The 57,671-nt window shown below is 54.8% G+C and carries 48 protein-coding genes and 1 pseudogene (2 of these 49 only partly in view); 42 read left to right on the top strand and 7 right to left on the bottom strand.

The annotated features are described in order from the left end of the window. From ACYVDM_RS21855 to ACYVDM_RS21730, 26 genes are all read left to right on the top strand, one after another. Window positions 1–141 carry the 3' portion of a site-specific integrase gene (locus tag ACYVDM_RS21855; RefSeq protein WP_415788815.1) on the top strand. It extends 927 nt beyond the left edge of the window, so 141 of the gene's 1,068 nt are visible here — the last part of the coding sequence; its start codon lies beyond the left edge, outside the window; its stop codon occupies window positions 139–141. A gap of 55 nt (window positions 142–196) precedes the next feature. Continuing rightward, window positions 197–493 (top strand): helix-turn-helix domain-containing protein, encoded by a 297-nt coding sequence (locus tag ACYVDM_RS21850; RefSeq protein WP_415788813.1) that lies wholly within the window; start codon window positions 197–199, stop codon window positions 491–493. A gap of 64 nt (window positions 494–557) precedes the next feature. Further along, on the top strand, window positions 558–1,301 hold the full coding sequence (locus ACYVDM_RS21845; protein WP_415788810.1) for an HNH endonuclease: 744 nt from the start codon (window positions 558–560) through the stop codon (window positions 1,299–1,301). 133 nt (window positions 1,302–1,434) lie between these two features. Next, a complete protein-coding gene (locus ACYVDM_RS21840) occupies window positions 1,435–1,728 on the top strand; it encodes a plasmid mobilization protein (protein ID WP_217965498.1) in 294 nt (97 codons plus the stop codon). Window positions 1,729–1,783: 55 nt separating this feature from the next. Beyond that, window positions 1,784–2,449 carry a TrbM/KikA/MpfK family conjugal transfer protein gene (locus ACYVDM_RS21835; protein WP_415788807.1) on the top strand — a complete coding sequence of 222 codons (666 nt, stop codon included), beginning with the start codon at window positions 1,784–1,786 and terminating at the stop codon, window positions 2,447–2,449. A gap of 9 nt (window positions 2,450–2,458) precedes the next feature. Beyond that, on the top strand, window positions 2,459–3,112 hold the full coding sequence (locus ACYVDM_RS21830; protein ID WP_415788805.1) for a lytic transglycosylase domain-containing protein: 654 nt from the start codon (window positions 2,459–2,461) through the stop codon (window positions 3,110–3,112). A gap of 92 nt (window positions 3,113–3,204) precedes the next feature. Continuing rightward, window positions 3,205–3,525: a TrbC/VirB2 family protein gene (locus tag ACYVDM_RS21825; protein WP_415788803.1), complete on the top strand. Its 321-nt coding sequence runs from the start codon at window positions 3,205–3,207 to the stop codon at window positions 3,523–3,525. 3 nt (window positions 3,526–3,528) lie between these two features. After that, complete coding sequence (locus ACYVDM_RS21820; protein WP_415788801.1) at window positions 3,529–3,849, top strand: VirB3 family type IV secretion system protein; 321 nt, start codon at window positions 3,529–3,531, stop codon at window positions 3,847–3,849. 11 nt (window positions 3,850–3,860) lie between these two features. Continuing rightward, window positions 3,861–6,287, top strand: a complete 2,427-nt coding sequence (locus ACYVDM_RS21815; protein ID WP_415788799.1) for a VirB4 family type IV secretion/conjugal transfer ATPase — start codon at window positions 3,861–3,863, stop codon at window positions 6,285–6,287. Window positions 6,288–6,305: 18 nt separating this feature from the next. Next, window positions 6,306–7,052, top strand: coding sequence for a hypothetical protein (locus ACYVDM_RS21810; protein ID WP_415788797.1), 747 nt, complete (start codon window positions 6,306–6,308; stop codon window positions 7,050–7,052). Window positions 7,053–7,241: 189 nt separating this feature from the next. Next, window positions 7,242–7,625, top strand: a complete 384-nt coding sequence (locus ACYVDM_RS21805) for a hypothetical protein (RefSeq protein ID WP_415788795.1) — start codon at window positions 7,242–7,244, stop codon at window positions 7,623–7,625. A gap of 37 nt (window positions 7,626–7,662) precedes the next feature. Then, on the top strand, window positions 7,663–8,367 hold the full coding sequence (locus tag ACYVDM_RS21800) for a TrbJ/VirB5 family protein (protein ID WP_415788793.1): 705 nt from the start codon (window positions 7,663–7,665) through the stop codon (window positions 8,365–8,367). Between the two features lie 72 nt (window positions 8,368–8,439). After that, window positions 8,440–9,327, top strand: a complete 888-nt coding sequence (locus tag ACYVDM_RS21795) for a TrbL/VirB6 family protein (RefSeq protein ID WP_246600727.1) — start codon at window positions 8,440–8,442, stop codon at window positions 9,325–9,327. A gap of 68 nt (window positions 9,328–9,395) precedes the next feature. Beyond that, entirely contained in the window at window positions 9,396–9,533 is a 138-nt protein-coding gene (locus ACYVDM_RS21790) for a conjugal transfer protein (protein WP_415788791.1), read from the top strand. A gap of 3 nt (window positions 9,534–9,536) precedes the next feature. Next, entirely contained in the window at window positions 9,537–10,223 is a 687-nt protein-coding gene (locus tag ACYVDM_RS21785) for a VirB8 family type IV secretion system protein (protein ID WP_415788789.1), read from the top strand. Window positions 10,224–10,250: 27 nt separating this feature from the next. Continuing rightward, window positions 10,251–11,105, top strand: coding sequence for a TrbG/VirB9 family P-type conjugative transfer protein (locus tag ACYVDM_RS21780; RefSeq protein ID WP_415788787.1), 855 nt, complete (start codon window positions 10,251–10,253; stop codon window positions 11,103–11,105). 29 nt (window positions 11,106–11,134) lie between these two features. After that, window positions 11,135–12,268: a type IV secretion system protein VirB10 gene (gene virB10, locus ACYVDM_RS21775; protein WP_415788785.1), complete on the top strand. Its 1,134-nt coding sequence runs from the start codon at window positions 11,135–11,137 to the stop codon at window positions 12,266–12,268. Next, window positions 12,246–13,253 (top strand): P-type DNA transfer ATPase VirB11, encoded by a 1,008-nt coding sequence (gene virB11 / locus ACYVDM_RS21770; RefSeq protein WP_415788783.1) that lies wholly within the window; start codon window positions 12,246–12,248, stop codon window positions 13,251–13,253. The genes virB10 and virB11 overlap by 23 nt, the downstream gene beginning before the upstream one ends. 148 nt (window positions 13,254–13,401) lie before the next feature. Beyond that, window positions 13,402–14,319: a TrfA gene (locus ACYVDM_RS21765; RefSeq protein ID WP_415788781.1), complete on the top strand. Its 918-nt coding sequence runs from the start codon at window positions 13,402–13,404 to the stop codon at window positions 14,317–14,319. Window positions 14,320–14,661: 342 nt separating this feature from the next. Then, entirely contained in the window at window positions 14,662–15,099 is a 438-nt protein-coding gene (locus tag ACYVDM_RS21760) for a hypothetical protein (RefSeq protein ID WP_415788779.1), read from the top strand. Further along, window positions 15,096–15,803, top strand: coding sequence for a StbB family protein (gene stbB / locus ACYVDM_RS21755; RefSeq protein WP_415788777.1), 708 nt, complete (start codon window positions 15,096–15,098; stop codon window positions 15,801–15,803). Before ACYVDM_RS21760 ends, stbB begins: the two co-directional genes overlap by 4 nt. A gap of 8 nt (window positions 15,804–15,811) precedes the next feature. Further along, the gene (locus ACYVDM_RS21750) at window positions 15,812–16,246 is read left to right on the top strand and encodes a hypothetical protein (protein WP_415788775.1); all 435 of its coding nucleotides are present in this window, start codon (window positions 15,812–15,814) and stop codon (window positions 16,244–16,246) included. Window positions 16,247–16,258: 12 nt separating this feature from the next. Beyond that, window positions 16,259–17,902 (top strand): type IV secretion system DNA-binding domain-containing protein, encoded by a 1,644-nt coding sequence (locus ACYVDM_RS21745; RefSeq protein WP_415788772.1) that lies wholly within the window; start codon window positions 16,259–16,261, stop codon window positions 17,900–17,902. A 348-nt stretch (window positions 17,903–18,250) separates the two neighbouring features. Next, the gene (locus ACYVDM_RS21740) at window positions 18,251–21,115 is read left to right on the top strand and encodes a hypothetical protein (protein ID WP_415788770.1); all 2,865 of its coding nucleotides are present in this window, start codon (window positions 18,251–18,253) and stop codon (window positions 21,113–21,115) included. Between the two features lies 1 nt (window position 21,116). After that, window positions 21,117–21,581, top strand: a complete 465-nt coding sequence (locus tag ACYVDM_RS21735; protein ID WP_415788768.1) for a response regulator — start codon at window positions 21,117–21,119, stop codon at window positions 21,579–21,581. Continuing rightward, window positions 21,562–22,728 carry a 5'-methylthioadenosine/S-adenosylhomocysteine nucleosidase family protein gene (locus ACYVDM_RS21730; RefSeq protein WP_415788766.1) on the top strand — a complete coding sequence of 389 codons (1,167 nt, stop codon included), beginning with the start codon at window positions 21,562–21,564 and terminating at the stop codon, window positions 22,726–22,728. The genes ACYVDM_RS21735 and ACYVDM_RS21730 overlap by 20 nt, the downstream gene beginning before the upstream one ends. A gap of 176 nt (window positions 22,729–22,904) precedes the next feature. Here the strand turns inward: ACYVDM_RS21730 and ACYVDM_RS21725 are convergent, their stop codons facing one another. From ACYVDM_RS21725 to ACYVDM_RS21710, 4 genes are all read right to left on the bottom strand, one after another. After that, entirely contained in the window at window positions 22,905–24,785 is a 1,881-nt protein-coding gene (locus ACYVDM_RS21725; RefSeq protein ID WP_415788764.1) for a coiled-coil domain-containing protein, read from the bottom strand. A gap of 2 nt (window positions 24,786–24,787) precedes the next feature. Next, entirely contained in the window at window positions 24,788–25,291 is a 504-nt protein-coding gene (locus tag ACYVDM_RS21720) for an ABC-three component system middle component 2 (protein WP_415788762.1), read from the bottom strand. Then, window positions 25,279–26,280, bottom strand: a complete 1,002-nt coding sequence (locus tag ACYVDM_RS21715) for an ABC-three component system protein (RefSeq protein ID WP_460475466.1) — start codon at window positions 26,278–26,280, stop codon at window positions 25,279–25,281. The genes ACYVDM_RS21720 and ACYVDM_RS21715 overlap by 13 nt, the downstream gene beginning before the upstream one ends. A 182-nt stretch (window positions 26,281–26,462) precedes the next feature. Then, the gene (locus tag ACYVDM_RS21710) at window positions 26,463–26,741 is read right to left on the bottom strand and encodes a hypothetical protein (protein ID WP_415788758.1); all 279 of its coding nucleotides are present in this window, start codon (window positions 26,739–26,741) and stop codon (window positions 26,463–26,465) included. 223 nt (window positions 26,742–26,964) lie between these two features. Between ACYVDM_RS21710 and mobF the strand changes: the two genes are divergently transcribed. Further along, window positions 26,965–29,862: a MobF family relaxase gene (gene mobF / locus ACYVDM_RS21705; RefSeq protein WP_415788756.1), complete on the top strand. Its 2,898-nt coding sequence runs from the start codon at window positions 26,965–26,967 to the stop codon at window positions 29,860–29,862. A gap of 254 nt (window positions 29,863–30,116) precedes the next feature. Continuing rightward, window positions 30,117–32,411: an AAA family ATPase gene (locus ACYVDM_RS21700; RefSeq protein WP_415788754.1), complete on the top strand. Its 2,295-nt coding sequence runs from the start codon at window positions 30,117–30,119 to the stop codon at window positions 32,409–32,411. 249 nt (window positions 32,412–32,660) lie between these two features. Here the strand turns inward: ACYVDM_RS21700 and ACYVDM_RS21695 are convergent, their stop codons facing one another. The 3 genes and pseudogenes from ACYVDM_RS21695 to ACYVDM_RS21685 all read right to left on the bottom strand — a co-directional run bounded on the left by ACYVDM_RS21695 (window position 32,661) and on the right by ACYVDM_RS21685 (window position 35,977). Beyond that, a complete protein-coding gene (locus ACYVDM_RS21695; RefSeq protein ID WP_415788752.1) occupies window positions 32,661–33,422 on the bottom strand; it encodes a hypothetical protein in 762 nt (253 codons plus the stop codon). A 652-nt stretch (window positions 33,423–34,074) separates the two neighbouring features. Then, window positions 34,075–34,870 (bottom strand): annotated as a pseudogene (tnpC, locus tag ACYVDM_RS21690) (IS66 family transposase); the annotation flags it as partial. Between the two features lie 132 nt (window positions 34,871–35,002). Next, entirely contained in the window at window positions 35,003–35,977 is a 975-nt protein-coding gene (locus ACYVDM_RS21685) for a LysR substrate-binding domain-containing protein (protein ID WP_415788750.1), read from the bottom strand. Between the two features lie 167 nt (window positions 35,978–36,144). On the opposite strand from ACYVDM_RS21685, the gene ACYVDM_RS21680 reads away from it, so the two are divergent. From ACYVDM_RS21680 to brxL, 14 genes are all read left to right on the top strand, one after another. After that, the gene (locus ACYVDM_RS21680) at window positions 36,145–37,143 is read left to right on the top strand and encodes a Bug family tripartite tricarboxylate transporter substrate binding protein (protein ID WP_415788748.1); all 999 of its coding nucleotides are present in this window, start codon (window positions 36,145–36,147) and stop codon (window positions 37,141–37,143) included. Window positions 37,144–37,154: 11 nt separating this feature from the next. Beyond that, a complete protein-coding gene (locus ACYVDM_RS21675; protein WP_415788746.1) occupies window positions 37,155–38,630 on the top strand; it encodes a sulfatase-like hydrolase/transferase in 1,476 nt (491 codons plus the stop codon). 310 nt (window positions 38,631–38,940) lie between these two features. Next, on the top strand, window positions 38,941–40,566 hold the full coding sequence (locus ACYVDM_RS21670; protein WP_415788744.1) for an RNA-directed DNA polymerase: 1,626 nt from the start codon (window positions 38,941–38,943) through the stop codon (window positions 40,564–40,566). Between the two features lie 1,181 nt (window positions 40,567–41,747). Then, the gene (gene mads1, locus ACYVDM_RS21665) at window positions 41,748–41,945 is read left to right on the top strand and encodes a methylation-associated defense system helix-turn-helix domain-containing protein MAD1 (RefSeq protein ID WP_415788742.1); all 198 of its coding nucleotides are present in this window, start codon (window positions 41,748–41,750) and stop codon (window positions 41,943–41,945) included. Between the two features lie 10 nt (window positions 41,946–41,955). Next, the gene (locus tag ACYVDM_RS21660) at window positions 41,956–42,513 is read left to right on the top strand and encodes a BrxE family protein (protein WP_415788740.1); all 558 of its coding nucleotides are present in this window, start codon (window positions 41,956–41,958) and stop codon (window positions 42,511–42,513) included. A 14-nt stretch (window positions 42,514–42,527) separates the two neighbouring features. Next, on the top strand, window positions 42,528–43,304 hold the full coding sequence (locus tag ACYVDM_RS21655; RefSeq protein ID WP_415788737.1) for a BrxA family protein: 777 nt from the start codon (window positions 42,528–42,530) through the stop codon (window positions 43,302–43,304). Further along, window positions 43,285–43,860, top strand: a complete 576-nt coding sequence (locus ACYVDM_RS21650) for a BREX protein BrxB domain-containing protein (RefSeq protein WP_415788735.1) — start codon at window positions 43,285–43,287, stop codon at window positions 43,858–43,860. The genes ACYVDM_RS21655 and ACYVDM_RS21650 overlap by 20 nt, the downstream gene beginning before the upstream one ends. A 29-nt stretch (window positions 43,861–43,889) precedes the next feature. Then, complete coding sequence (brxC, locus tag ACYVDM_RS21645; protein ID WP_415788733.1) at window positions 43,890–47,513, top strand: BREX system P-loop protein BrxC; 3,624 nt, start codon at window positions 43,890–43,892, stop codon at window positions 47,511–47,513. Window positions 47,514–47,515: 2 nt separating this feature from the next. Then, window positions 47,516–48,847, top strand: coding sequence for an AAA family ATPase (locus tag ACYVDM_RS21640; protein WP_415788731.1), 1,332 nt, complete (start codon window positions 47,516–47,518; stop codon window positions 48,845–48,847). Further along, window positions 48,840–49,325: a hypothetical protein gene (locus tag ACYVDM_RS21635; protein WP_415788729.1), complete on the top strand. Its 486-nt coding sequence runs from the start codon at window positions 48,840–48,842 to the stop codon at window positions 49,323–49,325. Before ACYVDM_RS21640 ends, ACYVDM_RS21635 begins: the two co-directional genes overlap by 8 nt. Before the next feature lie 3 nt (window positions 49,326–49,328). Further along, window positions 49,329–53,321, top strand: coding sequence for a BREX-1 system adenine-specific DNA-methyltransferase PglX (gene pglX / locus ACYVDM_RS21630; RefSeq protein WP_415788726.1), 3,993 nt, complete (start codon window positions 49,329–49,331; stop codon window positions 53,319–53,321). 3 nt (window positions 53,322–53,324) lie between these two features. Beyond that, window positions 53,325–54,935: a hypothetical protein gene (locus tag ACYVDM_RS21625; RefSeq protein ID WP_415788724.1), complete on the top strand. Its 1,611-nt coding sequence runs from the start codon at window positions 53,325–53,327 to the stop codon at window positions 54,933–54,935. Window positions 54,936–54,945: 10 nt separating this feature from the next. After that, window positions 54,946–57,483 carry a PglZ domain-containing protein gene (locus ACYVDM_RS21620; protein ID WP_415788722.1) on the top strand — a complete coding sequence of 846 codons (2,538 nt, stop codon included), beginning with the start codon at window positions 54,946–54,948 and terminating at the stop codon, window positions 57,481–57,483. 7 nt (window positions 57,484–57,490) lie between these two features. Beyond that, on the top strand, window positions 57,491–57,671 hold the 5' portion of the coding sequence (gene brxL, locus ACYVDM_RS21615) for a BREX system Lon protease-like protein BrxL (RefSeq protein WP_415788720.1). 1,901 nt of this gene lie beyond the right edge of the window; only the first 181 of its 2,082 coding nucleotides appear in the window; its start codon is at window positions 57,491–57,493; its stop codon lies off the right edge, out of view.

Below are 57,671 nucleotides of genomic sequence, written 5' to 3'. Positions count from 1 at the left end.
GTGAGCAGACTGGTCGAAGCAGGCCTATCTGATCAGGAAGTGTCGGCGATCAGCGGCCACAAATCCATGCAAATGCTCAAGCGGTACACACATTTGCGTGCCGAGGATCTCGTAGGCAAACTAGATAGACTGCGTAGTTAATCAACTCTCTCAAGTCCTCAGCGGGGAATACTGCTGGACTGCCGCCGTAATTCGCATGAGGGCTAACGAAATGGACAAATGTGTCATTGACGGTGTCGAAGTCGAGCTATCCTCGGGAAACGTGTTCAAAGACCTTGCTCTACACGATGCTGAGGAACTGCAGGCCAAGTCAGGACTCATCACCCAAATCACGGCGGTCATCCGTAAACGTGAGCTCTCTCCCACTGCCGTGGCCAACGCCATAGGCTTCACTCCGTCCGAACTCGCAAACTCCTTGCTTGCAAAACTATCCAATCTCTCTGAACGGGAGCTCATGGACTGTTTGAATCATTTGCAGCAAAGACCACAGTAGACATCTAGCTTTCTGACAAACTGCTTATCATGCATCGCTAACAGTCGAAAAGGGCTCGAAATACATGGCACGCGCGCGAGTTACGCCGGAAGTATTCTCAGCAGCGTATGAAGCTGCGCAGCAGGTACTCAACGGCACGATAAAACTAATCGATGCTCAAGAAGCTCTTGCGGAAAGGTTTGGTATTGCTAAGCGCACTGCCGGTGGATATATCGGCTGTTTCCTTGCTATGCGTAGAGGTAGCACGTTTAAAACCACGGTAAGCGCGGATGGTCTTCGATTCATGCTTGGCCGAATTGCAGAGAGCGGTCTAGGCGACTTGATGATCGCTTTGCAATCGGTCATAAACCACATCACATACCTGTCCAACTTCACTGGCAATGAACCTGGGCTACGCCGCGTTCATGCGGAATTCGTCGACAAACTTCGTGAGATGGCTACGTTTGATGAAACGTCGCTCTCGCTTGAGCAGCAAGTAACAAATGCGTTAGAAGACTCTCCTGATACTCGTGCGCAACGACTCCTGCATGCGCCGACAATGCCTGAACAGAGAATAGTGCTAGCACGGACGTTCAAACGTAATCCTGATGTAATTGCAGAGGCCCTTCTAGCTGCCAAAGGCGTGTGTCAAAGTTGCGGCCAAGTCGCCCCATTTCTACGCCCGGACGGTCGCCCATATCTCGAAGTTCACCATCGCAAGGCCCTTGCTGAAGGCGGTGCAGATACCCCAGAAAATGCGGTAGCACTATGTCCAAACTGCCATCGAGAACGACACTACGGCGCAAATTATCATCAACCGCCTCAATAAACACGGACATCGTTCCATTCACGACGCTTGGTTATATGAGCCAGCCGCCAATTATGTGGCACGCAGCGGACACTGTGTTTCCTCGCCTCATACCCGCAACGAACTAGCCCTCACACCTTATAGGCACACCTTTATGAACGAACCTCTCTCCGAGGTCGTCCGCATTCGGATGACCCCGTCTCATGCTGCGCGTCTGGGCGAAGCTGCCGCCCTCTCGGGACTATCTCTGTCCAACTACATCCGACGCCGTCTGTCCGCCGACGACACCCTGCAGGAAGAGCTCACCCTGCTACGCCAGATCGTGGCCAGCCTGGGCAATTTGCAAGACACCCGCCTGGTTGCCATTGAAACCGCCTATCTCGTGCGTGCCATGGCCAAGCCCGAACAGATCGCCATCGCCCAACAACACCTGCAGCGTTCGCGCTAACCCGCCTCCGGTCGATTCCTCGACCGCCTGCTGTACCTATTCCCTGGAGACCTTCATGCAATCCTTCCCTGCAATGCAGGCGGGAGCGATGGCGCTCGTCTGCGCGCTGGTGCCCGCCGCCCATGCGGCCAGCGCGGATCTGCTCACTGGCAATACCCGCTTGGCCTGCGAAGCAACACTGTGCCTGTCCACCGGCGCACAACCCAGTGAGTGCAGTCCCTCCCTGAACCACTACTTCGGCATCAAGAAATACAGCCACGGCAGCCTGGACTGGTCGGCCACCGTCTCGGCACGACGTGCCTTCCTGTCCCAGTGCCCAGCCTCAAGCGATCAGGGCATGCCCGAGCGCATTGACGCCATCTCACGCGGCGCAGGCAAATGCGATCCTGACTATCTCAATCGCACGTATGCAGCAACGGCATACCGATGGCGCAAACGCAGCCTGGGCGGCGACAGCGGTGACATCATCTACGACGTACATGCGATCCCCACCGTATCGCTGAACAAACTGCCTGCCTACTGCGTGACGTACAACGATCATGCCTGGACCTATGACCTATCGGTGCGCTATGTCGGCGTGCCCGCGATGGGCGGACACTGGGTCAATGCGCAGGCATACACCGCCGCGCAAGCCAAATGGGATGCTGACCATCGAGGACGTTGGGCCAGCGGCTGGAATTTCTCCCTCAAAAACCCCAGGCCAGTCGCCAATAGCCGATGAGGATGCACCATGATTGCTGCATTTGCTGCGCTGGCCCTGGCCTGCGCGCCAAACATTCACCCCGATACGCTGTCGGCCTTGATCCGCCATGAATCTCGAGGCAGTCCATACGCAATTGGTGTCAACCAAAAGCGCCGGCATCTACCGCAGCAACCGCAAACATTGGCGACTGCCACGGCCGCAGCCGATCGCCTGATCAAACAGGGAATCGACTTCGATGCTGGACTGGGGCAGATCAACGTGCGCAATTGGGCCGCTCTGAACCTGAACAGCAAGACGGTCTTTGATCCCTGCCGCAATTTGGCAGCGGCCCAAACGGTGCTTGCCGATTGCTATGCTCGGGCCTTGCACGAGCATCAAGATCCGCAACAGGCGTTACGTGCCGCCCTGTCTTGCTACAACACAGGCAACTTCACTGGTGGGTTTCGCAACGGTTATGTCGGCAAGATATTGGCCCAGGCCAATATCAAAGTGCCTGCATTAACACCGCAAGCCAGCGACGAGACCCCATCGACGCCCGACAGCAAAGCAGCACCAGAGCCACCCGCTGCCGAGCCTCACACCCCAGGTACTCAGGATGGCTTCACGGCCAATCCGGCCAACGATGGCTTCTCTGAAAAAGCCCAGCACCAGTCCTTAGCGGAACCCACTACCAACACCTGACGCAGCGCCGTCTCACTAGGCCCAGCGCCACCCTCCCACTTTTCATCCCCACCACCCCGACGCCAGCAAGCGTGTGGGGCAGGAGTCTTTTCATGTCTGTACTCAAGCAAATCATGAACGCAACATCGTCCCTGCGCATTCTGTACAAACTGATAGCAACGTCACTGCTATTTAGCTGCCATCACGCTGCATTTGCACAGTCCATCGGCGGACTGTCCCGCGCCAGAACCACGTTGCAAACGCTCAGCGACAATCTGGACATCATCCTGCCCATTGCCGCCGTCATCATCGGCGTGATCATTTTTGTGCTGTATGCCGCCGAAGTCATGCGTAAAGACGATGCCATCCGTTGGGGGATCGGTGTGCTGCTGGCGGGCTCCACGGCAGAACTGGTTGTTCTGCTCTGGAAGTAAGCCATGACGCCCAATACCTATCCGGTCTTCAAGGGCCTGGGCCGCAAGGCCACGTTCATGGGGATTCCCACCACGTTACTGCTGGGCGCGTTTGCCGGGGTAACCATCATCGCCATGACGGCAGGCCTGGCCTGGTGGGGACTGCTCTTTGTGGTCATGCCCACCTTGGCGATTCTCACGCGAGACGACGACAAGGCGCTGGACGTGCTCTGGCTGGAACTCAAAACCCGGCGCAGCAATCCCAATCAGCGCTTTTGGCAAGGCTCCAGCTATGCCCTGCAGGGTTATCACCGACGCCGCCCCTGGCGGTCCCTCATCAAGTAAAGGATGTCTCCATGACTGCTGCAGCCTCCCTGGCGGTAGACGAGCGTCGCATCGCGCGCTACTTGCCGCACTCCCATCATGTCACGGATCAAATCATTGCCTGCGACACCCATGAGTACATGACGGTCATCAAAGTCACGGGTCGAGCGCCGGACGCGTATGCGCAAGACGAACTCAAGGACTGGATCGAAGCCCTACATAACGTGCTGCGCGGCCTGCCGATGGGAGCGTTTGGGCTCTACTCCCATATTGTTCGCCGCCGCGTCACCGAATATCCCGACAGCACGTTCGAGCAACCCTTTGCAGCCCAATTCGATGCTGCCTACCGTGCCACGTTCGATACGTCGGGCTTGATGGTTAATGACCTGTACCTGACTGTCCTGGTTCATCCTGTCCAAGATCCCATCCTAGGCACGTTTGCCAGCCTGGAGAAAGCCGACGCGAAACGCTTGGCGCTTTGGCAAGCCGAATCGATCGAACGACTCAACGGTATTGTGCGCGCCCTGATGGCAGGCCTATACCGCTACGATCCTGAAACGCTCGGCATCGTAGACCGGAACGGTTTTGCCTTCAGTGAAGCGGCTGAGTTTCTGGGCTTTCTGCTGTCCGGCACGCCACAACAGGTACCTATCAGCCGCGAACGGCTGCGAGACACCCTGCCACAGGCCAGACCGATCTTTGGCCGCCATGGCGAACTCGGCGAACTGCGCACCGTCGCCAACGCCCGCGTCTTCGGCATGATGGAATTGCGCGATTACCCGGAAGCGACAAAACCAGGGCACATGAATCGGTTGCTGGCCCTACCGCACGAATTCGTGCTTACGCAGTCATGGGGTAGCCATACGGGAGCTGCAGCCAAGAAGTTGGTCAAGAAACACCACAAACTGCTGGTCGATTCCGGCGATGACTCTACCAGCCAGGTGGTCCAACTCAACGACGCCATGGATGACCTGACCTCGGCCCGCTTGGGTCTGGGAGACCATCACGCCACGCTATTGATCTATGACGACACGGCAGAAAGCGTGCGCCAGGCGCTGGCGCAAACGGCCACCGCCTTGGCCGAAGACGCCATCGGCTTCAGACCCTTGGACCGGGCATTGGAGGCGGGGTTTTGGGCACAACTACCTGGCAACTGGCACTGGCGACCCCGACCGGTTCCCATCACGTCGCTGAATTTTCTGTGCTTTTCCAGCCTGCATAACCAACTGACCGGCAAACCGGTCGGCAACCCCTGGGGCCCTGCGGTCACGCTGCTTAAAACCCAAACCGGCAGCCCGTACTTCTTCAATTTCCATGCCTCCACCGACGACGTGGACGAAACCGGGAAACGTCGCCCCGGCAACACGATGATTATCGGCATGACGGGTACCGGCAAAACCGTTCTGCAGGGCATGTTGCTCACCCAAGCCCAGAAGTTCGGTGCGACATGCGTGGTGTGGGACAAGGATCAGGGTATGCAGGTGCTGATCATGGCGCTTGGGGGTCGTTACTTCAACATTCGGCTGGGCGAAACCACTGGCTGGAATCCCTTCCAAATGGAGCCCACCAAAGGCAACGTCGCCTTTATGGTGCGCCTGGTGGTGTCCCTGGCGGAACGCCGAGGAGAAACGGTCACCACCCGCCAACAGGCCGACATAACCAAGGCCGTGCAACAACTGACCACGCTCATCGATCGCGAAGCCCGCACGTTATCCACGCTCAACACCTTGCTGCCCAACCCCTATAGCGAGGATGACAACACCAGCACCATTCATGCTCGGCTGGCACCGTGGTGCCAAGGTGGTGAATACGGCTGGGTGTTCGACAATCCGGTCGATGAGCTGAGTTTGCGCACGGATACCGGCCAGCCTGCCATTTTCGGCTTTGACCTGACCGAGCTGCTGGACGATGACGCCGCCCGGGGTGCTGTCACGCTGTACCTGAAGCATCGCGTCGATGCCCTGCATGATGGTCGCCGCATCATCAACCTGTACGACGAGTGCCAGCACCCGTTGAAGGACGCGCATTTTCAGGAATCCATGCAGGATGCCAGCCGCACGATTCGTAAAAAGAATGGCGTGCTGGCCTTCGCCACGCAGGAGCCGGGGGCCATCATCGAGAACCCGGTCGGGCCGTCCCTGGTGCAACAGACCGCCACACTCATTCTGCTGCCGAACCCCAAGGCCAAGGCTCGCGACTATATCGAGGGCTTTGGGCTTACCGAGGCGGAATTCGAACTACTGCGCGGCCTTGGAGAAGCCAGCCGGAAATTCCTGGTCAAGCAAGGCTCAAGCGTCACCGTCGCTCAACTTGACCTGTCCGGCTGCGAAGATGAACTGCTCGTGTTCTCGGGCAGCCCCGACATGGCCGCGATCGCACAAGAGGCGGTTGCCCAGGCAGGTCATGACCCAGCCGCCTGGCTGCCGGTATATCTGGCGGCGATCCGGCAGACACGCTAACACCATGCAGGAGGCTCCATGAATCTGCAGAACAATCCCTACTCAACACCCAAAGAGCTGGAAGATCGTGTGGAGGAGGCCTTCAGCGCGGGCGAACGAGCCCGACCAATACCGGACGCCGCGAAGGAACACCTGATCCTCACCCAGGAATATCTCAAAGGACTCAAAGACCACATGACTGGTCTGTATATCGCCAGGGACATCGAGGGCGTGGATATCCCGGATGCAGACTTTGAGGCTGAACGCGCACTGATCCGCGAGACCGAAAATCTCATCGCCGAAACGCAGATGGCCTGGGAGTACGAACAGCATCGGGATTTTTACCGCCGATTGGGACTTGAAACCCATGAACCGGAGCAAGAAAGCCCCGAAGACACCTTCGTGGTTTCCATCGACTGCGAGTACTGGGAGCCGGAAGACCTGGAAGCGGGCCAATCCAGTTGGGCAGATACCACGGTGGAACGTGAAGCCGTCGATACCGAAACGCTTCGGCGACTGGCACAAGACCACGGCCTGGACTCACCCTCCGCATCCGATCCACGGCAGGCCCCATCGCTCTGGTTTTCATCGAGCACGCCACGCGAAGATCGTGCCTATTTTGAACAAGGTGTGCACAAGTACTACAGCCTGCACATTCACGAGGTCAACGGCCATCCTCCGCAACCTGCCGACTACCAGCGCGTATCCGATCTCATCGGTGCACGCTTCGATCATCCGCTAGAGCGGCATGAGGCCACTCACGAAATGGATGGGCCGGATTTCTAACCCCTTTATCAACGTGTTGATGTCCGCATCCAAGGGCACCGAGAAACACGGCCTAATGGAACATCCTGAAACTGTGCAATCAAGCGGCCTGCACTACAAAGATTGAATACGCCTACAGCGTACGCAATCCCTGGACATTTTTCACGAATAGCCGGGCCCTTCAACTGCCGCTCACTATAGGAAAACCGCATGAACCGACGAAACTTCATCGCCGCCATTAGTTCTGCCACACTGCTCACGACCCTAGTCGGATGTAATAGTGAGCCCGGGGGTGAGAAGTTTCTTGGATATTGGAAGTCAGATAGCAAATATGATTCTGACGCGATCCATATCACTCGCAACGGCGATAGTTTTCTGTTCACCGTCGTAACGAAAGACCCTTTCGGTGGCGGTTACCAAACTCACAAACTGCCTGGAAAGCTAGACGATTCGGACAATATTCTGGCAGTAGGCGACAAACGCGTTGCCTACGATGAAAGCGCCGATATCATCGTTTCAGGCCAAATGAAAGCGCATCGTGCAACAGAGGCTGAATATCAAGCCATTGCACAGCAAAGCGACACGCAGTCCTGATCCTCGCGCCTAACGGCGCACTCCCTGGAGACCCCTCATGACACGCTGCAAGCTATTTGCGGCGGGCATTTCCCTGTCCGTCGTATTGATCAATACCACCTACGCGAGTGGAATTCCAACGGTTGATGCTGCCACGATCGCTCAATTGCAGCAGCAATTACTGACGGCCAAAGATCAATTGAAAAATCTGAGCAAACAACTGTCTACAGCCAAGAGCCAGCTTGCCGCACTGACGCAATCAAGTGGTTACGGCAATGTGGTTGGCAGCCCAGACTCGCGCGATCGGCTTCGCTCTGCATTGCCCTCAACTGCCCAAGATCTGCTGAATCAACCTACCAACTCAAGCCTCAATGCAGACGTTAGCCGCGTCACGGACTCCGTCACTGCCCCTGTCAATTTTCAGGAAGATCGAGCCAAGCTTTCCAAGAGGGCATTGGATATTGAAGCAACCGCTAAAGCGATGAGCCAACGCGCCTATGACTCAATGACCCAACGCCTAGCTAACATTGATGCCCTGCAAGACAAAATAAACCAGACGAGCAACCCCAAAGAAATCGCCGAACTACAAGCACGGATTCAAATTGAACAGTCCAACATCGTGGCCGAGCAGACACGCATTCAACTAGCCTCGCAACAACTTGAAGCGGAGAGACACCTGCTACAAGCGAGAGCTGAACGGGTATATGGCGGGTGGTTCGGAGATAACAACACCGATGATGTAGACGCTCAACCTCACAACTAAGGTCGCACTATGCCCGGAATGACTCCGTCGGCTTCTTCGTCATTGTCCTCAAGCAATATTGCTCAATGGGTCATGTCTGAAACCGAGAATACATTAAGCAACGCTGTAAACGGCCCCATGCAGGCGTTATTCCAGGCCCTCATGCCCGTCATCGTCGTAGGCCTCACTCTCCAATTTGTCGTGTATGCATTTGCCCTCATGCACGGGCAAAGCAATATGACAGTGACGGAATTCTTTCGCAAAGCCATTCTCGTCGCCGTTGTCTCAATGATCTTTGGCGTGGGAGGCCTATACCAGAAGAACATCGCGGACACGATGATTGCATTACCTGACGATGTCACACAACTGGCACTAGGTACCAGCGATGTCGCAGTAGAGGTCGATAAATTGCAAAATGAGACCAGTAAAGCCTCCGGTGCCATGATGGGTAAGGGTCAAGATGCTTGGTACAACTTCTTGCCCTCCACTAAAGAAGTGCTCGTCAGTATTCTCGCCACGTTAGTACGTGCAAACGCAGCAATAGTTGGCAGCATCATTATTGTGATGATCGTCGTATGCAAAGTCGGTATGGCATTGGTAGTCGCGACTGGCCCCATATTTATTGCAGCGACGCTATTTGAGCCGACCAAGCCACTTCTCAACAGCTGGATCTCTCAAGCACTAAATTTCGTGTTCTTAGCATTGTTGGCCGGCCTTATTTTCGGGCTGATGTTGCAAATGAACGTTGAGCTTATCCGCATGATCGCCGATCAGATCAATGGCGGCGCGAAAGATATTCTGAGCCTCTATGGCGCACAACTGCTTGTCGGTATTGCCAGCCTAATCGTCATGATCATGATCCCCGGCCTCGCTGCAGGCCTCTCCAATGGCTTCGGCGCTCAACTCGGTATTGGAGCCGCCGCTAAAGGCGTGTTTTCCATCATGCGCCTGCGCAGCATGATACGCCCGCGCGCCAAGTAATCCAGCGGCCTGCTGTCCCCCTCCATTCCTTCCTAATTGTTCTGTCCGCAGACAGAGCGGGAGTTCCCATGAAAAACATCGTTGCCGCCCTGGCATTGGCCGGGCTGCTGGCCGGTTGCGCCTTTCACGCGCCAGAGCCACCCCAGCCCGCCGACTCGCCCCGTGTGCCGGTCAATGCCACGCCACCGCTTATTCAAGGAGTTTGATTCGTGCCCGAAGCCCTCAAATCCGAAGATATAGCTGCCTATCTGGAACAGTCTCGCGGCCTGGAGCGTGATTATTTCGGCGAAGTTTTCCGCAGCCGAAAGCGAGCCTGGCAAGTTGCCATCGGCTCGGCGCTCATTGCCACAGCCGCCATCGCTGCCGTCGTCGGCCTGACGCCGCTCAAAGCGCCTCCTGAAATGTACGTGGTGCGTGTCGATGAGGCTACCGGCACGGTCGAGCACGTCAGCCAACTCGGGCAACCGCTGGAAGACTATGGCGAACGCATCGCCAAGCATTTCCTAAATACCTATGTGCTGAACTGCGAAGGCTACAGCTGGCAAACCATTCAGGAGCAGTTCGATATCTGCGCCCTATTGTCCTCCGCGCCCATTCAGACGCAGTACGGCAAACGCTTTGAAGGCCAGGATGCCGTCACGACCCGTCTGGGCACCGAAGGCACAGTCGACGTACAGGTCCACTCCATCACACTAGGGGCCAATCAGGCTGCCATTGTCCGCTTTACCAAAACAGAGCGGGAAGTGACTTCGGGCAACATCACCAAAGTTCAGCATCTGATTGCCACCGTAGCCTATCAATACACCGATGTACCGCTCACTGAAGAAGTCGCACGCCTGAACCCATTGGGTTTTCAGATCACGCGCTATGACCTGGCTGCCGACTTGTCGCGCTAACCCCTATTTCGTCCTGAAGGAACTCTCATGCTTGAACATTTCCCCAGACGGCAGGCGTTGGCGCTGGTGCTTTGTCTGGCGCTGCCCGCAAGCGCTCTGGCGCTGGAGACACCCCGATCCTCACGGTCGGATCATCGCGTACGCTACGTCAACTACAACGAGGCAGATGTCATCCTGCTTAATGCCATCATTGGCGTGGCAACCCATATTGTCCTGGAGCCTGGCGAGCGCTACGTCTACCACGTCTTCGGTGACAGTCAAGCCTACGCGTTTACGTACAAAGACAACCATCTGTTCTTCAAACCGACAGCGGAGAACGCCAACACTAACCTGCTTGTCGTCACCAACCGGCGCGATTACAGCTTCAGGCTTTCGTACAGCGGCAATCGCCATTCATCGGCGCTATACAAACTGGTAATCCGCTATCCCGACACCGAAGCCAAGCAACGCATTCTAGCGTCACAGAAAGCCGCCGTTGAACACTCCCTACGCACGACAAGCGCTGCGATTAACTGGCAGGCCTATACCCGCAACGGGGATGCAGGCATCGCGCCAGTACATGCCTGGGATGATGGCCGCCAAACCTGGCTGCAGTTTGCGTCCGAGGCAGACATCCCTACCGTCTATCGCGTCACCCCAGATGGCCAGGAAATCATCACCAACTATCACATGGCCGATGAACACACCATGGTGCTGCATCGCACCTCGGCCTTATGGCACCTACGCCTGGGCGATCAAGTGCTGGCCATCCATAACGATGCTTACGGTGTCACACCGGTACCGACATATACCGGAACGACCTCGCCTGCGGTCAAGCGCACCATCAAGAGCACGCCTGCCCCGCACCCCTCCACGGTAATGCCCGTACCCGCCGAGCAGTAAAGCGACGACATGCCACAAAGGAATGCCCCATGACGGAAAACGAGCAAGGCACTCTGCAGTTAGACTCCCAACAATCCGACAACCATGCAACTCCTGACCTGGAGCGGGAACCGCTGAACCTGGAGACCGCTGGACGCACCGCACCGCGTGGCGCACGGGCTTTTCTTTGGTTCACCATCCTGGTCGCACTTGCTGTCGCCATCGGCGTGCTCATCAAGGCCTGGAGCCATGAACAGCAGGAGGACAGCAACAACGGCCTGGAAGCGGACCAAAGCGGTATCACCAATCGCTTAAAAACACCCAAGGTCGAACGCCCTGCGCCATCGCCCGCCCCTCCGCCGCCGGTTGCCGATCCCGCACCCGAACCGAGCTATAGCGTACCGCCACCCGCACCCGAGACCCCACCGCCTGCCGACGAACTGACACAACGTCGGCTGGCCAGCCCATTGCAAGGGGACGGTCGGGACGGAAACGGCGATACCACAGTCCAGGCAGATGCCGCACAAGGCCCGTATAACGATGCGGGTCCGTTGGCCGACAAGTTACGTCCGCTGGAGTTGTCCCCGTCTGTAGCGGGTCAATTGGGTGATCGCAACTTCCTGCTGACACAGGGCACCATGATCGATTGCACGCTGCAAACGAAACTCGTCAGCACGCAGTCCGGATTTCTAACTTGCTTGGCAACACACGATGTCAAGAGCGCCAACGGCCAGGTCACACTCATCGACGCCGGTACCAAATTCACGGGCTATCAGTCTGGCGGCATCCAACAAGGACAGGCCCGCGCGTTTGTGACCTGGAACCGGCTGGAAACCCGTACCGGCGTCATCGTGGATCTGAGTTCCCCCGGCACTGGCCCGCTTGGAGAAGCCGGGGTCGATGGCGATATCGACAATCACTTCGGGGAACGCTTTGGCAACGCCATTCTGCTGTCTCTGGTCGGCGATTTTGGCAACTGGGCATCCAACCAAGGCCAGTCTGGCAACGACAACATTCGTTTTGACAATACGACCCAGGGCGGTCAGGAAGCCATCGCCAAGATACTGGAGAAGTCGCTGGATATACCTCCAACGCTTTATAAGAACCAGGGCGAGCGTATCGGCATCATGGTCGCCCGTGACTTGGACTTCAGCCACGTCTATGAGCTTGAACCCATCCCCTGAACCGATTCCATTTGATCGCTCCATCTCGGTTCGCACCTTTCTACGACCGTTAACCAACCACTTGGAGAACCCGAGCGTGACGGAAATTGCCATCGTGCGGGCCGGGGAGTTCTACACCCGTACGCGTGGGGCATGGGAATTACAGACGTGCCCCTCGCTCACCTATCCGCACCTGGAGGCCCTGGCCACCGCGTTGGCCGCGTACAACCACATGGCACGTAGCCCGATCCAGTCCGTCATCTTGCCGGACGGGGAGCGTGGCCAGATCGTGATGCCACCCGCCTGCATTGACGAGACGTTAGCCATCAACATCCGCAAGCACACACAGGCCGCATTTTCCCTGGAGGAACTGCAGGCACAAGGCGCGTTTGCGAGCACGGCCACCAATACGGCAGGCGACGTCTCGGCCTCAGACCAAGCGCTCATGGCGCTTCAAGCGGCAGGCGATATTCCCCGCTTTCTGCACGACGCCATCCTGGCACGCAAGAACATCCTCATCTCGGGCGCGACCGGATCCGGCAAAACCACCTTTGCCCGCTCGCTGATTGATCGCGTTCCCGTCGATGAACGGCTGATCACGATTGAAGATGTCCATGAACTGATCCTGCCACGGCACAGAAACCGGATTCATATGATGTATGGCGGTACACGCGGCCGAGTATCTGCCACCGACAGCTTGGCCGCCTGCATGCGACTGTCGCCCGACCGGATCTTTCTGGCCGAGTTGCGCGGCCCTGAAACCTGGGACTATCTGGCGGCATTGAATACCGGCCATCCGGGATCGGTCACCACCACACATGCCAACAGCGCCGCCGACGCCTTTGACCGTCTGACCATTCTCATCAAGCAATCGCCAACCGGCGGCAACCTAGATTTGCCGACCATACAGGCCTTCTTGCGCCAGACCGTCGATGTCGTGCTGCATTTCGAGCGCTTTCGGCTCAAAGAACTCTGGTTCGAGCCGAAAACACCGGTCGGCAGTTAGCCCGCGACACCGCCCATCAGGGCAAACACCTGTTATTGCGTTTCCGGCCTGGCATGTCCAGACGCCGATTACCCCATCCCCTGAACCCGTGTGAGGCACTGCACACGCGCCAGGCAGGCCTTATACCGGCTCGCCTGGAGCTTGACCGATGATTTCATCCACACGCCAGCCCTTTCACCAGGACGGCAACTTGCTGCACCTGTCTGCCGCCATGCAACGGACACACCAAAAGGCCCAGCAGGCCTTGGCGGCAGCCGCAGAAAAACAGGCTCGAACCCCAACACCCTTTATCCTGCCCGGCATCAAGGAAACAACACGCGCCATTCCCAACTACATTGCCCGAAGCGCCATCTTTGCGCCCGTGCGCCGAGGCTGGCGCACTATGCATGACGACACGGTGTTTCTCGAAAGCAGCAACATCCTGCTCAAGGGATCTGGCAAGCAGTTAAGCGAAGACCACGCGGACATCTGGATGCATGCCATGTATCTGCAAACTACGGCCTTGCTCGGCGAAGCGCCCGTCATCAACCGTGCCGATTTTCTGCGAGGCATGGGCCGACCGACAGGCGGCAGCCAATACGAGTGGTTACATGAAGGCATGAAGGATTTGGCCCGGTTTACGCTGTGCATTGAGGCCCGACGCAAGGACGGCTCCATCAAGTACAGCTATGGCAATCATCCCTCAACACGGGTGCTCGCCATGATCGGTGGCTTTGATTACGACGCGCACAGCGCCTGCTACACCATTTATGCCGATCCGCGCTGGGCACAGATATTCGGCAATCGCGAGTACGCCCTGGTGGACTGGTCCAAGCGCTTACAGATGCGGCTGGATCTGTCCAAAAGTCTGCAGCGACTCATCGGCACCTCGTCCGATATCCAGCAGAAATACAGCCTGGAAATCCTAAAGGAACGAGCACAGTCTACCGGTCGCATGAGAGATTTTCGGATCAGTTTGGAGCGCAGTTTGGCCGAACTGGAGGCGCTGGGCGTGATAGCCGAGCCCCGAATCGAGGCGGCCATCAAGGGACACGAACAGGCGGTTTGGACGCGATTGGATCGCTAAGCCATCGTGTCATAGCGTCTCATCCAGCGCACCAAACCCGCCTTTTCAAACCCGTTGACTGATCATTGATTGACCAAAAATCGCCTGTGGATAAGTGGTCTTCGGCGTCGGCATAGCATCGCGCCTGCATCGGCATAGCATCGCGGGTTATCGGCACAGCATCGCGCTTTATCGGCATAGCATCGCGCATCGGTTTTGGAAACCCGCATGAATAGGGGCTCTCCAGCCATCTCGACACCTTCTACCTTATTTCTACCTTATTACTACCAGGTGAGCTTGTGGATAAGTCGGCCTATGGCAAGCCGCGACCCCACCCCGTCTTCAACTCAACCATGGAAGCCTATGAATGAATCCCGACCCGTAGCGCGCTATCGCGCCACCCTCGCGACCTTGGATCCTCGCATCAGCACCGCCGCACAACTGCGCGCCCTGTTTCCGTTGATCGAAGTAGAGCTGGCAACTGGTGTCCCGCATGCCGCCGTGCTGGACGATTTGGCAGCAGCTGGCCTGCAGGTTCAGTTCGGCACCTATGCCATCACGCTGTACCGCTGGCGCAAAGCGCAGAGGAAAGCCGCCAAGTCACCGTCTCCACCTTCACCCCCCACCTCGTCGCCACCCACACTGGATGCCATTCAGGGGCGACCCCGCGACATCAAAACGCCTGGTGATCTACGAAAAATTCGCGACATGCGTATTGACCTGGAAGCACTGCGCCGCGAAGGCCAAGCCAACCGTACACCCACCACTGACAACCCGCCCACCAAAAGGAACAAACCATGAAAGTCGCCGTGCTCAACTACACCGGCTCTGTTGGCAAAACGGTCACTGCCTCGCACCTGCTTGCACCCCGCATGAACAGCGCGCAAATCTTTGCCGTCGAATCCACAAACGAAACAGGCGCAGATCTTGGCCTCGATGTCGATCAGCTACGCGGGGAGCACTTTGGCCGACTGTTTCGTGAATTGCTCACCCGAGACGATGCCATCGTCGATGTCGGTGCCAGCAACATCGAGGATTTTCTGACGCACATGATGCGCTACGAAGGCGCTCATGAAGAAATCGGCTACTTCGTGTTGCCCGTCATCAATACTGGCAAAGCCCAGCGCGAAACCATCAAAACTGTCGCAGCGCTGGCCGAACTGGGTGTGGATGCCGAACGGGTACGCATCCTGTTTAATCGTGTCGATAGCAGCGTGGCCGATGAATTCCCATCGATCCTGGCCTATGCCGCCAAGACCGGCGAGGTGCAAGTCAACCCTCACGCGGCCATCTACGAAAACGAAGTATTCGAGCTCCTGGCCGAACAACGCACCACCATTGCCGACGTGCTGGCAGATCAAACCGATTACCGCGCCCTGCTTCGCGTCGCCGACCCAGACGATCATGTCCGCATTTCCCAACTGAGCAGCCGTCACGCCCTGCGCGCCTTGGCCAAGCCCGTAGATCGTCAAATGAACGCGGCCTTCAACGCGCTGTTTTCCTGAGCGCTACCATGGAATCCAACCTGGCTCCCAATAGCGCTCGCACCAAACTGGATTTGCTCTATCACGAGGTGCTGGGTGAAGTGACCAGTCTGGTAGACCGACTGGAGCGTACCACTCAGCACATGCATACCGTGCAGAAGCATATGCAAGCGATGGCGGACACACAGCAAGCCTTGCCCCAACAACTGAATCGCCATCTGACGACCACAATCGAATCGAGCATCAGGCCGATCCACCAGGATGCACAGCAGGCCATTCAGGCCATGCTGTATGACACCCGTCAGCAACTGGAGCACGTGGCCCGAGAGGCCACACAGTACGCCAGCACGGCACACCGCTCTGCGCGTCGCATGACTTGGATTGCCCTGCTTATGGGTGGTGCTGCTGGCATCCTGGGCGGATTGTTGGCGGGTCTAACCCTCGGTCAGATGCTGATCTCATGAGGACTGGCACCCATGTCCACCCTGATCTCCCCCATTACCCGGAGGCGCATTGCTGCTTTTTCATTGGTGCTCTTTCCTGCAGGAGCCTGGATGGCCGTCGCCACCTGGGGCAGCCACATACACTGGCGAGACTGGAATGCCAGCGCTTTTTGGCACTTCATGGTGATAACTCCGCAGTACCCTTTGCTCTATGGTGCGCTAGGTGTCGGGTTAGTGCTCGCCCTCATTTTCGTCCTGTTTGTCGGACGCACGGCACGAACAGAAGGGTTTGAAGGGGCAGGCTACAAACGCTTCGTACGGGGTACTCGTACCACCTCAGCCCAAAGGCTGGCACGCCAGTGTGAGGAAAGCGGTAAAGAACAGATCGACATTGGCGGCATTCCCATGCCAACGGCCAACGAAAACCTCCACCTGCTCATCAGCGGTGCCACCGGTTCGGGTAAATCGGTGTTGTTGCGCAACATGGCCGCATCGGTCCTGCGTAGGTCAAAGCGTGACATGCAAACCCGATTATCCAGACAAGCAGCGGATCGCAATGACCGCATGATCGTGATCGATCCCAATGGCGATCTGCTCAGCAAATTCTGGCAGCCGAACGACGTGATCCTCAACCCCTACGACGCCCGCAGCCAGGGGTGGTCCTTCTTCAACGAAGTTCGTGCCGACTACGACTGGAAACGGCTGGCCCACTCGATGGTGCCGATGAGCCAGGACAAAAATGCCGAAGAGTGGAACGATTTCGGGCGGCTGCTCTTACGCGAAACGGCCAAGAAACTACATCAAATGCAGGGCGAGCAAGCCAGCGTCATGGATCTATTTCGCCTGTGCACCATCGAAGACCCCAAGGTCCTGAAACAGTTCCTAGAGGGTACGCTGGCCGAATCCCTGTTTGTGGGCTCCAGCGAGGCCAGCAAAGCCCTGTCCTCTGCCCGCTTTGTGCTGTCGAACAAGCTGTCGGAGCACACCGGCATGAAGCCCGGAAAATTCTCCATCCGCGAATGGCTGTCCAAACCTGATGGCGGCAACCTGTACATCAACTGGCGCGAGGACATGATGAGCTCCATGAAACCGCTAGTGTCCTCATGGGCAGACGTATTCATCACGTCCATTCTGTCCATGCCGGAAAGCTCTCATCGGCGCTGGTGGTTATTCATCGACGAATTGGCCAGCCTGGAAGCGCTTCCCTCGCTGGAAGCAGGCCTGACCAAGGGCCGGAAAAATGGCCTGCGCATCGTGGCCGGGCTGCAAAGCACATCACAGTTGGAACACATCTATGGCAAAACCATGGCCACAACCATCCGCGCCAGTTTCCGCAACCTGGCAGTGCTGGGCGGCTCCCGCACAGACCCTCAAACTGCCAAAGACATGAGCGAAAGCCTGGGAAAACATGAGGTGGAACGCCCCAAATACAGCGTCAGCCGCAGCGTCGACAACCGGAATACGTCGGACAACATGGAGCGTACGACCGAAGATGTCGTTACGGCGGCCCAGATACAGGCGCTGCGATCACTCGGCGGGTACGTTGCGCTAGCAGGAGACTTCCCGATTGCGAGGGTAACTTTGCCGTTCAGGAAATTCGGATCTGCTGCGATGGCCTTTCAGGAGTCTGGGAGAGACGATAACTCTGAATGTCGGCAACAAAAAAGTGACACATGACGCGCTGCCACAGCACAATTTTCCACAGGCGCAGGCCAAGTGTATCCAACTCAACATTCGCTACAATAAGTAACTTCGTAACATATTTCAGATACTCAGTGCTGATGGTGTCCGTACTTTTTTTGCTTTCCTCAGAGGGTCGAGGAATGCCGATATTCGCCTAATGGAGGTCGTTTCTGCGCGTAAGCAGCAATCAGAGCTAGAAATATGTCGAATTGATCACACCAGATTACGTGTTAGTTCCTAACTAAGACAACGGCATCTCTCCTCGACGCGTCAGAGCGAATAGATCTTGCGCCGCTATGCGCGTTGCACGAACTATTAAATAACAAGGAAATAGCAGATCTGATGGAAAATCGCATATTGATTCATCGCGAATTAAAGAAATTGGATATTCGCATACGAAATAAAGTACGAGCAATTGTCGCAGGAGAAATAGCAGATAGCGTGCGAATCCTAAACTCATTGCGCGAGAGGCTAAGCGTGCACGAGCTAGCTCAAATAGACGTAGTCCTCCGCGCATTTGGGCAGATTAGCATCGTATCAATTCCAGATCTATTTCCGTCGCATCCGCAAATTACAGAAAATTTTAAGCGGCTTAAACTGCTGACCCTGCCAAAGCAGCTAGCATTTCTTGATGTGTTATGCAAATCTCATTTTGATAAGCTCGAAGCGAGCCTACGCTGTGTCGAAGCCATAAACGTCGCGGTACTCAAAAAAGACTATCAGGGGGCATCACTAGCTATTGCCAAAGCGTACCGCGAAGCAGGTGCAAGTCATTTTCTATTACGTAAAGCAGCGCTAATTTCGGTGGAAAGGGAAAATGGAGACGAACTACCTGAAGTCGATTCCATTCTGGAAGACGCTGGCATAAGGGTCAACAATTTAGTTTCTAGCTCTTTGGTCAATTGTTACCAAGAGGGCCAAGACTTTCTTAGTATGAAAAAATCTCTATTGGGCTTGCCCAACAAAGGAGACTTGAATAAATTCACTCGCGATACGTTAAGACTTGCCTTTCATCCTCATGCGGCAGACACGGAGGATCTGACCAATCTCATTCAGAGCAGCCTGCAGTCATCCCTACTCGATGCGATAATCATTGCCAAAGTAAACAAACATGCATTCCAGGCAAATACCTATAACTATCTCAATATAATTTTTGAGAGGTTGGAAAACCTCTCTGATATTTCTGCAATTGCTAACCAATACACTGAATTCGAAGACGGTGAAGAGCTATTTTACAAACGCTCAAGCGCCTGGTTAGAAAACGACTCTGTCGTGCTGTATAGAACCCTTCAGGATAATTTTTACGATTTTCCTGAGTCCCCGTATATAAAGCTAGATGAAGAACTGTTAACTCGCGTTGGCCAGTGGGTGGGCGACGTCATTTTGCCAGAACTGCCTTCTGGCAGAAAAATGACGCGACATACTTGGACCTCGCTTTCGCGTTTGGAACGAGATGGCTCCACGACACGTTCGTCGGTTTTCAATTATCTAATAGCAAAACACAAGGGATACGCTGATATCTCTGAAGACGGCTTATTATTGCTGATGAGTCGAACTCGTGATCTTTCCAAAACCATAAATCCTGCCTATCTTCGAAATATGGCAGCATGTTCTTCATCTCAGATATCTAAGCTCATATATTTTCTGCTAATAGCCAAGAAGAGTAGGAGCGAAGGCGATGATCATCAATTACGAAGAATCCTTCAGAAGTTGGTCTTGGATTCTTATAACGGTCGCCTAGTTGATTTTGTCGCCGCCATGTCAACTTGCTCTCAAGTAGTCGCTGAATACATGTACGAGGTCTTTACAGAAGACTTCATTGCAAAACTATCAAAAATAATACTCACAGCCTCTCAGATTACTGAAACACGTGCTGCTTTGCATCGTTTCATGGGGGATACCACAGGCGAAAAGATCTACCTTGATCGAGCCCGTACTCTCCTGATCGACCATCAGATCAATAAGCTGAGAAATGAAATTGATGACAATAGAATATATGTAGATTCCTCACGACTTCTTGAATGGATAAATGACGAGTTGATGCGAGAGCTGAATGCCATACTTACAGCACTAGATCTTAACAATTCCCTTGAGCAGGATAGCAACCCGCAGATGTTGGAGATAATTGGTAGATGTTATGCCGCATTTTGTGGAAGCACCGTTTTCGGAATTGCTTCATATTTAGGACGAAGAATTAGACATGGCACTTTCAAAGGGCATTTATACTCCTCTGTAGTTAATCTCTCAAAACTCTCTAAATATCAATCTCTTCTTAATGAAAATCTTGTTGGACAAATATGGTCAGATTGGCAAGCACGCTATGAAACCGTTATAAACGAAATAATAATTGATAGACTGCACGTTGAATCTCCAGGCAAGCGTCAAGCTTTACTGAGGCCAAGGTTAGAGGGCCCTCACAAGATGGAGATTGCGAACGCTTGTTCAAAAGCGGTGATGCGAGACTACTCGGAGCGTAAGACATCTCAAGCGGCTCCACAAATACTGATTGAGTATTGTTGGAGAATGCTGGAGGACGACTTAAATAATGTAAATACCTTCCTTAAAGGCAAGAAATCTGAACTAATCGGTGCAGACCTGCTATCTCAAATAAAATCCTGCGCGCATAGGTCCGAGCTTGCGGGAGTATTTTGTCGAGACTTAACCCATCACATAAATGAAAAGCTGTCGTCTATGTATGGATGGTTTAAACGCCCAATTAGTGTCTCACCGAAAGCTTCGTTATCTCTCCTTTTTAGAGCTGTAGCCGCTGAAGTCAGGGACACATTTCCCGACTTCAAGATCGACCAACTACATGATCATGATGACGATATCGAGATAGTCGGAGGAGCGTATCATGTGCTCTACGACGCTTTTTACGTTGTCATCTACAACGCTGCAAAACACGGTAAGCCGGGAGCAGAGGTCGACAGATTATTTCGTTTCGTGAGGAGACAGCCTCAGAATGATTTGGCGGTAAGTATCACTATTACTTCACAGATTAGCGACGATGACACAAGCGAGTATGTAAACTCCCGTCTCGAGGTGAATCCAGACGACAATCTAGATAATGCACAAATCTCTGAAGACCGGAGTGGAATTCGGAAACTCCATCAGCTTGCACGTTCAGATCCAAATTTTTCAATAAACATTTTGCACTGCGAAGAGCGCAACGTAGTTATATCAATGTCGTATTTGCTGGAGCATTAACATGCACAGAATATTGCTCATCGAGGATGATAGCTTCAAGGCAATAAATATCCGCGAATATATTCTTGAATTAATGCCAGACTCCTCATTTGATGAGATTCCCAGCCTCGTGGAAGCGATAGATTTCATAAACAAGAATACCTACGATTTAGTGCTAGTTGATATGGCGATACCCAGTCATCCGAGCTTGCAAGGAGAAGGGAGTCCAATGTCTTTTCTTAATGGAGGCTTGGAGATTTTATTGGAGCTCAAATCACTTGACCGCAAAGACCCATGTATTGTGATTACTCAGTTTCATGAGATCGAAATCAGTAGCGTTCATTACGCAGTGAAGGACGCCGCAGACGCCATCAAGAAAGAAATAGATTGCGATATTCTCGGATGCATTGAGTACTCTGAGGAGAGCGAGCGCTGGAAGGCTGATTTATCAAAATTTATTAAAAAAAATGAAAATCCTAATACTTGAAGATCAAGAAGAGAAGTACCGTCAAATCGAAGAGCAGGTTAAAGGCGAGGCATCTGATGCTGATATAACATGGGTGAAAAATTTTCAGACCTTTCACAGAGTACTTGAACGCGAAAAATTCGATCTAATTATTGCTGACCTAGTCGCTCCACAATTTGATGGTATTGAAGAGCGTGATCTGACACTTCAAATAATTGATGCTGCGCGGGATCATGACTGCATCAACTGTCGGTCGCCTATGCTGGCTCTAACTCAGTTCTTGCAAGCAGCGGATGAAAGCTACAAAGACCTTAATTCGAAAGATATTGCGGTCGTAACATTCGAACCTGCAAATCAACTTTGGGTTGAGCCATTACGAGAAAAAGTTAGAGCTTGCAAACCACCATTACGTTTTGATTTCTTGATTATCTGCGCTCTTCCGAAAGAGGCGAATGGATTCCAAGAAGCTGGCTATGAGCTCGGCCCGCTGACAGGAGTTTTCGGTCTTGAAATTCGTGGCCTCGAGATAAATGGCCGCAAAGGCGCTATCGTGATTGCACCACGAATGGGATTGGTCAGCTGTGCGATAACTACAGCCAAGGCCATCGACTACTTCAAGCCTGATTTAGTGTGTATGAGTGGAATTTGCGCGGGAATAGAAGGTAAAGCCGATATCTATGACGTCGTCATACCAGAAATTTGCCACCAACATGATTCTGGAAAGTGGGGAAAGAACGGCTTCGAGCCTGAGCTATACAGCGTCCAGATCCTACCTGAAGTGCGTCTCAAACTTAACGAGATTATCCAGTCTCAGGAGTTTATCGAAACAGCGACTGAGGGGATAAAACTGGGACGTAGTGAGCTACCAGATTCAATGGAACATTTCGCGCCTAAGGTATTGCTTGCGCCTACTTCCAGCGGCAGCTCCGTGGTTGCAGACAAAAATTTCCTAACGTCTATCAAAGAGCAACACCGCAAGATTACTGCCTTTGAGATGGAGGCATTTGCTGTATATGAGGCTGCTCGCCTCTCCTCTAGTCATCCGAAATTCTTTAGCGCCAAGGCTGTTGTGGATGACGGAGGGCCTCATAAAGGCGATCAGTATCACCGCGCAGCATGTGTACTGTCCGCTAAGATTGTATATGAGCTGATTCGAAGGGGGCTATGAGTTGGTCAAATCAGTCGCAATATACCCTAGAGTGACGCTCCAGAGCGTCGCAGATGAAACATGAATAGGATACAGAGCTGTTTTCTTACTGACAGCTTTGCATCCTTTGCATTCGAAGACTCAAAACCTACAATTTCTCAGCGGTAATCCCCTCTTTCTCCTCGTTTGCTAAAGCTCTAGTCGAGTACGGGGAACAGGCCCTGCCGCCCTGTTCCATTCTCACCACTCCAAATCTGGACTCCCTGGCGACCGGTTATTGACTCAGGAGGGTCCTGATTCTCGAAAACTAAGAACTGGGCGAATGCAGACATTGACGACAAATGAGCATAGAAAGCTTCATTGAGAGCTGTTTGCCCAAGCTCTTTCTCATCGGACCGAAGCTCTCCATGCTTGAAGCCCTTCAGAGGGCTTCGATATGTGAGAAGCGGAGAATCGAGAACAACAAATCCGGGATGTGGAAGATTCTTTTCATGACAGTACACCAAAAGAGCTACTTTCATAGCCGAATGCAAGATTGCCCGAATACCCTTGCCGTTATCCGATCTTTCCTTTCCATTCACGACGATGTCTTGTTTTTTGAAGTCGAAATCGACAGTCTGAATTTGGGGAAAATTCCAGGCTTTTAAAACGGCAAGTACTGTTCGAGAAAACTCTGCCCCTGAACTCGACCCGATGGGGTCAGGAAGCCCATCAGCACGCTGCTTTCCAAGCTTTTGCGCTTTCAGTGCTGCAATACGACCTTCGTGTGCCTCTTTAAGCTGGAACAGAGCAAGCCGATTTTGAAGTGACAAACGCTCACTTACCGCCTCCTCATACCTCTGACGTGAAGCCCCCTCCAGCGGCAGCAGGTCATCGATTTTTCTGTCTTCCTGCGCCAAATTTTCCGCAAGATCCACATGATTTTTAGTTAAAACTTCTATTTTTTTATTCAATGCGGAGATAGTGAATTTGAGCCCATCCAGATCGCGCAGAATCTTCTCAATCTCTGCTTCTGCAGCAGCAGACTGGGCCTCAAAGTCGTGCACACCCTCGGGATGATGCTGGTGATTCGGTTCCGCGCCACATACCGCACAAGGACGAGCACTCAAGTTTGAGAATAATAGGCTACCTTCTTGAAGGGCTTCTAGGCGTTCCATATCCAACAGATAGGTCGATCGGAGCTCCTCAAAGCGCATTAACATCCTCGAGTGCGACGACAGCCTATCTTCTATTAATGACTGACTTTCAAGGATGTTCCTCCTACTGATCCGTCGTGCGTCTAACTCACTCTGAAATTTCTTAGCATCTAACTGAATATCCGCCAACGATTGGTCCAAGCTATCTAAACGATCAACAAGTTCGGTCCTTGTCACAGTCCTCAATTGCACCTCGATCTCAGCAACCATCTCCTCCAAGACTTCTAGCTTCCCTTCTCGATTTGCTTTCAGGGTTTCTGTTTTTGGGACGCTTGCAATTGCAGAATCATCCTTGCCATTGAGGAGAAATCGAAAAATGCTTTTATCTTCGGTGCTTAGTCGTTGATCCAACGATTTCAAGGGACTACCCTCTGTCACCATCGATTCTTCGCCAACAAGTAAATATCGACTCAATAGCCGGAGCGACAACGTTACCTTATCCCCTGTCTCGTTTCTTAAAATCTGGGCTCCTAACGGCATGCCCATATTCTCGAAAAAATAGTCTGAGACACTTCTCTTTTTTTTCTTTGTCTTCGTCTTCTGATTGCTTGCTAGCGTTTCTCTGGAAACACCATTCAAGTTCTCTTCTACATGTCCTTCGAAAAGCGATATGTCCCCACCACTGGCAGAGCGTGATAATGTATTTTTACTGCCATCAGAAAGAGTCACCCATAGATAGAGATGAGTGTAATTTTGGCCTTGCTTAGGCATTTTCAACGAATCTGCACCCAGCATGAAGTCGAGCGCCTTAAGCGTAAACGACTTGCCGGCGTTCGATCCACCGTAGACAATGTTCAATCCGGGAAATAGATTGAGAGACGCAACCGGAAGCGCTGGCCCTATGAAGAATAGTCGATTTAAGCTGATTGGCTTGAAAGTCACGACTACATCTCCTGATTTTTAGGGCCACTCTGTGGATTGGCGTTCATTTCGGACAGCTTATCAAGCATCCATTCTTCGAAGTCTAGCGGTTCATACATATGCCTCTCATATAACCAAGCAGCACGATGCTTCAGCTTTTCGTGATAGGGCGCAGCGACCACATCTAGCAAACCGGTGGCCTCCTCTGTAATTTTGTATGCTTGCCCATCAGCATCGTTATGAAGTTCAATAAGATGCGCCCTTTGCAAGAATAGGAGTGCACGCTGAATCCCTTTACGCCGCACAAGAAACTCACCCGATCGCGATGCCGTAGCAACGTGAAGGCTTTTCGGACCATCAATATCTTCTGTATGAAGGATGTAGTAGTCGTAGGCCGAAAGATACTTTAGATCAATCGTACAAGGATGAAATGCTTCGAGAATAAATAGAATACGCATTCCTATCTCGGTTAAGCTATTGAATAAGCTGTTGCTCTCCAATCCCTCCAGAGAATTCACTTTTTCCATGGCATGACTCCGATATTGGCTTGCTGGTGGCATACGCCCTGTTTGACACTAACGGCAGCTGAATTGTGTTTACCGAAAACTCCTGATACTTGGACGTTGCCGGCAGATTTCATAACTGCATTGACTCGAGGTAATCCTGAACTACTTAGATACTCATCGATAACAGCATGGTAAATATCGTGATTGAACTGTTTTAGAGTTTTCGGATCGATGTTGTCTCGAAAATGCCGATGGAAAGCCTCAGCGTCGTAGTATCGAGTACGCTGAACTAAGAGGTGTTGTCCATATTTCTCATGAGCATGAACAGCGTCCTCATTGGAAAACTTTTCTCCGCAATCATCTTCATACACACCAATGAGTTGATTAATGAGTCCTCGCTCAGTGGGATCAATATCCGCTGGCACAGTTCCCTGTGGCGCACTCCCTGGATTTACATCCATGAAATAGTGCAATACTTTCCGAACGTTAGGCTGCTCAATAAGTTTGGTGTTATTCCAAGCCTCAATCTTAGAGAAATCGTAACCCTCAATCGCTGTCTTTAATTCAGAGGATAAGGGAATTTTTTTCTTTGAGATAATTTTCCCTGAACAACGTACATCCCATTCATCTAGCAGAGCTGCTTTCAGTTGCTTTGGAGAATTAACAAACTTTTTCGTCTCTTTAGAAATTCCATTCGGAGCAACGAATATGTACCTACGTGGCAATATAAACTCGTTGAGAGATGCGTAATAGAAGACCTTTCCAATCTCGGCGAAAAACTCTCCATCTTTCAGTGTGGATCTGAGTTGCTTGCATTGGAAATTATCCCAATCACCGTCATGGCGCTCTTTGGTTAAAAAGCCGACAGCATCCAGACCTCTGTCGTAGGCTCCGGAAGATCGAGAGAAGTCGAAATATATTTCACTCTCTAATGCCAACCATTTCTTCACCAGCTCCTCGAGTTCATCCGAGTCAAGCTTCAATATGAGCGCACTCTCTTTTAACGACATATTTAACTTTATTGAGTCAATGGTTTAAAACGTGAGATTTGAACGATAGCCAGCCTTCTAGCAGTTCTATACTTTTATGTTTCCGTCAAGGGCGATCTCTGACCTTCCCACGAAAGATATTCGTGACCGACCGAGCATTTCAACAGCAAAAAAAGGACCGATCTCTACTAATGTTCTTATTGCTAGACTAGCCATACTTCAGCAAAACCATCGCTAGAAACAACTGCTGCGCTCACATCACCAAGTGCCCGAAGCTCACATAGCGCCATTGGCTCTTTACGCAGCCACTGTCTTATCGAAAACTCCGGCTCAGCCTCATTGAGCTGATCGACAATGGCGCGAGGTGCGGTGTCGGAAAGATACCTGAGCGCCACAACACGTTCGCCAAGAATGGCTGCCAGCGCCCACTCATCGCCATCGTGCGTATCGCACACGGATTCGGGAATCGGATAGATTTTCATGTCAGACAAAACATAATTTATCTAAATGTGACTGATTTTAGCCATATCACCCGATTATTAAAGCTGCCATGCATAGGGATTACCCATAAATCCCTGAGATAAGTCACCTTTCCACGTTGTTTCTGCCAAGTTGATGATGGCAAATCCACGCGCTTCGGCAGCACACCGCACACCAAGCCGTTGACGTAGCTATTCCCTCTCCCCGTTCGCTTCTGGAGTTTCTATGATCTCGCACAGCCAGATCTATCGCGCTCGCGCGTCCGTTGCTACCCACTACTACGCAGACCAGGCAGACGATTACTACAGCCGAGACGGTGACGCTGCCACTTGGCAAGGTGAAGGAGCTCGACGGCTAGGCGCAGTCGGTGAGATCGATCCAGCACGTTTCAAGGCCATGTTGCAAGGCGAGTTTGGCCATCGTGTCGCCGCAGGCGAATCCATTCGTAAAGATGCCAAAGCCCGGGCTTCTCTAGACCTCACGTTCGGTGCCCCTAAGAGCATCACACTGCAGGCCTTGATCGGCGGTGACAAGCGCCTAGTCCAAGCCAACGACAAAGCGGTCGCAATGGCCCTGGACTATGTTGAGCAACACTTGGCCATGGGTCGCCGCAAGGAGAAAGGCAAATCACGCGTCGAGCACACTAGCAACCTCATCATTGCCAAGTTTCGCCACGAAACCGCCCGCCCTACCGAGGACGCTGCCCCAGATCCTCATCTGCACGTTCACGCGCTGTTGATGAACCTGACTCAACGCGCCGACGGTAGCTGGGTAGCCCTATCCAATGAGGAAATATTCAAGCTCTTGCGCGTGACGGACTCTATCTACCAGGCAGAATTGGAACGCAATGTCCGCACGCTGGGCTATGGCGTCCGCCATGAAAAACACCATATTGAACTGGCCCACATCAGCCGCGAACAAATCGAGTTCTTCAGCAAGCGAAGCACCAACATCACGGCAGAGCTCTCCGCACGCGGAACCAATCGCGACGAGGCTCCTCACGCGCTGCGCCAAGGTATCACATTGTCCCGTCGCCAAGCCAAAACTCAAAACTTCGATCGCGCTGCATTGCAACAACAATGGCGCGACGCCGCCGCGGCAATCGGCATGCAGTTTGGCCACACTACGCCATCATTTCAGGAACAGGAAGCCCCACATCCGCAAGCACCGGCCAACCTAGTCGCGGAAGCCTCATTAGACTGGGCGATTCGGCATCTGGCGGAAAGAGAATCCGTGATGTCCTTGGCAGACCTTTTGCGTCACGCGGTACGCCACACGGGCGGGCATGCAAACGTCACAACCATCCAAGACGTAATTCAGCAGCGTATCGAGTCCGGCGCATTGATCCGAGAAGCCCCTCACTACCGCGACGTGCAAGATAAACGGGCATCACCCATGACGCGTGACGGCTGGGCAGCCGAAGTGACACGCCTATCCAACGTGGCACAGCCTATCGCTCTGCAACTGGTCGACCAGGCCATCGCAGCAGGACGTCTGTTGATGGAGTCCCCACGGTACGCGACTCGGGAAGCTTTCGACGCCGAATCAAGAATCTTGTCGGCGGAGCTCGCAGGCCGCGATGACTGGCCCGCCACCATTGTCGAGTCCCATGCTGTAAACGATCTGGATATTCGGCTGACACCTGGCCAGCGCGAAGCGGTCATGCTGATTGCGACCGGATCAGATCAGGTCGCAGGTATTCAGGGACTGGCAGGCACGGGTAAATCCTTCGCGCTGCAGAACGCACAATCCGTACTGCACCAACACGGTCATACGATGGTTGCCCTGGCCCCTTACGGGAATATGGTGCGCAATCTGCGTGAAGACAACATATCTGCCAAAACGATCGCTTCCGTGCTCGCCGCGTCCGACAAACGCACTTTCACCGACAAGCTAGACGCTAAAACCGTGGTCGTCATCGATGAGGCTGGGGTGGTACCCGTCAGGCAGATGGACAAGCTGCTGTCCCTAATTCAGCCTACCGGTGCGAAAGTGGTTTTGTTAGGCGACACTACCCAGACCAAAGCCATTGAGGCCGGACGAGCATTTTCCATGCTGCAAGAACGCGGCATGCGCACCGTCTTGATGGGGGATATTCAGCGTCAGCGTTCGGAACGATTGCGCCAGGCGGTTCGGTTGGCCGCCGACGGCCAGGCCAGCCGATCCCTTCCACTATTAGACGAAATCCGTACTATTACGGATCAGTTCACAACAGATGAGCATGGTCACAAGCGTCGAGACAGTTCGGCACGATATGAAGCCATTGCTCAAGCGTATACAAAGCTTTCGGCGACGGAGCAATTGAATACCCTCGCGGTCACGGGCACCAACGACTCACGCATCTCAATCAACGCCCAGATACACCGACTGCTTGGCCTGCAGGACAAGGGCCAACAATGCGATCTCCTGACGCGCCGCGACACCACTCGCGCGGAGCGCAGTGTGGCTCGCTACTATACAGAGGGTGATATCGTCATTCCCGAGCGGGACTATCAGTGTGGGCTGAAACGCGGCGAGCCCTACCGCGTAACGGGCACCACGAGTCATGACCGCATTACCGTCAAAGCAGTGACTGCCAGCCAATCGTCTGCGCAACCCATAGAAATTATCCCTAAAACCATGAGCAAGCTATCGGTCTACCACCAGAGCCGAGCCGAGTTATCGGTGGGAGATCGCGTCCGGATCACGCGCAATGACACGCATAACGACCTGGTCAATGGCCAACTGGCAACGGTCGCCGCCATTGATTCGGCTCATGTCACCATCGAGACCCAAGGCCGATACGTTCGATTGTCCACAGATCGTCCCCTTAATATGGACTATGCCTACACCACCACCGCGCATAGTGCCCAAGGTTTGACTTGTGACCGTGTGCTTTACAACGCGGAAAGCTTCAGCCGCACCACGGCCCAGGACACCTACTATGTCAGTATCTCCCGTGAACGGCATGATATCGTTGTGTTCACAGACGACGCAGGAAAACTACCAGAGCGCGTGGATCAACTCACATACAAGGGTCTGGCACACGACCTGCAACCGGTGGTGAGCAAAGACCTGACAGACGGTCAGAACAGACTGGATCCTCTTGCCCTGCGCGCAGAATCTGAGATGGAAGTAGGATAACTAGTCGCCTCTTGCTCTCTATTCCACATACCGCCTAGTTAACCAAACAAGCAACGGCAACTGCATCAAAGTGGACTTGTTGCCATGCCCGGCACGTATCGGCCAAGAGCGGTCAGTGGGCACGATGCCATAAGCGATAGCTCGGCTCTGCGCATCAGTCTAGAATAAGCCAGAACGCGGGCCAATGGCAGCTCGCTCGACGAAGCGAGGGAGACGGGCATGATAGTCGCAATCGGGCGATCGGAGGGCCAAGCATGAGCCTTGATCGCATCCAGCTGCTTCGAAACGTGGGGCAATTCGATTCCGTAAGTGAAGGGGCTCAATTCCCGCTGACTCGCTTGGTATTGATCTATGCCGAGAACGGCCGCGGCAAGACGACGCTCTCCTCCATTCTGAGATCAGCGGGCACTGGTAACGCTCATCTCGTCACCGAACGCCATCGCCTCGGGGCGCAGCATCCTCCGCACTTGGTCTTGACCCCGAGGGCGGGTCCGCCACTGGTCTTCCAGAATGCCGTCTGGTCAAGCACACTGCCCGGCGTCGCCGTCTTCGATGATCACTTTGTCGCTCAGAACGTCTGCGCAGGCATTGAGATCGGCGCGTCACACCGGCAGAACCTGCACGAACTGATCCTCGGCGCGCAGGGTGTTGCGCTGAACGCCGCTCTACAAGGCCATGTGGCTAGTATCGAGGATCACAACCGGACTTTACGAGCGCTCGGCGACGCGATACCGGTGGAGGCGCGCGGCAACATGGCGGTCGATGCGTTTTGCGCTTTGCCTGCGCGAGCCGACATCGACGTCACTATCCAGGATGGCGAGCGAGACTTGGCCGCGGCAAGGTCGGCCGATGCGGTGCGGCAGGCTGCGACGTTTATCGCACTCAGCCTGCCCAGCTTCGACATCCCGGCCATCAACGCGCTTCTCGCCCGGACGCTGCCTGATCTTGAGGCGGAAGCTGCCCATAGAGTCCAGGCCCATCTAGTCAAGCTCGGTGGAGCAGGCGCCACGTGGGTCAGTGATGGCATGCAGAGTATCGCCGCCGCTTCCACTGACGTGGATCACGAAATCTGCCCCTTCTGTGCTCAGGATCTAGCTAACTCGCCTCTATTGGGCCACTACCGTGCTTACTTCAGCGAGGCCTACGATCAATTGAAGCGCGACGTGGAGCAGCAGGTCCGGGAGCTGAACAACACTCACGGCGCGCCTGCTGCGCTCACCTTTGAAAGATCGCTACGAGAAGCGGAACAGCGTCGCAACTTTTGGGGCGCCTTCGTGCAAGTGCCCGAGATCACTGTCGACACCGCGGTGCTTGCGCGCGCATGGGGAGAAGCGCGCGAAGCAATAGCAGAAGTGCTCACCGCAAAGCAGGCCGCCCCATTGGAAGGCAGCATCCTACCCGAGGCTGCAATGGCCGCTATCGCGAACTACGAGGCGGCCAAGGTGGCCGTCACTGCCTGTTCCGAGTCCTTGACGGCCTGCAATGACCAGATCGCACTCGTCAAGGAGCGCGCAGCCGAGGCCAGCGTCGCCGATCTGACAGCGGATCTAACGCGGCTGAAAATCACACGTGCGCGCTACTCCGCAAACGTCGCTCCGCAATGCGCGGCGTACGAAGAAGAAAAGGCAGCGAAGACCAGAACAGAAGGTTTGAGAGATCAAGCGCGCATCGCCTTGGACAACTACCGGCAGAATATCTTTCCGGCTTATCAAAGAGTGCTCAACGACTACCTCGGACGCTTTAACGCCGGGTTTCGCCTTGACCAAGTCGATTCAGTCAATACGCGAGGGGGATCGGCCTGCTCGTATAGCGTATTGATCAATAATGCAGTGGTGCCCCACACGGCCGATGTGGGTCCTTCGTTCCGCAACACACTCAGCGCTGGGGATCGCAATGCGCTTGCGTTGGCGTTCTTCTTCGCATCATTGGAGCAGGACCAGCAGCTCGCGCAGAAGATAGTGGTCATCGACGACCCCATGACAAGCCTCGACGAGCACCGTTCGTTGACTACCGTGCAGGAGATTCGCCGCCTGCTTCCTCGCGTTGCCCAGGTGATTGTGCTTTCGCACTCAAAGCCTTTTTTATGTAACCTGTGGGAGGGTGCGAACACAGCGGACCGCTCCGCCATCAGGCTGATTCGCGCAGCAGCGGGCTCGACATTCGCCGCCTGGGATGTCCGTCAGGACTGCATCACGGAGCATGATCGGCGTCACGAGCTCGTGACCGAATATCTGCAAGCCGCCAATCCGGCAGTCGAACGACAGGTCGCCGCAGCCTTGCGCCCCATTCTTGAGGCGTTCGCACGCGTTGCTTACCCCAATACCTTTCAGCCAGGTGGACTTCTCGGACCGTTCATCGGCATCTGCGAGCAACGGGTGAACACCCCGGGGCAGATCCTAAGTCAGGCCGACATCGTGGAGCTTCGGGCGCTGCTGGACTACTCCAACTTGTTCCACCACGACAGCAACCCCGCGTGGGCAATGCAGGTCATCAATGACCAGGCGCTCGTCAACTTCGCGCAGCGCACCTTGGCTTTTACCAGGCGGTAGGCTCGGAACAACGTCTGCTCGAGAGTGGCAGTGCTCGTCCCCATTCGCTGCTCTCGACCTCTTGAATGTCGGCATTGGGTCGGAAGCGGTCCGCTACGAAGAGCAACTTTCGGCCAGAAACCGTCGGTGGCTTCGAGCAAAAGCGGACGTTCAACGTTCACAATGAGCGGCCGGGCAACAGCAAGCGAAGCGCCGCGAACGGTCCCTCGATTATATTGTTAGACCGCTTCCCCGCAAGTTCAGATGCGATCAAAGCAATATCACTTCCGTTTCCGTTAGCCGGTAAAGCTGAACTTGGATCTCGCTACGCGCCAAAGCCGCGGCCAAGTCCTTGGCCAAGGTTTCATCACCGGGCAGCACGAGAGTGCGTGAACATTCAGGACTTTGGGCGTGAACGACTAGTTGGCCAATGCCTGTATAGACGTCTCCTCGCGTTGCCGATGTCTTTACCTCGAAAGCCTCTACTAGGTCAGAGCCCTTCGCGACACCGAGGTCAAGTAGCGTGCTCTTCACTAAGCGATGGCCAGCTTTCATGCCCCTGCTCTTGCGCCACTCCTGCAGCGCCTTGACAACTTCACCATGCCTAGAAACATAGTCAATATCGCGCGCTGTTACTTGTCCATTCTTCCGCCCAAAGAATTCATCGAAGTATTCCCGCAGCTTCCGTTCCTTCTCCCGAGCCTGCGTAGTCTGTGTTTCTCCACTGCGGACCGCAGCCTTGAAATCAATGATGGATTGGAGATACGCAATTGCTGGACGGGCAGCCCCTCGTCCCGAAACGGGCATCACAAGAATCCCTTCTTTGTATGATCCGTCGCTGGCGAGGACAGCTTGAAGCTGGAGATCAGCCCAGGCAACGAGCGCATCCTTCTTGACGCCTTTAGCGCCGCCTCCGACACGCCCGGAATGGAACAGATAAGCCCGGCCGCTCATAGAGTCTCGAGCGAAGAAACCAGCGATGGAGTCATTGCGACCCTCGTAAAGCGTGTTCACCTCTACTGCAATCGCCACGCCTGGCCCTTCTCCGATTCGGCCAAACCAATTCAACCTTCTGGGGGTCGCGACTCCGTCCTTGTGATCGGAGGACCAAAACCAGTACGCTCCGTTTGTGCGCACCCTCGCTTGCGACTGTCGGCCACCTTGCCAGCCAATGTCCCGAACCGCCGTTGTCGGAAACTCGCGACGGATTGTCGCTTCGAGCTCAGACTGTGCCTTACGAATCGCTGCGCGGTCTTCAATCAGTGTGAACATTAAGTGGGCCAGTGTAGGGAGTTTGAGGCAGTCTAACGTTTGACATGAGAGGCGCTAGCCCTGCAGCAGGTGTACTAAATAAAAAGACATTGCTAAATCTAGCCATGAAACGCGCCACACGGTTGTTGAATCAGATCCGCGAACGAGTTTGTAACAAACTCTATACTTATACAGAGGTCAGGCCTATGTGCAATGGGTACGCCTGTTTGTTAAATAGCACTGTTGGCGGCATCGCGAGACATGAGGCTGCAGGAAACCGAGATTTTTCAGTTTATGCTGGCCAATAAGTGACGGCTTTCGAGCTTCTATCTGGATGGCGGCTCAGGGTCGGAAGCTGCCACCATCCAGCAACTCTCTTTGTAAGCATCCGCCGAACACATCTTGACTGCCCGCATGAGCGGGCATTTTGACGTTATGGCGTTGCCGGCCGCCAGTTATGCGGGAGTAACTCATCGATCTGATCGGCCAGATGCGTGGGCCGACGCGTGAGTTCCTATTTCAGACAGGCATAAGGATCATGGCCGTTGAGTTTGGCTGATCGAACCAGCGTCATCACAGCCGCCGCCCGTTTGCCTGCATGCAGCGCGCCCGCGAACAACCAATTATTCCGGCCCACCACGACCGGTCGGAACTGCCGTTTGATGTGGTTGTTGTCGATCGGCAACTGTCCATCGTCCAGATAGCGCGTGAGCGCACTCCAGCGCTTAAGGTTGTAATCGCAGGCTTTTGCGGTGGCTGAACCGTCGGAAACGCGGGCACGTTGCTCTTGCATCCAGAAGTGCAGCGCATCGGCCAGGGATTTTGCTCGTTTCTGACGTATTCGCCTTCGAGCATCGATGTCCAGGTCCTTGACCTGGCGTTCAACCTCATAGAGCGACCGATATGCTGCAGAGCTTGCTCAGCGAGCTGACTCTTGCTTGCGGCATGCAGCTCGAAGAACTTGCGCCGCGCATGCGCCATGCAGCCGACCTCGATCATGCCTTGAGTAAAACAGGCCTTATAGCCCGAGTAGTCGTCACAGAGTAGAGTGCCTTGCCAGTCGTTCAGGAAGGCGCGATCGTGTTCGCCGGCACGGCCTTGCGTAAAGTCGTAGATCACCGCCTTCAGTGACTCGAAGGCACCAGGTGCATATGCCCGGAGATAGGCTCGATGGATCTTTTGCTACCAGGTTGGAGCATTTGCACCGGCGTTTCGTCGGCATGCACCACGCGATTTCACGCCGGAAGTCTCAGGTTCAAACCCCGTCCGCTCAGCCAAAAACTCAGAAGGTCAGCACTTTTTAGTGCTGGCCTTTTTCATGTACAGCTCAAAACTCCGGCGCAGGTGACCATAACTTCCACCTATACCACCACGGCACCTACCTGTTTCGTGACTTCCTGCAGCGCGCTCAGCAAAGAAGACAATGCCTCTGGATCGGCTGCCGTGCCCTGCCGGGTAATGAAAGATACCGCGGGAAGCGCGACGACCGGACTTACCGGCAACACTTTCACAAGCCCAACCTGCGCATCATCCATGACTTGATGCGCGCGCGTAAGCGCAAGCAAGGTAGGGTCACAGCGCAATAGCCACCGAACGGATTTAAAGGAAACGCACTCAATCGCCGGCCGCGGCGGTGTCAGCCCCTGATCCAGGCAAATGGCCACAAAGCGCTGGCGGGTCAATGCATCGGGTGGCGATAGCACCCATTGCTCCGACACCACATCGCTCCACGACAACGAGTCATGCCCCGCAAGCCGGTGCTGGGGCGAAGCGACCACACACATCCAATCAGCCATGACAGGTTGCAGACGTATGCTCTCCACTTCCGATGAGGAAAGAATATCTGGCGGCAAAGGCGCAAGAGCGCAGTCAATTTCCGCTGCCATTAGCCGCGTAATCAATTGGCGGGGCGGCTCATCCCACACTCTAAGCAACAGGGACGGCATCTGGCGGCGCAGCGTTACCACGGCCTGGGACAACAGAGGCATCGTTGACGAAGAGCCCACATTTAACAGCGCCGAAGCACCAAGCTGCATCGCCTGCAACTGCTGTCCGGTGGCATCAAGCTGATGCACCGTCAAGGTCGCATGCCGAATCAAAAGTTTCCCCATTTCCGAGGGCTCTATACCCCGGCGGCCACGATAAAAAAGCTGCGCCTGGCACACCTCTTCGATTTCCTGCAACATTTTACTGACTGCGGGTTGCGACAAACTCAATTTGGCCGCCGCCGCACTTGCGGTGGCAACTTCACCCAATACTTGCAGCAACTCGATGTGCCGAAGCCTGAGTCGTCGTAAAGCCTGATTGGTGAAATTTTTTTCAAATATTGAAGTCATGTCAGCATCCTGCTCAGCAGAAGCGATGTGATATATCGATTCGTAATGGAACGTTCAATATATATGACTTATGGAGAATATACGTTCTGCAGATAATAGTCTCCAGAAAGATGAGTCCTGGCACCGAACCTCATGGTTCAAGCGCCTTCCATATTAAGGAGACAATAATGAAACTGATCAATTACACCCGATGCGGCCTGGGTGGGCTTGTCATGGCCATGGCGGCCGTAGCCAGCTTCCCTGGTTACGCGAAGGATACTGCCGAGAACTACCCCGACAGGCCCATCCGCATGATCATGGCGCAATCGCCGGGCGGTGCCCCGGACATTCTGGCCCGGATACTGTCCGACCAGGTCGGCAAAAAATTAGGCACTTCTATAGTTATTGAATACAAGCCCTCCGCCGGCGGCGTCGTTGCGCAAAATTTAATTGTAAATTCACCCGCCGATGGCTATACCCTGCTATTTGCCACGCCATCCATGCTGGCTGTTGCTCCCTATCTCCACAAGTCGCTGCCGTTCGATCCATTCAAGGATTTCCAGCCCGTTACGATCATAGGTCAGAGCGCCAACATCCTGGTCACCAGTTCCAAGGTCAAGGCCAATAGCATCCCGGAACTGATCGCATACGCAAAAGCCAATCCCGGAACATTACGATATGCCTCTTCAGGTATTGGCACCCCCTCACACCTGGCAGGAGAACTGCTGGCCGCAAAGACAGGAGCGCAGATGCTGCATGTGCCCTATAAAGGCGCAGGCCAGGCCCTGAATGACCTGGTTGGCGGCACCATCGACTTCATGATCACATCGCCTGCTGCGGCAAAATCCTACTTGCGTAGCGGCCATCTCAAGGCCATGGCCACTACTGGCCAGGTACCCGATCCCTTGCTTCCTGATCTACCGCTGATGAGTACAACTGTGCCAGGCTACGAGATTACACAGTGGTGGAGCATCGTGGTTAAAGCCGGCACGCGAGAGGCCATTGTCAACAAAATTCACTCGGCAATCGTCGAATCACTGAAAGATCCAAAAATCGTCCAGCAATTCAAAGAACAAGGCGTTCTCGCCCGCTCCATGTCCGTCGCCGAGTTCACCAGCTTCATCGACTCTGAGCGCAAGCGCTATCAGGAGCTTCTCAAACTGGCTAAAGTCAACGTAGAAAATTAAGGCTGACAATAATGAAACCAAGTAATCTGCTTTTTATATTTTCTGACGAGCACAACAAAAAGGTGACCGGCTGCTACGGTAATGAGTTCGTCAAAACACCCAATATCGACAAGCTGGCAGCAAACGGCACACGCTTCACGCAAGCCTACACAAATTGCCCCATCTGCGTGCCCGCACGAGCAAGCCTGGCTACCGGACGCTACGTCCACGAGAACCGGTGCTGGGATAACGCCATTGCCTACAAAGGTGCTCAACCGAGCTGGGGGCACCGCCTGATCCCGCAGGGCCACGATGTCGTGTCTATCGGCAAGCTGCACTATTCAGGCTACAACCCATCCCAGAATGGATTCACAGAAGAAATACAGCCGCTGCACATTGTTGACGGCTTGGGTGACCTGCTGGGCCTGATCCGTCAAGAGTGCCCTCTTCCAGTCCGCAAGGGCTCGGCAATGCTGGGACCTGAGGCCGGCCCGGGCGAATCCGACTACACACGTTACGATCGCGCCGTGCGCGATGCGACCATCCAGTGGTTAAAGAACCGAACCAAAAACATAGGCGACAAACCATGGGTGCTTTACGTCGGGTTCGTTGCCCCTCACTTCCCGCTGATCACCCCACAGGAGTTTTTTGATCTGTACCCTGAGCATCGCATGACGATGCCCAAGCAATATCTAGGCGAAGACCGGCCAACGCACCACCCTTTCATTCAGCAATTACGAGAATCACAAATCTTTGATCAAGGTTTTACCGGGCAGGAAATGGTGCGGCGTGCATTGTCCGCTTACTATGGGCTGGTGAGTTTCCTTGACGATAACATCGGCGGGATTCTATCCGCTGTCAAGGAGTTTGGCCTGTCCGACTCGACGCGCATCATCTATAGCTCGGATCATGGCGACAATCTCGGTGCACGAGGACTGTGGGGTAAATCCACAATGTATGAAGAGTCTGCAGGCATTCCATTAATCATCTCCGGAGAAGGAGTCCCCAAAGGGAAGCAATGCAATACGCCTGTCAGCCTGATCGATCTGTTTCCGACAATAGTGCAATGCGTTGGAGCAACGTTGAACCACGAGGACAAGGATCTGCCTGGCCTCTCGCTGTGGGACATCGCCAACGACAAGGAGGTAATGCCACGCACAATCCTGTCCGAATATCATGCTGCAGGCTCATCCACCGGCACCTTCATGATCCGCTACGGCCAATACAAATACATTTACTACGTCAATATGCCGCCCATGCTCTACGACGTGGAAAATGATCCGGAAGAGCTCCAGGACCTGGGCGCCGATCCCATATACGCTGACATTCTGCAGGAATGTGATTTGGCCTTGCGCAAAGTTGTAGATCCAGAAGCGGTCAATGCACAGTGCCTGCTGGATCAAGCACACAAGATAGAGGAAGTCGGAGGGATCGAAGCCATCAAAAAACGCGGCATGTTCCGATTCTCGCCTCCTCCTGGGGCAAATCCTGTCATGTTCAAGGAGTAGCCATCCTTATTTACTGTTTCTGATGTTGAGTCGACCGGCCGCTTACCGGCCACAAACGGCCCTTCACATGTCTCGTAAGGCGGACGTTCAGGCGTCGGCTTTGTTCAGACAACGGACCCTCGCACGCGGAAGAAGTCGGTTCGTTCGTCGGCCATAGCGAACATTCGCAATATTATCGCCGAGCGCCCTCAGCAGACCTCAAAGTGGCCATTGCCTCACCTAACCAAACTCTCTTTCTTTTGGGCGGCTTATCGCTGATATGCTGTACCTATTGGTAAGAACAGATAAGTAAGCCTAACGGGGGTAGGAAATGGCAGGCATAAAATGTGGAGATCCATTCGGGCTCGACGCAACCTTGCTAAAAACGCTGAAATGGGAGCGAGCGTTGAAGCGGGTTGCACACGACCAGCGGTCTGATTTTATCTATGCACCTCACTTCGGGATTATTTACGCTAAGGCGGGCGACGAATTGGCGGAGCTAGTTAGTTCAGAATTAAAGAGCGGGAAGTACCTCCCGGGAATGCCGATTACCATGGAAGTACCCAAGTCGGGCCGAATGCGGGCAGTGAGTATGAACCGGCAAGGACCGGGTTTCTCAAGACCCGGCAGTATCCTTTGGCCGAAAGACAGGTTGTTTTATCAGCTACTTGCTGATGAAGCTGCACCTATCATTGAGAAGAAAACCGACAAAACACGGTCATTCAGTCATAGACTAGCCGCTCCGGATCAAGCTTCCATGTTTGCGCCAACACGCACGTGTTGGAACGCTTTGCAGCAGGCGCTTGCGAAACATTCGAAGAAACGCGGTTCAAAATACATCCTTCGCGTCGACGTTGCGAACTATTTTGGGTCAATTAATCAACACACGTTCATAAACGATTTGACTGGCGCGGGTTACCCCAAGACACTTGCGGATCGGCTTGAAGTGATGCTTGTTGCATATACCGAAGAACGAAGCTCCCGAGGGATACTACAAGGCATGTATCCATCTGATTTGTTCGGAAATTACTACATGGATCCAATTGATCGCTTTCTCAAAGAATATCCGATTCCCTCCGCGCGTTACGTAGATGATCTTTATATTTTCATCGGTAGCGTTGATGAAGCAGATGATTTGTTGCGAGGGCTCGTTCCTTTGCTTCGCGCCTACGATCTCGTCTTGAACGAAGCTAAGTCAGCCATCATGCCTAAAAACGCATTGATGTCTGAGGAACCGGACCTTGAAACCCTCTTTGAAGAAGCGTTGGACGAAATTTCCTCACAAGTCGCCGATGAGGATTTTGATGCCGATTACGGCTTCCAATCGGAATGGGACGAAGATGACGACGAGGAAGAAGAAGAGGGTTCACTCGATATCAAGCTGGAAGCGACAAAGCATTTATTCAATTCCATCTCGAAGTATCCTGGCCATGAGGAAAACATTGAGCGGTTTTGTCTGCCGCTTTTTGCAACAATTGAGTCTGATTACGCGGTCGGCCATGTACTGAATTCGTTCAAGAAGCGCCCCTCAATGTCGCAAATCTATGCAGCGTATCTTGCTCGATTCCTTGATGAGGATGGCGTAGCTGACTATCTAATCGAATTGCTCTCGGACGCTTCCTTAATGGATTGGCAGAAAATGTGGATACTCGCCGCACTTTTACAAGGTTCGGGAGATGATGGTGCAGTGAAGGTGGTTAACCAGATTTTGACGGATACAACGCGACGTGATGTTCTCCGGGCGATTGCGGCGATTTATGTCGGAAAATTCGGTGATCATGCGCGACGTAAATCTTTGCGTCTGCTTTATCCTTCATGTTCACCTTATGTTCAGCTTGCGATCTATTTTTCGTCACGCCATTGGTCAGCAGCGGACAAGAAAAATGCGCGTAACGCTTGGGGGGCAAGTAGCGCAATGCACAGCCTACTAACCAGTGCACTTTTGAAACCTCAGTGACAACGTTCGATACTGCTGGAGATGCCCTGGACCTGACCGATTTGGCCGTCGTCTTCGCAAGTTCCTTTTCCGCCCGTCATCGGTCAAACAGTGTGCACCGACTCCATGTCCGTTTCGGCTGAATTCCAGTCTCGCACTGCGATCCAACGAACGTCCGTTGTACCTCGGGAGGCGGCCCTATAAGTCGCGCTGGGTCGACGGACCGCTGTGGGTCGCTTGCTGCCGTTCAGATCTGGCAAGGTCTGCCTGCTCAAGTCGGAATCAGCACCCCTGAGATTTTCCCGTATGCATGGTGCCGTAACACTGTAAAGTCCATGCTGCCAATAGGTAATCATCATGTAGCATGCATGCTGTCGCCATGCAATCAAAAGGCATATGGAAAGCAGTCAGCGTGTAGTCGATATGTTGCTAGCGACAGGTGCCCGTGCCGTCTACCAGAAACGAGACTACAACTGTAGCCAGATATCTATTCGATAAATCAAGCTCTTACACTGTTTTGTGGTTCTATATGTCCTGCAACGCGGCTAGCCGCCGCTTGCTCCCAATCCCTTGAAAAACAAACGCTTTTCCCACCCCGTCAGGGGTGCGTCATGTGTGGGACGTTTAAGGCCACAAATGAGCGCCAGCGAATTTGGGGACAAACGTCCCCGCCTGATCCCGAAAGCGGGCAGGCAGTGTCACGCGGCCGGGGCCCAGGCACAGCCTGGGCAAGCGGCACAGGGCAAACATTAAAAGAGCCACAGAAGCGCCCCTAGGATGGAAAGTTTGCAGGGATCAAATCGTTTTTGCACGCCAAAACAATGCAAACCGAACGGCTTTTTTAAGAACTCGCCCACGATTTCGGCCAGGCAGTTGTAGAACACGATCCGATGCTACTCAGTTTCTTCGCGCCATTCGCCCGTGGTCTTGCAAGAAGGAGCGCGGTCACGCAATCGACGTATCAGGCCGCGCGCTTAACGTAATGATCGCCCACACCAAGGAGATGGACTAATTGCAAGGTCCGAGCGGCGAGCACCGTTGCCCGACGCAAGGATGGTCTGATCTCTAACTGTTATTCAGTTAGGTCAGTATTAACCCTGATTACCAAATTCAAACAGGGACAAACCCTAGTTAACCGGCTTTATCAGTTACACTTAGACAAATTTATCTCGCTCCTTTGAATGCTTTCAAGGTACCCATTCATGAACGATCGATGGCTTTCCGTCGAAGAAATCGCAAACTACCTCGGTGTTACCAAGGACACGATCTACACCTGGGTAACCGGAGGCAATATGCCGGGTCACAAGGTTGGACGATTCTGGAAATTCAAACAGGAAGATGTAGACGCTTGGGTCAAAGGCGGCGGCGCGGCTAACGCCAATAGCCATACAGATTCCTAAAAGGACAGCCATGACTGACGTACATCACCAGGCTCAATCAAACTCCCTCGCTCAACAAATGCCTGACCAAAGCTCTTTTTTGACTGAGCTGCTGCAAGTCCGTCTGGCGGTTGGTTTTCTTGGTGAACGCGCCCAATATGCTTGGTGGTCGACCGCATTCTACGAGACTTCCAGCAGATTATTCTTGGAACCAGTCTTTTCGAGAACTTCTCGCTTGGCTCAATACCATGCTGTCCTAGAAGCAGCCAAACGGCTGCATGACGAGCACCTCCATGCCGGCAGCTACCACCTATTCAGGCTGCCCGAGGAGATTGAACAAGATCTGCACGCGATCATGCAAAGCAGCATAGGAGAAGAGCTCGCTCTCCAGACACAGCAAAGTCAGGAAACCGCGCTAGACAGACTGAAAAGTTTGGCAATCACCAATAGTAGCGAGTTCAGCGAAGGACCAACAAAGGTTGGACACATCCGAGACCTCAATTCCAACACCACGCTGAAGGCAATCGCTGCGGCCTATTTATCGGCTTTCACTCGAAACGTCAAAACCTATCCGTACTTGGTGGGATGATCGTGGCCTCGACAATGCAGTACGACACCAATCTAGCGATGGGCCTTGGCCTGACCGAGGAGACCAAGGCGCTACTGCACGCGTGGTCTCCGGCCATGAATGCTACAACGCTCTATCATGAAGTGCTGGAATCTGGACTGCTTTCACAGATCTCTGCTTACCGTCTAAGAAATATCGTCGTCCGTTGCTTTGGAAATCGATACCTCGTGAGCGGAGACGAGCCTGCCAGATCGTTGAAAAGGCTCGCTTCTTCTCTGACTTCTGCTGAGCTAAATCAGCTGTTCTTTATTCACACCTGCCGAGCAAATCCGATCCTCCGCGACTTTGTGACGGACGTTTACTGGCCTAGCTACGAGGCTGCATCTACGGCAGTATCCAAAGTCAGAGCCGAGGATTTCATCAGGAGAGCAATAGACGATCAGAAGACCCCTTCACGTTGGGCCGACGGCCAGATCGAACGCATGGGAAGGTATTTGACAGGCTGTTGTTCCGATTTTGGATTGTTGAGCCGTCCATCGAAAGGTGGGCGACCAATTCTTCCATTCCGAGTGGAACAGAAAGTAGTCGTCTACCTCGCCTACGAGCTGCATTTTTCCGGTGTCAGCGACAACGCGTTGTTGATCCACGAGGACTGGCAGCTATTTGGACTGACGCGCGAAGACGTGTTGGACGAAATCAAACGACTCTCGCTGAAGGGACTACTGATCGTCCAGGCTGCCGGCGACGTGATCCGCATCAGTTGGAAACAACCAGACATGGAGGCGCTCTGCGATGTCCTCACTCAATGCTGATTTTGACGAGTTGCGCGAGCGCATCCGGCATGGGCGAGAGCTCGGCCATGCGAGCTTCGAGCCGATCTATTACCTGGTCTTTCCGCCAGAGCAAATCCTTGAGGTAAAGCGACAGACGCCCGCCTGGATAGCCAAGCTCCATCAAGAAGGCTGGGACGTTCACACCTTCTCCATCGTCGAACAGATTTGGTCTCTGCTCAAAGACGACCCGTTCTGGTCGCTCTGCGTGATGGAAGACAAATCCGCACCATTGGACTGGCCGCGCACCAACAGGGCGCTGGCAGACATTCTGACAACAGACAACGGCTTGCTCAAGCGGCTTGAGGACGCTTTACAGCCGCTGGAGGGCCAGCAAAACGCGCTGCTGTTGGTAACGGACCTTGAGGCGTTGCATCCGTTCATGCGGATCGGTGCCATTGAAAGCCAACTCCAGGGGAAGTTTCATGTGCCGACGATTTTTCTGTACCCCGGTGTACGAACCGGCAAGACACGCTTGAAATTTCTTGGCTTCTATCCGGAAGACGGCAACTACCGCTCTGTACACGTCGGCGGCTGAACAGACAAAAAGAACCCTGAGACACGACTATGACCATTCGCTCACTCTTCGATCCAAGCAAGGACATTTACCGGACCATCGAGAAGGTCATCACCTATGGCGCGTCGCAAGAAAGTCGCCTGAAGGCTGAGATTTCCGAATACGTGGTCACTGAGAGCATCGAGGAGCAGTTCCGAAAACTGCTCGATCGCATGCAGCTCGCCATGGAGTCCGGTGGTGAAAACGAGGTAGGCGTCTGGGTCTCAGGCTTCTATGGCTCGGGTAAGAGTTCGTTCACAAAGTATCTCGGCCTGGCGTTCGATGATCAGCGCACTATCGACGGCACGCCTTTCATGAACTATCTGCAAGACCGCCTGCACAAGCCGCAAACCAAGGCGCTGCTCACCACTGTCGCGAAGCGCTTCCCGGCCGCTGTGGTCATGCTCGACCTTGCCAGCGAAATGCTCGCCGGCGCCACGATGGAAGATGTCTCCACCGTTCTCTACTTCAAGGTGCTGCAATGGGCTGGCTATTCGCGCAACCTCAAGGTCGCCGCCTTCGAGCGCATGGTCGAGAAGGACGGGCGCACACCCGAGCTACATGAACGCATCGGAAAGGCATTGCCAGGTGCAACCTGGGCCCGCGTGCAGAACAACCCGTTGGCCATTGACGGGCTGATTCCGAAGATCGCCCACGAGATGTACCCAGCGCTCTTCCCCGAAGCCAAGTCCTTCTCGTCAAGCACCGAGGGCTTCTTCCAGTTCGAAGACCAGCGCGTGCAGGAGATGATCGACATCGTTCGGGAGAAGAGCGGCAAGCAGAACATCATCTTCATCGTTGACGAAGTCGGCCAGTACGTCGCCTCGCGCGACAACCTGATTCTCAACCTCGATGGCCTGGCCAAAAACCTCAAGCGGCTGGGTGACGGCAGGGCATGGATCATTTCCACCGCGCAGCAAACGCTGACGGAAGACGACCCGCGCGCCGCACTGAACTCCGACAAGCTCTACAAGCTCAAGGATCGCTTCCCGATCCAGATCGACCTCGAATCCAGTGACATCAAAGAGATTTGCTATCGCCGTCTGCTCGGCAAATCGCCAGCGGGTGAGACAGAGCTAGGCAAGCTGTTCGATGCACACGGCCAGGCGCTGCGACACAACACCAAGCTGCAAGACGCCAAGTATTACGACGCAGACTTCAGCAAAGAAAGCTTCACCAACCTGTACCCGTTCCTGCCGGCGCACTTCGACATCCTGCTGCACCTGCTGGGTGCGCTGGCCAAGTCCACCGGCGGCATCGGCCTGCGCTCGGCGATCAAGGTGATCCAGGACGTTCTGAAGGGCGAAGGTGGCTCCAAGGCAATGGCCGACCAGCCCGTAGGTTGGCTGGCTACCACTGTCACGCTATACGACGAACTGGACAAGGACATCCGTCGCGCCTTCACGTCCATCCACCAGGCGGTCGGCAAAGTACAGATTCGCTTCCCGGATTCGCCGCTCCACTTGGACATCGCAAAGTCCGTCGCTGTGCTGCAAATCCTGGGCAACTTGCCAGTGTCGGTACAGAACGTCGCAAGTCTAATGCACCCATCTGTAACGGCACCTTCGCAGCTCGACACGGTCAAGAAAACCGTTGAGGAAATGCTGGGCGACGTGCATGTGCCACTGGGAGAGAAAGATGGCAGCCTGGTCTTCCTCAGCGAAAAACTGCGCGATATCGAACAAGAGCGTGGTGCCATCGCACTGCGCACTGTCGATGTGAAGCGTATCTTTAAAGATGCGCTGCGCGAGTCCTTCGATCCGCTGCCCCGCGTCAGCCTGCATGGCACGATGGCCGTCGCGGCCGGCCTGAAGGTCCAGGTGGGCAGTGCCAGCACCAGCCTGACAGGCGACAACAACGCCATCCAGACCGTCGTGGAGCTGGTGCCCGCCAGCGACTACGAGGTTGCCAAGAACCGCATGCTCGACGACTCCCGCAGTCGCGCCGGTCGCAATGTCATTGGCCTGCTGGCCCGCACCAATGCTGAGCTGGACGACCTGACGAATGAAATCTACCGCTGCCAGCGCATCGCCGAGCTGCACCGTAATGAGCCGGACCAAGAGGTCAAGGACTATTGCTCTGGCCAGCTTGACCGCGCTGCCAAGCTGGCGACGCAACTGCAGAGCAAGATCAAACAAACGCTCCAGGCCGGTTCGTTCGTCTTCCGCGGACAAGCTACTGCCGTGTCGGCGCTGAATGCCGACCTGCTGGAGGCAGCCAAGAAGCTGCTCTCGGACGTGGCCGAGCAAGTCTTTGACCGTTATGTCGAAGCGCCGGTGCGCGCCGGCACCGACACCGCCGAGAAGTTCCTGAAGGTTGCCAATCCCGCAGCCATCAGCAGCACACTTGACCCGCTCAGCTTGGTGCAAACCGTGGCGGGACGCGCCTCGTTCAAGACCGACCACAAGGCGATGATCAGCATCCGCGACTACATCGACAAGCGCGGCACGGTCGATGGCAAGCGCTTGCTGGACGACTTCAGCAGTGACCCATTCGGCTGGTCACCCGATACGACGCGCTACATCGTGGCCGCCATGCTCATGGCCGGTGAAATCAAGCTGAAAGTCTCTGGGCGTGAAGTCACCGCGGCTGGGCAGCAGGCGATTGATGCCCTGAAGACCAACAACTCGTTCAAGCAGATCGGCGTTGCACTGCGCGACGAGCGCCCCTCCATCGAAACTCTTGGCCGGGCTGCAGAGCGCCTCTCTGAGCTGGTCGGTGAGATGGTGATTCCGCTGGAGCAAGAGATCAGCAAGGCGGCGGCCAAGCACTTCCCGCGCTTCCAGCACGACTACGGCTCCTTGGCCGAAAAGCTCAGCGGGCTTGGGCTGGCAGGCAGTGACCGCATCCGCACCTTGAACCAGGACATTGCCGACGTTCTGTTTACCGATGCCTCGGACGCCCCTCAGCGCCTGGGCGCAGAAACCTCCGCCATTTACGACAACCTCAAATGGGCGCAGGAAGTGAAGCGGGTGCTTGACAACGGGCTTGACGCTACCCTGCGCGACTTGCAAGCCCACCGCCGCGACATCGAAACCCTGCCGGACACCGGCGTGCCAGGTGAACTGCGCCACGAGCTTGCCGAAGACCTGGGAACCCTGTCCGAACGTCTTGGCAAAGAAGACTTCTACAAGCACACCGCCGACTTCAACTCACAGCTCACCCATCTGAAGGGCCGCGTACGCGACGCGGTCATCACGCTCTCCGAGCAGCAAAAGCTGCGTTTGAAGGAAGGCGTGGAAGATTTGCAACGTATCCCCGAGTGGGAAGAACTCACCCAGGAGGAGCGTGGCAACGCGGTGAATCGGCTGGATGGGCTCGCCCTGGTCGCTACACAGGATCTGGCAGGACTCAAGAAACTGCTGGCCCGCGACTACGACATCAACAGCACCCTCGACGATCTGAAGCGATCGATTCAGCGCCAGGGGCAGGAACGCCTGCGTCAGCGCATGGAGGAAGAGCGGGCCAGAACGGGCGACAAAGGTCCTGCAAAGCTCACCAAGTCGATCGCTGTGCCGGTGAAGATGACTTCCGCTGCAGACATCGACGGGCTGATTCAACAGCTCAATGAAATCAAGGCACAGCTTGGCCTCTATGCCGAAATCGAGGTGTCACTCGAAATTAAAGGAGAGTAATCATGCTGACCGCCATTACTCTGGAAGACTTCAAAAGTTACCGGCAAGCAACACTGCCCTTGTCTGCGCTGACAGTGCTGATTGGTGCTAACGCGTCAGGTAAAAGCAATGTCATTGAAGGCCTGCGCTTACTGTCCTGGTTGGCGCAAGGGCAGAAGCTGTCAGCTATCCGCTTTGCTGTGCAAAGCGGCGATCAAGTGGTGCGCGGCAAACTGGAGGATCTGGCCTATCAACGCGGTGAGTCTTTTGGACTCGGTGTACACACCAACGCGACTGAATGGAGTCACCTCAGCATGCGCCTAAGCCGTCGAACGGATGGGTTGCACATCACTGCTGAGAGCCTGACTCACGACGGGGCAAAAGTGCCACTTTACACCTTGGATCAGCCCTCCATCGGACAAGGCACGGATGCTGGTGTGGCCTATAACAATTTTGCAAACGGTCGCAATAAGCCTCGCGTGACCTGCACCGATCAAACGGCAATCTTCACCCAGCTCACCAGCCCAGCCACTTTTGACGCGAAGCATAAGAGCTCTCGGGAACGCATCCCGCCTGTGACGAAAGACTTGGAGCAGTGGCTTTCCGCCGTGCTTTTTCTCGATCCGGTGCCGGCGCAAATGCGCGACTATGCGTTTCCGTCAGACAAAGAACTGCAAGGCAATGGTCGCAACGTATCGGCAGTGCTGTTCAACTGCTGGGGGCCTGATGAAAAGGCAGGCGACGAACCCTTTGCCAGCAACCGTGCGGCCATCCTGAATTTTATTCAGAGCTTGCCCGAACAGGACATCGCTGGACTGTCGTTCCTGGAAGAGCCACGCGGTGGTGTCATGGTCCAGCTTACCGAGACCTTCGGCGGCAGGACGGATGAACGCGACGCATCCTTGCTCTCTGATGGAACCCTGCGTGTTCTGGCCATCGCCGCCACCATGCTATCCGCCCCGGAAGGCAGCCTGGTGGTCATCGAGGAAATCGACAACGGCGTGCATCCCAGCCGCGCCCACCATTTGCTTCAGCAGATTCAGCGCATAGCCAGTGAGCGATCCTTGCGTGTGCTGCTCTCCACTCACAACCCCGCGATGCTTGATGCGCTGCCTGACAGCGCCGTGCCCGAAGTAGTTTTCTGCTACCGCCACCCGGAAGATGGTGCCAGCCGCCTAGTGCGCTTGGCCGATGTCCCGGACTACCCGGAGCTCATCGCCCAAGGCAGCTTGGGCCACCTAATGACCTCCGGCACCCTGGAGCGCTTCGTCAAGCATCACCCAACGGGTGATGCACGCAAGCAGCGTGCACTGGATTGGCTGGCCAAGATGCGTTCGGGAGCCAGCAATGAGTGAAATTGTTTTGCTGGACACATCGGTTTACTTAAACGTGCTGGATGTGCCTGGCCGCAATCAAGAGCGTGCGCAAGTGTTGGATGCATTCCAGGCCCGTGTACTAAACGGTGATCATTTTCTGCTACCCATGGCTTCTATTTGGGAAGCTGGCAACCACATATCTCGCTTGGCCAACGGTGCGTTGCGCTACCAATTTGCAAACACGCTGGTTACCAATGTTCAAGCCGCGCTCAGCGGCGAAGCCCCTTATCGCACTACTTATTTCCCGGACAGTGCAGTCTTTACCACCTGGCTGAATGATTTTCCTGCTGCGGCCCAGCGCAATAAGTTTCCGCAGAAAACAACCGAAGGCGTCAGCCTCAGTGACCTGTCCATCATCAAAGAGTGGGAGCGAACTTGCGGTCTCCATTCAATGTCGCGCGTGCTGATCTGGTCTCTGGACATTGATCTTTCTGCCTACGACACAGGAGCGCGCTAACGCATGGCCTTCGATCAAACAACAAGAAACCGCCTACAGCGCTTCGTCAACGACGCGCGGCGGGTGCTGGAAGAGGAATTCACTCGCCAGCTTCAGAACGACTTTGGGCTAGACCCAAGCGCGGGCAGTGTGGCCGAGCTGGCCAGCCTTCGTCACATCAACGACGGCCAGCGAGAAACCGCCCGCATTCTGCGCGATACCCTGGCTCACTACACCGCCAGTGGCGACATAAACGCCAAGCAGGGGCTGGATCGCATCGTGCGCGAGCAGGCCTTCACTGTGCTCAACCGCCTGGCGGCACTGCGCATGGCCGAGGCGCGGGGCCTGTTGGTCGAGTCGGTCGGTAACGGCTTCCAGGCCAAGGGCTTTCAACTCTATGCTCGCCTGGCTGGCACGGGCCTGGGCGAAACCGGCGATGCCTACCGCCTGTACCTGTTCAGCGTGTTCGATGAGCTCGCCCAAGACCTGCCGGGCCTGTCCGACCGTTACTCACCGCAGGGCCGTCTGTTCCCGCGCGAAGCTGCACTGCTGCAAGTGCTGAACCTGATCAACGATGCCGACATCGCCCCGCTCTGGCGTGAGGACGAAACCATCGGCTGGATCTACCAGTACTTCAACTCTAAAGAAGAACGTAAGGCCATGCGCGATGCCTCGCAGGCGCCGCGCAACAGCCGCGAGCTGGCAGTACGCAACCAGTTCTTCACGCCGCGCTACGTGGTGGAGTTCTTGGTCGATAACACCCTGGGGCGCCTGTGGTTCAACGCCACGGGCGGGGCAACGAGCTTGCGCGATCGTTGCCAGTACCTGCTGGTGAAACCCGACGAAACAGCTCAAGCCGCCACCAAGCTGCGTGACCCGCGCACACTGAAGCTGCTGGACCCGGCCTGCGGCTCCATGCACTTCGGCCTGTATGCTTTCGATCTGCTCGTGGAAATTTACCGTGAGGCATGGGCCTGGGAACAGCAGCACGGCCCTGGTTCACTCGATGTCTCGACCCAGCCGCAGGCGGCCCTGAAGCCACTGAGCCAGACCTACGAGGACGAGGCGGCATTTCTGCGCGATGTGCCGCGCCTGATCATCGAGCACAACATCTACGGCGTGGACATCGACCCGCGCGCCGCGCAGATCGCCTCTCTGGCGCTATGGTTGCGGGCACAGCGCGCTTGGCACGATGCGGGCGTGAAGGCTAAAGAGCGCCCGCTGATTGGGCTCGGTCACGTGATCGCTGCTATCGCGCCACCTGCAGAGCGTGAGCTGCGCCAGCAGTTTGCTGCCAACCTCGATCAACGCGATGCCGAGCTGTTTGAGAAGACCCTGCAACTGCTTAAGGGGCTGCCTGAGTTGGGCGTGCTGCTTCAAGTCGAGCGCGAGTTGCCGCAATTGATTCGTCAGGTTTATGTCGGCAAAGGTACGGGACTTTTTGCGCAGCAGGAGCAGGAGAACTGGCAGCAGGCGGAGACACGTCTGCACACGGCACTCACTGAGTTCGCCCAGGCCGCCAAGTCGACGTATCAGGGACGCCTATTTGCGCACGATGCCCTGCAGGGGCTGCGGCTCATCGATCTGTGCCGTGAAGTGTTCGACGTGGTGGTGATGAATCCTCCTTTTGGGGCGCTCCCCCTGGGTGTAAAGGAGTACTTGACTGACACCTACCCCAATTCACGCAATGACCTGCTTGGCGTATTTGTCGATCGCGGATTGGGTTTGCTCAGGCGGGGAGGTCGGCTGGGTGCGATCACCTCACGAACCTGCTTCTTTTTGACCAGTTTTACCGATTGGAGAAAGAAAGTCGTTTTGGGCCTTTCCGGCATCGAGGTAATTGCCGATCTGGGCCAAGGCGTGATGGACGACGCGATGGTGGAGGCGGCCGCTTATGTACTGGAGCGCAGCGTCTCGCACCCAAAAATCAATGTCATTCGTGCTATCGCCGACGAAAACCGCCATCAAACTTTGGATGTTTGCGTAGCTGCTCATCGCAAGGGCGAGACTAACGCACGTTTGTTCAAGGCCGAGAAGAAGACCTTTGATCTCCTGCCAGATTCACCCTTTGTCTATTGGGTAGGCGCTGACACGATCAAGCAATTTGAATCCGAAAAGCGCATTGAGCCGGATGTAGCTAGTGTGCGTGTGGGATTACAAACAGGCGATGATCCGCGCTTCGTTCGCGCTGTGTGGGAGGTGGCACCTAAGGACACGCAATTCTGCTACTACCCGACAAACGAAGAAGCTTTTTGTAGCTTCGACGACCCCGTTGTTCAAGCATATTTCCGGAGACGTGACGAAGGCTCTCCACGCTGGACATTTCATGTCAAAGCGGGGGCGTCACAGCCTTGGTACTCACCGATCACATTGAAGCTAAATTTCGCAGACGATGGTGCCGAACTTCGTGGATTTAAAGATAGCAAAGGAAAGCCCCGGGCATATTTGCGAAGCCAAGGACATTACTACCGCCCCGGCTTCAGTTGGACGCGCCGCGCAGTTCGCTTCTACCCCTACGTGATTCCGAGCGGTTGTATTCCTTCTGTCAGCCGCTATATGGCGTTCCCTGAAGCAGGACGGGAATCCGAAGCATTGGGTATTTGCGCGTCGCGCCTGGCCTCGGCATTTATGCGGTTCTATGCGGAGTTTTGGCAGCGCCCGAATTTTTTGGTCGACAACGTCAAAATGTTGCCTTGGCCTCAATTGACCGATGATGCCAAAGGCTACTTCAGCGCCTTGATTGCTGGCGAAGTTGAGAAACGGCGCCAAGCCTATCAAAACTTCGAGCCATTCCACGAGTTTGTTTTGCCCACGCGTATTCGTGACCACTCGTGCGGTGGTGCGGCGCTTGCCTTCGATCGAAATAGTCTCATAGGAGAAGAAGGTGAAAGCCTGGTGGCAGATTCCTACGGATTTACGCCACTGCAGGCAGAGGCGGTAGAGCGCGACTTAAGGGAAGCCATCCTCCATCAACATGGTGTGACCGCCGAATCGGACGACGAAGAATCGTCTAGCGAAGACTCGGATTTTATTCTGGATACGTCGCCTTACGCTACCGAGGAAGCGCACATCTCCTACCTTCTGGGTTGTGCATTCGGTCGATGGGATATTCGCTTTGCAACGGGCGAACGCCAGCCTGAATCGTTGCCAAATCCTTTCGCGCCGTTGCCGGTATGTCCGCCTGGTACGCTTCAAAACGGAAAAGGTCTTCCTGCACGCGAGCATGATTTGCCAGACAGCTATCCGCTGACCATTGCCTGGCCTGGTGTGCTTGCTGATGACGAAGGCCATAGCTCTGACGTTGTTGAGCGAGTGCAAATTGCGCTGCGTGCGATTTGGAAGGAGGGGGCCGACGCTGTCGAGGAAGAGGCGTGCGTAAAGCTGGCCACCAAGTCGCTTCGCGACTATTTTCGGCGTCCAAACGGTTTCTTTGCAGACCATCTCAAGCGATACACAAAAAGCAGCCGCAAAGCGCCAATCTACTGGCCAATGGGTACACCGTCCGGCGGCTATACGCTGTGGGTCTATTACCCCAGCCTCACCAGCCAGACGCTGTACACGGCGATCAACGACTTCGTCGAGCCCAAGCTCCAACAAGTCGGCGCTGACATCACAGTGTTGCGCAACAAGGGCGGGGCCCGCACCCGCGACGACGAAAAGCAGTTCGAGGCCCTACAAGCCTTCGAGTGGGAGTTGATCGAACTGCGTGACGCCCTGCTCAAGCTCGCGCCGACCTACAAGCCCAACCACGACGATGGCGTGCAGATCAGCGCCGCCCCGCTGTGGCCGCTGTTCCGTCACAAGCCCTGGCAGAAGGTGCTGAAAGACACCTGGGCCAAGCTACAAAAAGGCGACTACGACTGGGCACACCTGGCCATGAACTACTGGCCCGAGCGCGTGCGCGAGAAGAGCAAGACCGACAAGTCGCTCGCCATTGCGCACGGCCTGGAGGATTTGTACATCGAGCCCGAGACAGCGCCGAAGAAGACGCGCAGCAGAAGGACGAAAGAGGAGTAAGGCATGCTGGTCTACGTTAACAGTTTTCTGTTCGAGCCCGAACGTGGCCCGGATCAAATCATTCAATTAGTGGCCAGATGGGTGAGTCGCCGTTCAAGAAGCTCTGTCGATGCACAGCGGCTTGCAGTAGGCATTCGTGAATTGAGGCTCAGGGACGGTAGTACGCTAACGTCCCGTACAACATTGCTTGCTGACAATTGCAGAGCCTATCCGTTTTGGTTCTCGGCGCGGCTCAGCCATCCTGACGACAAGACCTCCGGTCGGCGCTGGACGACTGAAATTGGTCTGTGTCAGAAGGCTGTAGATGGACCGGTTGAGTGCTCCTTACTACTTAAAACGGATGAGGTGAGCGCACGTGTCACCGCTCCAATTCAGGTAACACGTCCGAAGCTGGTCGAGCAACTTATCCTCTCGTGCAATCCTCTTGGCCGCACGCCTGGCTTGAAGGTCAAGCAGTTAACGCAAGAAAGTGCTCCAGCCTTTTTGCATGAAGTCGAACGTGCTGAAAGAACCTATCCAATTGCGATCTTGAGCGCCAAACCTGACGAAGGATACCCCGTAGATCCGGAGCGGTTGCGTTCCATCCTGGTCGGTTTAGCTGACGTGGTCTGCATTCCTGCGGATGAGGATACCTTTGCTATTGAAGATGCGGTGAGTCGCCGCTTCATGGCATTTGGAGGTGCAATCAAGATCGTGTTTCCAGGCCGCCAGGGGGAGCGTGGGCACTTTTATGAAAATGTGCGGCTGGACCCTGAGGATATTTCTGAATTTCTTGCAGATGGTCGATCTATTGAATCCGAAGTGTTGGCGGCTATCACCCATCGAACCAACCTTCCTTTGTCATGGCAGCACATTTCACCAGAAAAGGTTGCTCAAGCAGCGCTCCGTGCGCAACTGATACGGACGATCCAACAATCTAAAACAAATGAGCATTCCCAGCAACTGGATGAGTACATCGCGTTACTGGCAGAGGCAGACCGTGAGCTGAAGGCCAAGGATGATGAGCTTTCCAGTCTTCAATCCGACTACCAGGCAAAGGATGATGAAACCAGGAGCCTTGCGGCAGATGTCGCCAACCTCAAGTACGCGTTGAGCGGTATTCAATCGAATGATGGTGAACCGGACAGCCTCACCGAGGTAATTGGCCCTCTGCGTGAAAATATTGTGGCGGTGCTTGATGGTAGCCCGAGTTTGCAGCAGGTTGTTGCTTTGATTTCTGCTTTGTATGCGGATCGAATTGTTTTCTTGGAGTCTTCAAGGAGTTCTGTCAAGGAGTCTGACCGGGGCGGTTTTCGGCTAGGCGACAAGGCCTTTGAATTGTTGAAGAAGCTGGCAACTGACTACTGGCAACAGCTTGCTGATGGAAAAGGGGAACAATATGCCAAATCTGCATTTGGGCATAACGCCTACTCAAATAATGAGGGTAACGCTCTTAGCGTGGAAGGCAGGCGCCGCCGCACTTTTTCTTATCGAGGGCGGGATTTCGTCATGGAGAAGCATCTGAAGCATGGTGTCAAAGATAGCCTGGCTGAAACTCTGCGCATTCATTTTGAGTGGGTCGCTGCTGAGAAAAAGATCATCATAGGCCATTGCGGTAAGCATCTGGATTTCTGAGGGGGACGCTTTGAGTATTGTTGAATTTATTCGCGAAAGCGTGCTGCGACCGCGCCTGAAGCAGGCGGGCTGCCTCGTGGTGTACGACACGGACAAGCGCTATCGCGAGCTGTGTTTCGACTTGGCTGTCGACAAGTTGCGGGTGGTGGATGCATCCGAGAGCAGCATCGAGAGCCGCGAGGCCGCACTGCTGGCGCTGCGCGATGTGGGGCAGCCAGCCAAGCAAGGAGGGGCACCATTGGAAGGTGTGCTGATCTATGTGCCAGCCAAGCGCCCGGAAACCGAAGAGCAGAAGCAAGCAGACCCGTTCGCCCTGTACGCAGAATGCGGCGCGGTATTCCCACAAGATGATGGCGACGAGTACCTGAGCCTGTGCCTGCGCGCGAGGCCGGACCACGCCACCGAAATCCGGCAGGTGTTTGCCAACTCGCCAGCGGGGCCGACCTTCGCGGTCATTGATGCCATTGGCGGTGGCGTGAGCTGGCCGCAGTTGCGGGCCACATTGCAGGTGGAATCGGGCCGCGAGATTTTGGCCGCGCTTTTGGTGCCCAACGCCAAACAGACCGAGGCATTGAAGGCGCAAGAAGGCTGGGTACAAGAGACACGCGACTTTCTGCGGGCGACTTTGGGACTGAGCGTGAAGACGCGGGGCAAGACCTGGGGTGCGTTGGCAGACGAGCTGTGGCGTTACGTGCTATTCAGCGAATTCGTCTTTGATCTGCCGGTGGCCTTGCCTGACGCCCTGCACGGGGTGCCGCATGCTCCACCGGAGGCCAGGCCTATCGTCGAGGGTGTGTGCGCCCAATTGCGCAATGACCCCAAGGCTCGCGCAGCCTATATCGACCGGGCAGAAAGCATAGAGAAAGAGCTCAATCTGGTTGAGCAGTGTGGTGCGCTGGAAGACCTGGGCGAGCGAGATACCTTTGCCTTTGAAGAGAGGACTTTTCTACGCGTGGCGATTAAGGGCATCGTCACGGACGATACCGATGCCACGCGCCGCGTGTTGGCCCGCCACAAGGGTTCTGTCTGGCTGGGCAAGGGAGAAAGCCAGGCGCAGTGGGAGCTGGTGCGCGCGGGTCTGAGCCTGGTGGAAGCCTGCGACGATTTCGAACGTCAGCTGCCTCAGCACGCGCGATCCCAGGCCGAGCTGATCGACTTCTATCTGAACAGCTTGCGCGAGGCAGACCGCCTGCAACGCGAATTTGAGCAGGCTGCAGGGGATTTCCTCGATCAGCATGGGCTGATGCACGAGGTCATCAGCCAGGCACGTGCCCGCTATCGCCGCCTGGCGGAGAAGGTGCAAAGCATCTTCGTCAAGCACATCGAGACGGCCGGCTGGCCACCCGCAGGGCGACTGGCCAACGCCGACGTTTTTGATCGTCTGGTGGCTGACCGCCTCAAGGAGCGCGGCCGCAAGGTGGCGTATTTGATGGTGGATGCCTTGCGCTACGAATTGGGCGTGGCGCTTCAAAAGCTGCTAACCGAGGATGGCCCGGTTGAATTGCAGGTGGCGTATGCGCAGTTGCCCTCCATCACCTTGGTCGGCATGGTCAGCTTGTTGCCCAATGCCCGCACAGGGCTGACCCTGGCGCTGGAGAACGATTCGCTAGTGCCAAAATTGGACGGTGAATCCGTGGGAACTGTGGCGCAGCGCATGGGGGTTCTGGCCAAGCGGTATGGCGATCGCTTCGAGGAAATGCCGCTGGGCGACTTTGTTCGCGGCAAACCGAAGATCGCCGAGACCGTCGATCTGCTGGTGCTGCGCTCTACGGAAATCGACAGTCAACTGGAGAACAACCCCGAAACAACCTTGGGGCTGATCCCCGGCACGCTCAAGCTGATCCGTGTGGCACTGCACAAGCTGCGCGGCATGGGCTTTAAAGAGGCGGTGATCGTGACCGATCACGGTTTCTTCCTGAACGCGCAAGCAGAGGCTGGCGATGTGTGCGTGAAACCGCAGGGGAAATGGCTGAATGCCCATGACCGCATGATGCTGGGCAATGGCACGGTGGACAGCCATAGCCTGGTCGTCAGCGCAGACAAGGTCGGTATTCGCGGCAATTTCGCCCAGGTGGCCTTGCCACGCAGCATGGCACCGTACCGATCCGGTCATCTTTATTTCCATGGCGGAGCATCTTTGACGGAGGCTGTTGTTCCCGTTCTGGTTGCCCGTCTTGACCACAGTGCTAATGCGGAGCCACGCAAGGTGCTGGTGGAACTGAGCTACAAGAACGGTGCCAAGCGCATCACCACCCTGCTGCCCGTGATTGAAGTGACCTTGATATCCGATGACATGTTCACGCAGGACATGAGCGTGGAAATCTTGCTTGAGGCCCAGGACAGCAAAGACAATGTCGTGGGTGAACCACGCCCCAGCGGTGATGTGAACCCTGCGACCAGAACCATGACCCTGATGCCGAACCAGCGCAAACAGATTGCGTTGCGAATGGATGAGGAGTTCAGGGGCAAGTTCAAGATTGTGGCGTTGAACCCGACGACCTTGGCGGCCTACAGCAATCTGGCGCTTGAAACGGACTACACGGAGTAAGAGCCTTATGGACGAACTCGACCAGAAACTGAACGCCACTTTCGACGGCAAGGTGCTGCGTAAGGACTTGCTGCACCGGATCAAGAAAGGCACCAACGTCCCGACGTTCGTCCTGGAGTTCTTGCTCGCCAAGTACTGCGCCAGCAATGACCAGGCCGAGATGGATGCGGGTATGGAAGCGGTGCTCT

Source organism: Bordetella tumulicola (assembly GCF_054779135.1).
The sequence above is the reverse complement of the archived record's forward strand: the minus strand, read 5'-3'. Positions and strand labels throughout refer to the sequence as shown.

What these genes read in the sequence shown, in the direction of transcription:
- ACYVDM_RS21730 (WP_415788766.1), top strand. Translation starts at nt 21,562, where the DNA reads ATGAAAATCCTAATACTTGAAGATCAAGAAGAGAAGTACCGTCAAATC.
- ACYVDM_RS21710 (WP_415788758.1), bottom strand. Translation starts at nt 26,741, where the DNA reads ATGAAAATCTATCCGATTCCCGAATCCGTGTGCGATACGCACGATGGC.
- ACYVDM_RS21750 (WP_415788775.1), top strand. Translation starts at nt 15,812, where the DNA reads ATGGAATCCAACCTGGCTCCCAATAGCGCTCGCACCAAACTGGATTTG.
- ACYVDM_RS21820 (WP_415788801.1), top strand. Translation starts at nt 3,529, where the DNA reads ATGACGCCCAATACCTATCCGGTCTTCAAGGGCCTGGGCCGCAAGGCC.
- ACYVDM_RS21845 (WP_415788810.1), top strand. Translation starts at nt 558, where the DNA reads ATGGCACGCGCGCGAGTTACGCCGGAAGTATTCTCAGCAGCGTATGAA.
- ACYVDM_RS21825 (WP_415788803.1), top strand. Translation starts at nt 3,205, where the DNA reads ATGTCTGTACTCAAGCAAATCATGAACGCAACATCGTCCCTGCGCATT.
- ACYVDM_RS21815 (WP_415788799.1), top strand. Translation starts at nt 3,861, where the DNA reads ATGACTGCTGCAGCCTCCCTGGCGGTAGACGAGCGTCGCATCGCGCGC.
- ACYVDM_RS21720 (WP_415788762.1), bottom strand. Translation starts at nt 25,291, where the DNA reads ATGGAAAAAGTGAATTCTCTGGAGGGATTGGAGAGCAACAGCTTATTC.
- mads1 (WP_415788742.1), top strand. Translation starts at nt 41,748, where the DNA reads ATGAACGATCGATGGCTTTCCGTCGAAGAAATCGCAAACTACCTCGGT.
- ACYVDM_RS21760 (WP_415788779.1), top strand. Translation starts at nt 14,662, where the DNA reads ATGAATGAATCCCGACCCGTAGCGCGCTATCGCGCCACCCTCGCGACC.
- ACYVDM_RS21835 (WP_415788807.1), top strand. Translation starts at nt 1,784, where the DNA reads ATGCAATCCTTCCCTGCAATGCAGGCGGGAGCGATGGCGCTCGTCTGC.
- ACYVDM_RS21840 (WP_217965498.1), top strand. Translation starts at nt 1,435, where the DNA reads ATGAACGAACCTCTCTCCGAGGTCGTCCGCATTCGGATGACCCCGTCT.
- virB10 (WP_415788785.1), top strand. Translation starts at nt 11,135, where the DNA reads ATGACGGAAAACGAGCAAGGCACTCTGCAGTTAGACTCCCAACAATCC.
- ACYVDM_RS21700 (WP_415788754.1), top strand. Translation starts at nt 30,117, where the DNA reads ATGAGCCTTGATCGCATCCAGCTGCTTCGAAACGTGGGGCAATTCGAT.
- ACYVDM_RS21675 (WP_415788746.1), top strand. Translation starts at nt 37,155, where the DNA reads ATGAAACCAAGTAATCTGCTTTTTATATTTTCTGACGAGCACAACAAA.
- ACYVDM_RS21805 (WP_415788795.1), top strand. Translation starts at nt 7,242, where the DNA reads ATGAACCGACGAAACTTCATCGCCGCCATTAGTTCTGCCACACTGCTC.
- ACYVDM_RS21850 (WP_415788813.1), top strand. Translation starts at nt 197, where the DNA reads ATGAGGGCTAACGAAATGGACAAATGTGTCATTGACGGTGTCGAAGTC.
- virB11 (WP_415788783.1), top strand. Translation starts at nt 12,246, where the DNA reads ATGAGCTTGAACCCATCCCCTGAACCGATTCCATTTGATCGCTCCATC.
- ACYVDM_RS21635 (WP_415788729.1), top strand. Translation starts at nt 48,840, where the DNA reads ATGAGTGAAATTGTTTTGCTGGACACATCGGTTTACTTAAACGTGCTG.
- ACYVDM_RS21740 (WP_415788770.1), top strand. Translation starts at nt 18,251, where the DNA reads ATGGAAAATCGCATATTGATTCATCGCGAATTAAAGAAATTGGATATT.
- ACYVDM_RS21830 (WP_415788805.1), top strand. Translation starts at nt 2,459, where the DNA reads ATGATTGCTGCATTTGCTGCGCTGGCCCTGGCCTGCGCGCCAAACATT.
- stbB (WP_415788777.1), top strand. Translation starts at nt 15,096, where the DNA reads ATGAAAGTCGCCGTGCTCAACTACACCGGCTCTGTTGGCAAAACGGTC.
- ACYVDM_RS21685 (WP_415788750.1), bottom strand. Translation starts at nt 35,977, where the DNA reads ATGACTTCAATATTTGAAAAAAATTTCACCAATCAGGCTTTACGACGA.
- ACYVDM_RS21795 (WP_246600727.1), top strand. Translation starts at nt 8,440, where the DNA reads ATGTCTGAAACCGAGAATACATTAAGCAACGCTGTAAACGGCCCCATG.
- ACYVDM_RS21650 (WP_415788735.1), top strand. Translation starts at nt 43,285, where the DNA reads ATGTCCTCACTCAATGCTGATTTTGACGAGTTGCGCGAGCGCATCCGG.
- ACYVDM_RS21790 (WP_415788791.1), top strand. Translation starts at nt 9,396, where the DNA reads ATGAAAAACATCGTTGCCGCCCTGGCATTGGCCGGGCTGCTGGCCGGT.
- ACYVDM_RS21745 (WP_415788772.1), top strand. Translation starts at nt 16,259, where the DNA reads ATGTCCACCCTGATCTCCCCCATTACCCGGAGGCGCATTGCTGCTTTT.
- ACYVDM_RS21660 (WP_415788740.1), top strand. Translation starts at nt 41,956, where the DNA reads ATGACTGACGTACATCACCAGGCTCAATCAAACTCCCTCGCTCAACAA.
- ACYVDM_RS21735 (WP_415788768.1), top strand. Translation starts at nt 21,117, where the DNA reads ATGCACAGAATATTGCTCATCGAGGATGATAGCTTCAAGGCAATAAAT.
- ACYVDM_RS21810 (WP_415788797.1), top strand. Translation starts at nt 6,306, where the DNA reads ATGAATCTGCAGAACAATCCCTACTCAACACCCAAAGAGCTGGAAGAT.
- mobF (WP_415788756.1), top strand. Translation starts at nt 26,965, where the DNA reads ATGATCTCGCACAGCCAGATCTATCGCGCTCGCGCGTCCGTTGCTACC.
- ACYVDM_RS21640 (WP_415788731.1), top strand. Translation starts at nt 47,516, where the DNA reads ATGCTGACCGCCATTACTCTGGAAGACTTCAAAAGTTACCGGCAAGCA.
- ACYVDM_RS21670 (WP_415788744.1), top strand. Translation starts at nt 38,941, where the DNA reads ATGGCAGGCATAAAATGTGGAGATCCATTCGGGCTCGACGCAACCTTG.
- brxC (WP_415788733.1), top strand. Translation starts at nt 43,890, where the DNA reads ATGACCATTCGCTCACTCTTCGATCCAAGCAAGGACATTTACCGGACC.
- ACYVDM_RS21800 (WP_415788793.1), top strand. Translation starts at nt 7,663, where the DNA reads ATGACACGCTGCAAGCTATTTGCGGCGGGCATTTCCCTGTCCGTCGTA.
- ACYVDM_RS21780 (WP_415788787.1), top strand. Translation starts at nt 10,251, where the DNA reads ATGCTTGAACATTTCCCCAGACGGCAGGCGTTGGCGCTGGTGCTTTGT.
- ACYVDM_RS21765 (WP_415788781.1), top strand. Translation starts at nt 13,402, where the DNA reads ATGATTTCATCCACACGCCAGCCCTTTCACCAGGACGGCAACTTGCTG.
- ACYVDM_RS21655 (WP_415788737.1), top strand. Translation starts at nt 42,528, where the DNA reads ATGCAGTACGACACCAATCTAGCGATGGGCCTTGGCCTGACCGAGGAG.
- pglX (WP_415788726.1), top strand. Translation starts at nt 49,329, where the DNA reads ATGGCCTTCGATCAAACAACAAGAAACCGCCTACAGCGCTTCGTCAAC.
- ACYVDM_RS21715 (WP_460475466.1), bottom strand. Translation starts at nt 26,280, where the DNA reads ATGTCGTTAAAAGAGAGTGCGCTCATATTGAAGCTTGACTCGGATGAA.
- ACYVDM_RS21680 (WP_415788748.1), top strand. Translation starts at nt 36,145, where the DNA reads ATGAAACTGATCAATTACACCCGATGCGGCCTGGGTGGGCTTGTCATG.
- ACYVDM_RS21625 (WP_415788724.1), top strand. Translation starts at nt 53,325, where the DNA reads ATGCTGGTCTACGTTAACAGTTTTCTGTTCGAGCCCGAACGTGGCCCG.